The 50,859-nt window shown below is 46.4% G+C and carries 44 protein-coding genes and 1 riboswitch; of the genes, 10 read left to right on the top strand and 34 right to left on the bottom strand.

Annotation, left to right across the window (positions count from 1 at the left end; genetic code table 11):
- Positions 1-278 precede the first annotated feature (278 nt).
- The 5 genes from deoC to ACFQZT_RS20545 all read right to left on the bottom strand — a co-directional run bounded on the left by deoC (position 279) and on the right by ACFQZT_RS20545 (position 9,009).
- Positions 279-950 carry a deoxyribose-phosphate aldolase gene (deoC, locus tag ACFQZT_RS20565; RefSeq protein ID WP_379302720.1) on the bottom strand — a complete coding sequence of 224 codons (672 nt, stop codon included), beginning with the start codon at positions 948-950 and terminating at the stop codon, positions 279-281.
- A 26-nt stretch (positions 951-976) separates the two neighbouring features.
- A complete protein-coding gene (locus ACFQZT_RS20560) occupies positions 977-1,921 on the bottom strand; it encodes a DNA-binding transcriptional repressor DeoR (RefSeq protein ID WP_379302719.1) in 945 nt (314 codons plus the stop codon).
- Between the two features lie 97 nt (positions 1,922-2,018).
- Complete coding sequence (locus ACFQZT_RS20555; protein ID WP_379302718.1) at positions 2,019-2,186, bottom strand: XapX domain-containing protein; 168 nt, start codon at positions 2,184-2,186, stop codon at positions 2,019-2,021.
- Between the two features lie 145 nt (positions 2,187-2,331).
- A complete protein-coding gene (locus ACFQZT_RS20550) occupies positions 2,332-7,821 on the bottom strand; it encodes an S-layer homology domain-containing protein (RefSeq protein ID WP_379302717.1) in 5,490 nt (1,829 codons plus the stop codon).
- 42 nt (positions 7,822-7,863) lie between these two features.
- Positions 7,864-9,009 (bottom strand): HupE/UreJ family protein, encoded by a 1,146-nt coding sequence (locus ACFQZT_RS20545; protein ID WP_379302716.1) that lies wholly within the window; start codon positions 9,007-9,009, stop codon positions 7,864-7,866.
- Positions 9,010-9,257: 248 nt separating this feature from the next.
- Here ACFQZT_RS20545 and ACFQZT_RS20540 point away from each other — a divergent pair, with 248 nt between their 5' ends.
- Entirely contained in the window at positions 9,258-11,525 is a 2,268-nt protein-coding gene (locus tag ACFQZT_RS20540) for a helix-turn-helix domain-containing protein (RefSeq protein ID WP_379302715.1), read from the top strand.
- Positions 11,526-11,597: 72 nt separating this feature from the next.
- Here ACFQZT_RS20540 and ACFQZT_RS20535 read toward each other — a convergent pair whose 3' ends face one another.
- Together ACFQZT_RS20535 and ACFQZT_RS20530 are read right to left on the bottom strand one after the other, a co-directional pair.
- On the bottom strand, positions 11,598-12,977 hold the full coding sequence (locus tag ACFQZT_RS20535; RefSeq protein WP_379302714.1) for an ABC transporter substrate-binding protein: 1,380 nt from the start codon (positions 12,975-12,977) through the stop codon (positions 11,598-11,600).
- Entirely contained in the window at positions 12,974-13,609 is a 636-nt protein-coding gene (locus ACFQZT_RS20530) for a YfbR-like 5'-deoxynucleotidase (protein WP_379302713.1), read from the bottom strand. The genes ACFQZT_RS20535 and ACFQZT_RS20530 overlap by 4 nt, the downstream gene beginning before the upstream one ends.
- A gap of 478 nt (positions 13,610-14,087) precedes the next feature.
- On the opposite strand from ACFQZT_RS20530, the gene ACFQZT_RS20525 reads away from it, so the two are divergent.
- Complete coding sequence (locus tag ACFQZT_RS20525; RefSeq protein WP_379302712.1) at positions 14,088-15,053, top strand: cation diffusion facilitator family transporter; 966 nt, start codon at positions 14,088-14,090, stop codon at positions 15,051-15,053.
- 22 nt (positions 15,054-15,075) lie between these two features.
- On the opposite strand, the gene ACFQZT_RS20520 is transcribed toward ACFQZT_RS20525, so the two are convergent.
- The 8 genes from ACFQZT_RS20520 to ACFQZT_RS20485 all read right to left on the bottom strand — a co-directional run bounded on the left by ACFQZT_RS20520 (position 15,076) and on the right by ACFQZT_RS20485 (position 23,134).
- Positions 15,076-16,158: a LacI family DNA-binding transcriptional regulator gene (locus ACFQZT_RS20520; RefSeq protein ID WP_379302711.1), complete on the bottom strand. Its 1,083-nt coding sequence runs from the start codon at positions 16,156-16,158 to the stop codon at positions 15,076-15,078.
- 81 nt (positions 16,159-16,239) lie between these two features.
- Entirely contained in the window at positions 16,240-17,196 is a 957-nt protein-coding gene (locus ACFQZT_RS20515; RefSeq protein WP_379302710.1) for an ROK family protein, read from the bottom strand.
- Positions 17,197-17,211: 15 nt separating this feature from the next.
- Positions 17,212-18,162: a DUF4434 domain-containing protein gene (locus ACFQZT_RS20510; RefSeq protein ID WP_379302709.1), complete on the bottom strand. Its 951-nt coding sequence runs from the start codon at positions 18,160-18,162 to the stop codon at positions 17,212-17,214.
- Positions 18,163-18,207: 45 nt separating this feature from the next.
- Entirely contained in the window at positions 18,208-19,050 is an 843-nt protein-coding gene (locus ACFQZT_RS20505) for a carbohydrate ABC transporter permease (protein WP_379302708.1), read from the bottom strand.
- Complete coding sequence (locus tag ACFQZT_RS20500; protein WP_379302707.1) at positions 19,051-19,950, bottom strand: carbohydrate ABC transporter permease; 900 nt, start codon at positions 19,948-19,950, stop codon at positions 19,051-19,053.
- Between the two features lie 86 nt (positions 19,951-20,036).
- Positions 20,037-21,368 (bottom strand): ABC transporter substrate-binding protein, encoded by a 1,332-nt coding sequence (locus ACFQZT_RS20495; RefSeq protein ID WP_379302706.1) that lies wholly within the window; start codon positions 21,366-21,368, stop codon positions 20,037-20,039.
- Between the two features lie 112 nt (positions 21,369-21,480).
- Positions 21,481-22,350: a MurR/RpiR family transcriptional regulator gene (locus ACFQZT_RS20490; protein ID WP_379302705.1), complete on the bottom strand. Its 870-nt coding sequence runs from the start codon at positions 22,348-22,350 to the stop codon at positions 21,481-21,483.
- Positions 22,351-22,444: 94 nt separating this feature from the next.
- The gene (locus ACFQZT_RS20485; RefSeq protein ID WP_379302704.1) at positions 22,445-23,134 is read right to left on the bottom strand and encodes an N-acetylmannosamine-6-phosphate 2-epimerase; all 690 of its coding nucleotides are present in this window, start codon (positions 23,132-23,134) and stop codon (positions 22,445-22,447) included.
- Positions 23,135-23,491: 357 nt separating this feature from the next.
- Between ACFQZT_RS20485 and ACFQZT_RS20480 the strand changes: the two genes are divergently transcribed.
- Entirely contained in the window at positions 23,492-25,705 is a 2,214-nt protein-coding gene (locus ACFQZT_RS20480) for a DUF4434 domain-containing protein (protein ID WP_379302703.1), read from the top strand.
- 329 nt (positions 25,706-26,034) lie between these two features.
- Here ACFQZT_RS20480 and sdhB read toward each other — a convergent pair whose 3' ends face one another.
- Genes sdhB through ACFQZT_RS20465 form a run of 3 tightly spaced genes read right to left on the bottom strand, consistent with a single transcriptional unit; the run spans position 26,035 to position 29,241 of the window.
- A complete protein-coding gene (sdhB, locus tag ACFQZT_RS20475) occupies positions 26,035-26,799 on the bottom strand; it encodes a succinate dehydrogenase iron-sulfur subunit (RefSeq protein WP_379302702.1) in 765 nt (254 codons plus the stop codon).
- Positions 26,800-26,801: 2 nt separating this feature from the next.
- Entirely contained in the window at positions 26,802-28,565 is a 1,764-nt protein-coding gene (gene sdhA / locus ACFQZT_RS20470; protein ID WP_379302701.1) for a succinate dehydrogenase flavoprotein subunit, read from the bottom strand.
- 16 nt (positions 28,566-28,581) lie between these two features.
- Positions 28,582-29,241, bottom strand: coding sequence for a succinate dehydrogenase cytochrome b558 subunit (locus ACFQZT_RS20465; RefSeq protein WP_379302700.1), 660 nt, complete (start codon positions 29,239-29,241; stop codon positions 28,582-28,584).
- 265 nt (positions 29,242-29,506) lie between these two features.
- Here ACFQZT_RS20465 and ACFQZT_RS20460 point away from each other — a divergent pair, with 265 nt between their 5' ends.
- Positions 29,507-30,403 carry a LysR family transcriptional regulator gene (locus tag ACFQZT_RS20460; protein ID WP_379302699.1) on the top strand — a complete coding sequence of 299 codons (897 nt, stop codon included), beginning with the start codon at positions 29,507-29,509 and terminating at the stop codon, positions 30,401-30,403.
- A 58-nt stretch (positions 30,404-30,461) separates the two neighbouring features.
- Here ACFQZT_RS20460 and ACFQZT_RS20455 read toward each other — a convergent pair whose 3' ends face one another.
- The 4 genes from ACFQZT_RS20455 to ACFQZT_RS20440 form a co-directional block, all read right to left on the bottom strand.
- The gene (locus ACFQZT_RS20455) at positions 30,462-31,196 is read right to left on the bottom strand and encodes a response regulator transcription factor (RefSeq protein WP_379302698.1); all 735 of its coding nucleotides are present in this window, start codon (positions 31,194-31,196) and stop codon (positions 30,462-30,464) included.
- A 235-nt stretch (positions 31,197-31,431) separates the two neighbouring features.
- Positions 31,432-32,691 carry a cation:proton antiporter gene (locus ACFQZT_RS20450; RefSeq protein WP_379302697.1) on the bottom strand — a complete coding sequence of 420 codons (1,260 nt, stop codon included), beginning with the start codon at positions 32,689-32,691 and terminating at the stop codon, positions 31,432-31,434.
- Positions 32,691-33,350, bottom strand: coding sequence for a potassium channel family protein (locus ACFQZT_RS20445; RefSeq protein ID WP_379302696.1), 660 nt, complete (start codon positions 33,348-33,350; stop codon positions 32,691-32,693). The genes ACFQZT_RS20450 and ACFQZT_RS20445 overlap by 1 nt, the downstream gene beginning before the upstream one ends.
- A gap of 12 nt (positions 33,351-33,362) precedes the next feature.
- Positions 33,363-34,715: a TrkH family potassium uptake protein gene (locus tag ACFQZT_RS20440; RefSeq protein ID WP_379302695.1), complete on the bottom strand. Its 1,353-nt coding sequence runs from the start codon at positions 34,713-34,715 to the stop codon at positions 33,363-33,365.
- Positions 34,716-34,770: 55 nt separating this feature from the next.
- A riboswitch (cyclic di-AMP (ydaO/yuaA leader) is annotated at positions 34,771-34,919 on the bottom strand.
- 248 nt (positions 34,920-35,167) lie between these two features.
- On the opposite strand from ACFQZT_RS20440, the gene ACFQZT_RS20435 reads away from it, so the two are divergent.
- Positions 35,168-36,763: a CPBP family intramembrane glutamic endopeptidase gene (locus tag ACFQZT_RS20435; protein ID WP_379302694.1), complete on the top strand. Its 1,596-nt coding sequence runs from the start codon at positions 35,168-35,170 to the stop codon at positions 36,761-36,763.
- 57 nt (positions 36,764-36,820) lie between these two features.
- Here ACFQZT_RS20435 and uvrC read toward each other — a convergent pair whose 3' ends face one another.
- The 3 genes from uvrC to ACFQZT_RS20420 all read right to left on the bottom strand — a co-directional run bounded on the left by uvrC (position 36,821) and on the right by ACFQZT_RS20420 (position 39,760).
- Complete coding sequence (uvrC, locus tag ACFQZT_RS20430) at positions 36,821-38,758, bottom strand: excinuclease ABC subunit UvrC (RefSeq protein ID WP_379302693.1); 1,938 nt, start codon at positions 38,756-38,758, stop codon at positions 36,821-36,823.
- Between the two features lie 166 nt (positions 38,759-38,924).
- Entirely contained in the window at positions 38,925-39,239 is a 315-nt protein-coding gene (gene trxA, locus ACFQZT_RS20425; RefSeq protein ID WP_379302692.1) for a thioredoxin, read from the bottom strand.
- Between the two features lie 137 nt (positions 39,240-39,376).
- A complete protein-coding gene (locus ACFQZT_RS20420; protein ID WP_379302691.1) occupies positions 39,377-39,760 on the bottom strand; it encodes a MerR family transcriptional regulator in 384 nt (127 codons plus the stop codon).
- Between the two features lie 513 nt (positions 39,761-40,273).
- Here ACFQZT_RS20420 and ACFQZT_RS20415 point away from each other — a divergent pair.
- Positions 40,274-40,417, top strand: coding sequence for a YqzM family protein (locus ACFQZT_RS20415; RefSeq protein ID WP_379302690.1), 144 nt, complete (start codon positions 40,274-40,276; stop codon positions 40,415-40,417).
- 397 nt (positions 40,418-40,814) lie between these two features.
- On the opposite strand, the gene dnaI is transcribed toward ACFQZT_RS20415, so the two are convergent.
- The 4 genes from dnaI to ACFQZT_RS20395 all read right to left on the bottom strand — a co-directional run bounded on the left by dnaI (position 40,815) and on the right by ACFQZT_RS20395 (position 44,764).
- Entirely contained in the window at positions 40,815-41,765 is a 951-nt protein-coding gene (gene dnaI, locus ACFQZT_RS20410) for a primosomal protein DnaI (RefSeq protein WP_379302689.1), read from the bottom strand.
- A gap of 65 nt (positions 41,766-41,830) precedes the next feature.
- A complete protein-coding gene (locus ACFQZT_RS20405) occupies positions 41,831-43,351 on the bottom strand; it encodes a replication initiation and membrane attachment family protein (protein ID WP_379302688.1) in 1,521 nt (506 codons plus the stop codon).
- A 170-nt stretch (positions 43,352-43,521) separates the two neighbouring features.
- Positions 43,522-44,406 (bottom strand): alpha/beta fold hydrolase, encoded by an 885-nt coding sequence (locus ACFQZT_RS20400; RefSeq protein WP_379302687.1) that lies wholly within the window; start codon positions 44,404-44,406, stop codon positions 43,522-43,524.
- Positions 44,407-44,479: 73 nt separating this feature from the next.
- Positions 44,480-44,764 (bottom strand): YuiB family protein, encoded by a 285-nt coding sequence (locus ACFQZT_RS20395; protein WP_379302686.1) that lies wholly within the window; start codon positions 44,762-44,764, stop codon positions 44,480-44,482.
- A gap of 193 nt (positions 44,765-44,957) precedes the next feature.
- On the opposite strand from ACFQZT_RS20395, the gene hemQ reads away from it, so the two are divergent.
- Complete coding sequence (gene hemQ / locus ACFQZT_RS20390; protein ID WP_379302685.1) at positions 44,958-45,704, top strand: hydrogen peroxide-dependent heme synthase; 747 nt, start codon at positions 44,958-44,960, stop codon at positions 45,702-45,704.
- Between the two features lie 170 nt (positions 45,705-45,874).
- Here the strand turns inward: hemQ and ACFQZT_RS20385 are convergent, their stop codons facing one another.
- Positions 45,875-46,156: a hypothetical protein gene (locus ACFQZT_RS20385; protein WP_379302684.1), complete on the bottom strand. Its 282-nt coding sequence runs from the start codon at positions 46,154-46,156 to the stop codon at positions 45,875-45,877.
- 33 nt (positions 46,157-46,189) lie between these two features.
- Entirely contained in the window at positions 46,190-47,380 is a 1,191-nt protein-coding gene (locus ACFQZT_RS20380; RefSeq protein WP_379302683.1) for an NAD(P)/FAD-dependent oxidoreductase, read from the bottom strand.
- A gap of 408 nt (positions 47,381-47,788) precedes the next feature.
- Here ACFQZT_RS20380 and ACFQZT_RS20375 point away from each other — a divergent pair, with 408 nt between their 5' ends.
- Positions 47,789-48,790 carry an NAD(P)/FAD-dependent oxidoreductase gene (locus ACFQZT_RS20375; protein WP_379302682.1) on the top strand — a complete coding sequence of 334 codons (1,002 nt, stop codon included), beginning with the start codon at positions 47,789-47,791 and terminating at the stop codon, positions 48,788-48,790.
- 58 nt (positions 48,791-48,848) lie between these two features.
- A complete protein-coding gene (locus ACFQZT_RS20370) occupies positions 48,849-49,097 on the top strand; it encodes a hypothetical protein (protein ID WP_379302681.1) in 249 nt (82 codons plus the stop codon).
- 23 nt (positions 49,098-49,120) lie between these two features.
- Here ACFQZT_RS20370 and sda read toward each other — a convergent pair whose 3' ends face one another.
- Positions 49,121-49,276 carry a sporulation histidine kinase inhibitor Sda gene (gene sda / locus ACFQZT_RS20365; RefSeq protein WP_379302680.1) on the bottom strand — a complete coding sequence of 52 codons (156 nt, stop codon included), beginning with the start codon at positions 49,274-49,276 and terminating at the stop codon, positions 49,121-49,123.
- 348 nt (positions 49,277-49,624) lie between these two features.
- Here sda and ACFQZT_RS20360 point away from each other — a divergent pair, with 348 nt between their 5' ends.
- Positions 49,625-49,786, top strand: a complete 162-nt coding sequence (locus ACFQZT_RS20360; protein WP_379302679.1) for a mechanosensitive ion channel protein MscL — start codon at positions 49,625-49,627, stop codon at positions 49,784-49,786.
- A 144-nt stretch (positions 49,787-49,930) separates the two neighbouring features.
- Here ACFQZT_RS20360 and ACFQZT_RS20355 read toward each other — a convergent pair whose 3' ends face one another.
- Both ACFQZT_RS20355 and ACFQZT_RS20350 read right to left on the bottom strand, forming a co-directional pair.
- Entirely contained in the window at positions 49,931-50,293 is a 363-nt protein-coding gene (locus ACFQZT_RS20355; RefSeq protein WP_379302678.1) for a HesB/IscA family protein, read from the bottom strand.
- A gap of 100 nt (positions 50,294-50,393) precedes the next feature.
- Positions 50,394-50,573: an aspartyl-phosphate phosphatase Spo0E family protein gene (locus ACFQZT_RS20350; RefSeq protein WP_379302677.1), complete on the bottom strand. Its 180-nt coding sequence runs from the start codon at positions 50,571-50,573 to the stop codon at positions 50,394-50,396.
- Positions 50,574-50,859: the final 286 nt, after the last annotated feature.

The following is a 50,859-nucleotide window of genomic DNA, read 5'->3' as shown; positions in this document are numbered from 1 at the left end:
TAACGCGTCATTCTCTACAATAGGAGCTTTTTCCATGTCTGTCCACGAAAAAACCATCATAATATTCCTAAAATAGGAAATTATGTGATTGAAATTTTCATGTTAGGTTTGATGCATGCTTAGTGTGAATAACATCGTTGTGTATCAATCAGCGTCACTGAGGGTCGAACTCGCTTAGAAATGAGGGCCATACGTCCTCCTTGAATCTTATACATTCAATAAGAGCAAGAAAAAAAGGAACAGGTCGAATCCAAATTCGCCTGTTCCTTTTTTATAGATTAATACCCCTCGCCTTTGCCGCCCGTTACGATGGCTATGCTGGAGCTTGCGCCGATTCGGGTTGCTCCGGCAGCTACGATTTTACGCGCCGTCTCCAGATCTCTGACACCGCCCGATGCTTTCACGCCCATGTCAGGGCCGACCGTTTTTCTCATCAGAGCAATATCTTCCACGGTCGCTCCGCCATGTCCGAAGCCTGTTGAAGTTTTGACGAAATCCGCTCCGGCCTGTTTGCAGATCGTGCAAGCCTTTACTTTTTCTTCATCGGTTAAAAGTCCAGTTTCAAGAATAACCTTGACGACCACCTGCCCGCCCGCCGCTTGCACGACGCCTTCAATATCCTTTTGTACGGTGCTTAGATCGCCCGTTTTCAACGCGCCGATATGGAGGACCATATCAATTTCCGTAGCGCCGTTTGCAATCGCATCGCGGGCTTCGGCCATTTTGGCAAACGTCGTCGTCGCTCCCAAAGGAAAGCCGATTACCGTCGTAATGCCGACGTTCGAACCTGCCAGTTCCTTCGCTGCAAGCGGAACCCAGGACGGATTCACGCAAACAGTTGCAAAACCGTACTGCTTGGCTTCACCGCAAATTTTAACAATCTCATCTCTGGTCGCTTCAGGTTTCAATAATGTATGGTCTATGATTTGTGCGATATCTTTGTTTTCCATGGTAAATGTTCTCCTTTGTTTTTCTCTCAGACTGAATAATCTAGCAAATGTCTGGCTGTGAATTGATCTGTGATCAGTGTATTGGTATAATTTCCTTTAATCGCACCATAGATGGCCTCGACTTTCTTCATCCCGCCGGCCACCAAGATCGACTTTTCCTTCTCTCTCAGCTCCGCCAGATCGATGCCAATCGTACGGCGATTCAGTTCTTCGCTGCAAATGTTTCCTTCCAGATCGATGAATCTGGAGCAAATATCTCCCGCGCCTTTAGCATGAATAATATCCAGGTCAGACGGGGAGAAATAATTGGCTTTGATCAGAACGGAATCTTCCGAAGGAACACCTACGGTGAACACCGCGATATTGGCCTTCTTGCCGATCTCCAGAATTCTGCGAATATGCCGGTCGGCTTCGATCGCCTGCTTAACTACCGCATGATCCACGATTGCGGGAAGCGGCAATAAATGGGGCGTCGTATTAAAGGCACCGCCGAACAGATGAACGATCTCCGAAGCGTATGTGTTCGTCTCCGAATAACTGACGCCGCCGTTTAGTTGGACAACGGTTACATCTTTCACCAGTTTGTTCGGCAAATGAACGGCAACTTCATATAGGGTTGTGCCCCAGGTAGTGGCGATCGTATCGCCGTCTTTGACAACATCATGCAAGTATTCGGCAGCCGCTTCGCCGATGTATCTTTTGACGATGTGATCCTCGTATTCCGGTATCGAAGCGACAATCGCCTTTTTCAAATGAAACTTCTCTTCAAGTTGCGCAGCCAAAATTTCTTTATTTTCAGTCGGATCCATAATCTTAATCTGGACAATGCCTTCTTCTTTGGCCTGCTGCAAAAATCGGGATACTGTGGGACGAGATACCCCTAGCTTTCTGGCAATATCTTGTTGACTATAGTCCAACTGATAGTACATGCGAGCCGCGTCAACGATTTTCTCCAGTTTCTCTCCGCCCATATGTCTCCGCCCTTATAAGAAATTGAAATTTCGTTCATTAGAAATTGACATAATTTCATTTCTATTATACGGAGATTTTTCCACAAAAACAATATTTTTATGCAAAAAGGCGGTTCACCCATTCAACCAGCCTACCCCCGACGTATACCCCCATTACGCCCATTACAGCTGAGAAAACAGGAGGCGCAGGAAGGGGAAGGCGAAGGTACTTAAAGACAACTCCGACAATGGCTCCCGCTACAAAAGCAAGTATAACCTCTTTCATACAGCTCACCTCGACAAATTCTTATGGATTGATTTCACTTTGTCCAATGCATAGGATTTCCCAATTGTTACCGAGACAACCGCTTTTCTGAAACTTGTTGTTCGTAGTTCAGCTAGACGCGTAAAAAAAGAAAAAACCCGCTATATTAGCGAGTTTTTCCTGCCAATGCTCTTAAGATGACGGTTAATGCTTCTGCGCGGGTCGTGATGCCTTGCGGTCTTATTGTTCCGTCCTGGTAACCGTTCATGAATCCTTTTGAAGTCACGGCCGCCATCGCAGCTTGTGCCCATTCGGAAATGTCTGAGTTATCGACAAAAGTCGTACCTACAGTGACCGGATTCAGATGAGCGGCACGAACGATAATCTCCGCCATTTGCTCGCGGGTAATTGAATCGTCCGGACCGAACGTTGAATCGGTATATCCGGTGATGATTCCATGTGCCGCAGCTGTCGCGATTAAGTTCTTGGCCCAATGGTTGCCGGTGTCCGCGAACACTTTTCCGTCTTGTTCACCAAGTTTCATTGATTTTACGACGATCGCAACGAATTCGGCTCTAGTAATCGTATTGTCCGGCTTCAATGTGCCGTCCGGATAGCCATTGACCGCTCCCATCCGAATCATGTCGCGAATATTGTTTTCCGCCCAATGTCCCTTAATGTCAGAAGGATCTACCAGACCTGGACCTGGCACAGGTTTAGGCTCTTCTTTTTTTACGGTAGCCAGAACGGCGAATTTCGTAAAATGGTTCACCGAACCGGTTACCGTACCGTTAACTTTATCGACCTGCGGATTATCCAGCTCAATCCACTTGCCGGTTTCTTCATTCAACCAATAAATACTTACCAGCGATCGATCAAAGTCCACTTTGTTTTTCTCAAACGGGAGGGTGATTTGTACCGATTTGCTAAAAGGACCGTCTTTATCTTTTTTGATTTCAAAAACACCGCTAATCAATGTTGATGTTGAGTCCATCGGCAATTTAGAGCCATCCGTGATTTTGTCCACCGTAACCCTGATATCGCTCGTCTTGGCCCCGGCAGGAACGACTATCTTAACGCCGTCCAAAGTAATGGTGCCGCCACTTGCCGATTGGATGATTTCCGCATTGGCGGGTGGAGAAATCACACTGCCGCTACTGCTACCAGAATCTTTGCCACCATGGCCTTCGGTATTTGTCGTCCCTGTTGTAAACCTCCAAATATCCGACAGTTTCTTGCCTCCGTAGGCGTCTTCCGCTACAGAATACCATTGATAGATCGCATTCGATGCAAGATTGCTCCAAGGTACGGTTGCCTGTTTCCCGCTCTCTACATGCTCCACACTCCCGATCGGTTGACTCGAATACACTTTCACACCCAAATAGTCCGTGGCAACGCGTTTAATGACCGGTTGAAGGTCCAAGGAAATCGAAAACTCGTCTTTCCCCGGATATTGCTGCGGATCGTAGTAGTTGTAGTCATTCAAATAAGGCGAGAATGTCTTCATATTGATTTTCCCATGCGCCATATCAAACTGCATCAGACGAATATAGCCGAGACCGCCTTCCGGCGCTCCTTGGTAGTCTGCGAGCATTTGATATACGTTGCGATCCGGCTGACCGTCCCCGTTATCGTCAATCGCGTCGACTTTCAATTGAGCGTCGTGATAATGGCCGGATAGCGCGGCAATGACGTTCTTATTCGGTTTCACGACCCGTTCGAACACTTTATCTGCCATCGGCGCACGGTTATTGGAAACAAGCATGTATTCATGGAAATTCAGAATCGCTTTGCGGTTCGGATATTGTTTGAGTACATCATTGATCCAGTCGATTTCTTTATCACCGAATCCCCAGCCCATATAAACCACGATAAAATCATTACCGTTCGATGAAACCAGATCATAGTGCCCGCGATTGTTGTCGTACGACTCACCGTAGGTCGGCTGATTCTTGAAACGGTCTTCCCCAAACCATTGGGAGTAATAACTATAGTCGTTGTTTTGATGGCCCACGTCATGGTTGCCGGCCAGCACGCCATAAGGAATTTTGGCATCTTCCAAAACCTTCATATCCTTATCGGCTTCAATCCATTGGTACTCTTGATCGGCATTGTCTACAATATCGCCCGTGTGGATCACGTATTTAATCTTATTGTCTTCTTTATGGTCTGCGATCCATTTCACAATATCTTGATAAATGTAAGGATAGCTTTTTGCGTAGTACTGGGTATCCGACATCCAGACAAACGAGAAATCATAATCGGCAGGTGTCGGGCTTTCGCTACTTTGCGTGGCAGCAATTTCGTCTTGCACCATGACCAGTATCTTATGATCTTTCGCAAAATCGCCGGCAGTTACGCTGCCCTGCAGCTCGAAATCCTCGCTGCCCGCAATCGTAGTTTGGAGTTGCTTCCATTCCTGTTGTGTCGGACTCCAAGCGTATAAGCTGACTTTGCGCCCCTGGAGCGACTTCCCTTTCCAGTTGATTTCCACTTGATCCGAGCTTTTGACCGAATCATCCAACGTAACTTCAAATCGTTGATACGGAAATTTTTCAACGGAGTCGTCAACCAGATACTCACCGTCCGGCGCGCTGATCTTCCGGTAATCGTCTTGCGCGAAAGCCGTTTCGCCTTCAGGCTTTTCCATTTTCGGAGGTTCCGTGTCAGCCGCACCCCGGTATCCGGCAAAATGTCCCGGTGTGCCTGTGTCGTATTTGAATCCTTTATAAAACGAAACTTTCATCTCGTCGTTCATTGGATCCGATACCTTAACTGTTAATGAAGCATGGCGATCTACACCGCTAGCACCATCGCCCGGGGCAACCAATTCAGGCAAATTCGGATTTTCATTCGGTACTTGGAAGTTAATCGTCGCCGTAGCCGAATTACCAACTTTATCGGTTGCCTTAACGTTAAAAACATGTGTGCCACCCGGCATTTTTGCGGAAGACGTTGCATATGGCAGTTCAATGGCCTTTCCATCCAAGGTAACTTCGACCTTGTCAACCCCAGAGAGTGCATCGGATATTGCTGCATCCACGGTGAACGGACCACGGTACATTTTGCCTTCTTCCACAGTAGGGCTAATTGTCGGCGCCGTATTATCTACCTTTACGTTTGCGGTAACAGTGCTCATGGTGCCATTGCTGAGAGAAATCTGATGATCTCCATCGCTCATCGACGCCGTATTCCAAGCCAAAGCTTTGGATGCGAGCAGCGTACTTGGAATTACAAAATTGAAATCGACAACCGGAAATTTGCCTGAGCTGTCGCCCATTTTTATCACTTTCGACGGATTCGCATATTTGGCATCGTAAATGACCGTGCCATCAGCAAATACGAGACGTACATTCTTCACATCAAAATCGTCTTTGTTCTCTGCGGCCCGATCGTCAAATGGCGATGATTTCGAACCGGCTCTGATCGATATGATATTGCTGCCTTCCTTCAAGCGGTCTGCCTGAAACGGAATGGATAAAGTGGCGTAGGTGGGAATAGGGTCTTGAAACGTATAGAGAATTTCCTCCCCTTGCGTAACGGCATTTTTGAAATAGTAATCGACGCCCGATACATCGAATGCGAAATAGGCATTGTGTTCTATGGCATGATAAGCAGGCTGCGTCACCTCTTGACCATCGATCGTAAACTTCAGACTATCCGGGTCTAGAGACTCCCCTGTTCCTTTAATCACTTTTGTTTTTGCCAAAATATCTCCGTCTTTCACATTGAGACGCAAGTTCGATCGGTCCGAACCGCCAGTGATTGCAACCCGCTTCTTTCCCGAAGTGATTTCATTCGTACCGTCGGAAACCGCGAAGTAATAATCCAGATATTGTCTGCCAATGAGTTCAGGCGAATAAACCTTATAATGGTAAAAAGTATCCGCAAAACTTTCGGTCAAATACTTTTTGGCATAATCGGACTGATTGTCCGTTTTGTAATAGAGAATAACCGTTTTAACGGCTTTATCGTCTTTCGCATCGCCAATGATTTCCAAATCTTTGGACTGGTCGATTTCCGCAAAACGCGTTATATCCGTTAAGGTCGGAATTCCCGTATCGGGGGTGACTTTTACAACCTGCCCAGGTACTTGAACGATGTCCACGGCTCCCGGCGTCGCTGCTGCAGTCGCGGAACTGTATTTCGTCATGATCTTGCTGCCGTCTACCGGGTATTTGTATAAAATGCCCTTATTTTCCTTGGCATCGCCTGGTCCGTAATAGGCTGCAGCGATTTCCGTACCGCTATTGGTAGCAATCACCAGGCCGCGTTTGGAGCCATTAGCCATACCATCGCTGTAAATGCGTACAATGTCCTTGCCTTCAACCAGATTGGTGCCGTAGTTGGCATTGAAATCTGCGACAGTTGAATTTGTATTCTGACTGTTAATAATCCAGAAAACAAGTGTGCCTTTGGATGGGATGACGACGTCCCGTTTGTCCGCTGCCCAGTATAAATCGTCATCGGGCCCAGAATCCGTGTAACGGTACCGGATAATATAGTCTTTAAAATTAACCGGTTGATCCGTATTATTGTAGATTTCAATATACTCATATCCATCCATATCTCCAACATTCGCGGAATCCGGAACCACCTCCGACACAAGCAGCGGCGGAACCTTCGAATAATCGAAGTTGTCGAAAGTGATATCGACATTGTATACGCTCGTGCTAACCGTATTGAAGCTGTCCTGCGCTTGAATATAATACCTGAGCTGGCTTTCGCTCAACGCTGACTTGGGAATGATCGCTTGATATTGACTATTGCCCGTCGCCATCATATTCGTCGATTGATAGGTGGACTGGGATGCCGCTTGGTAGTACACGGAAGCCGTCACCGTTTCATTGGGCTCGGCATTGGCGATTTGGGCGCTAATAACCAGATCGTTCTTTTGGTCTGCCTGTGTGACCGGCTTATGATGGACGACCGGCGGTTCGGAAGCATTAAGCGGTACGGGTGGAACCTGAATGGCATCCACGATCCCGGGGGTAGCTGCAGCAGGAGCCGCATCGGCACCCGAACCGTACATCACCATTTTGATCGTGCCGTCTGTAGGATAACGGTAAAAAATGCCCATGTTTTCTTTCGTTTGATCATCGTTTTGATAGGATGCGATCGAGATTTCTGTGCCGGATTTGTCTTTCACGACGAGGTCCCTCGGCTTATCGGCAGGGGGACTGTTAATCATCCCGCCGCCGCCATCCACACGGAATAGGCTGACATTTTCCACTAGGCTCGTATGATAGTTATTATTGAAATCCGCTTCTGTCAAGGTTTTGTTCACACTGTTCATCACCCAAAATACGACTGATGCTTGTGCCGGGATCGAAACACTCCCGTTAGGATTGCTATTTTTATAAATCGACCAAACGGTCTCAGATCCGGGAAAACGGTAAACCAGATTATAATCTTTAAAGTCCAACGTTTTATTCGTATTGTTGTATACTTCAATGAACTCATAAGCATCAGATCCGCTGACATTGGACGAATCCGGAACAAGTTCGGTAATCAAAAGCTTTGGAACCTTCGAATAGTCTACAGCGCTGGCGACTGCGCCGTTATCCGTTGCGAAAGCCGTAGGCGCTAACAGGCTGAACATCATAGCAAATATGGTTATGGCTGAAATCCATCGTTTTAAATGTTTCTTATACAACTTTTAAACGCCCTCTCATCCGTATATTGTAAATTCCAAATCTTATTGTGCAATGACACGCTCAATCAACCAGTACAGCCCGAAAACGCCGATGATGCCCGAAGCGTATAAGGACCAGTTGATCTTCATCGGAATGCGGCGGACCGCCCAGAGTGCGGGAATGAAAACCGCCATGATGACAAGTTGTCCAATTTCTACCCCTAGATTGAAAGAGAACAGAGGCAGTGCCATATTTCCGGAAAGTGTCCCTCTCAGAACTTCTGCGAATCCGAATCCGTGCACAAGCCCAAACAGCATCGTGACAACCAGACGCCCGCTTTCTTTTTTCCGCCAAATATTTTCGACCGCAATGTATAGAATGCTAAGCGCAATCAACGGTTCGACGATTTTGGGAGAGAGATAGGCAATCTCTAGAGAAGACAATACGAGCGTAATGCAATGGCCTATTGTAAATGCGGAAATCAATTTCACGATTTTCCATACTCTTTGATCCGATGCCAGCAGCAGACCTACAAGAAATAACATATGGTCGATGCCCGTCCAGATGTGCTCCATCCCCATCCAAATATACTGCTGCAGTGTTGCCAGCCATGAAGAATCCGCCGGCTTTGCCTGTATACCGGTGTCTTGTCCGATAGCTGCCGGGCCCTGGATCTGAACAATATAATTTTGACTGCCGAGCACCTGCTCTATCGTCTGACCGCCGACATGAATCGTAGCGTAATTGCGGTGATTGGGGTCGACCCCGTTGTACCAGAAAAAGTTATATTGGACGAGAAGCTTTTTCACCGGAGAAGCGAATTTGTAGCGAATATCCATGCCGACCATATCCATGCTGGCTCGCTTTTCATGCTTTGCACTCACAATAACGCCTGTTCCGACTTTGCCATCACCCGTCACGATCAGCCCGTCATCCACTAGCTTCGAGATCGCATCCAGCGAATCGGACAATTGCTTGTCGCTTATCTTATCGCCTTCACTCCCTTTACCAGAAAGAAGCTGAAGCAGGTCATGTTCCGAGAAAGTAAGGTGATATTGCAGCGCATCTGGCCCCACCTTCATATCGGAGTATCCGGTTGAGGAAAAATGGGCCCATGCCGAACCGGCGAATATCGTGTACATACTAACGGCCAAGGCTAACGCTAAGAAGATCTTCTTGCCTTTCAGCACTACCCCATATTGCAACACTTCGTCGTACCTCCTTCCCATGGGTTTGTTCGTTCTTGGTCATCATATCGGGAACCGTCCAGGCTGCCTATACACACCTTTTCCGATCTTTTTCGATAGTTGAACTTCATCTGTTAAGCTTGTATGAAGCGGGGAATATGAAAAATTGCAAACCTCCCAAAAAACAGCCCATACCCTAAACAGGATGAATTACGTTACAATAAACATGTAACAGCACGAGGAAAATACCGACTAGAAGGAGCCGCGACATGAACGTATTATCAACTCGGAAATCGCTATTTCGTAGGATCCTGGCGAGCTTCATAATTCTGATCCTCATCTTCACTTTCTTCGATCTTCTGATCTTCTGGTTGGTAAAAAGCCACCTTCGCAGCGAAATGATCAATCAAAACCGACTGATGCTGCAAAAAGTGGCCGAACGTTACCAGCTGCAATTCGATCGAGTAAGAGAAGCGCTGTTTAAAGAATTTACCGACTCAGATGTGATTGCTTTTAACAGCCAAGTGAGCTCGAAGGGCGATCCAGCTATGCTGAATACCCGTCCCATCGTACAAGATATCCAGGGGATCGTGAGCGATCCTGAGCTTTATTTAGCGAATATGATCCTGATGTTTCGTTCCACGAACCTTACCATAGATAAGAACGGTTCCGGAGAAGCCGCTAATTTGTTTACCGGCCCTTATGCAAGCGACTTATATTCGCCTTCTTACTGGAAAACGCAGTTTCAGCGCAAGCCGAACTATTTGCTGCACCCTGCGGCATCCTTTGGGGACCCTTCAAGCGATTCCGCAATGAAAACACTGATTCCATATTCCATTAAACCGGCTTTATCCGATGATTTTCTGATCGCTATGATTGACGCAGAACGCTTGAGGAATGTGGTTCTTAAAGAACAGCCCGGACTTCGTCTGGCTATTCTGGGGCCGAACCGCAATGTCATTTATAGAACGGACGACCCTTCAGCGAAACTTCCCGTACAGTTGTTGTCAACCGACTTTGCATGGGACGAAGAAAAAGGATATTGGGTAAAAGACGGGATCTATTATATTGATTATCCGGATCAAAACGGTCTCCATTACATCATGACGGTTACAAATCCGAGCTTTGCTGAAGAAATTCGCCGGCTGGACAAGATCATGATTTTTCTTTTGGTGGCTTTTATTTTCATCGCTCTAGTCGTCTCTATATTTTTCAGCAAACGAATCCACAAGCCGGTTCGGGAGTTGCTTACGTCCATATCCGATCCCGACGAGATGGGGGAACTACATAGCCAAATTCGCGAATTTGATCTAATCAGCCATAAAATTCAGGAGCTGCAAAAGGAAAAAGTGGACATTCGTCAAGAACTGGAACATCAGCACTCCGTATTAACGAGCTACCATTACATCAATAAGTTGAAAAACATCAATCATGAATTAAATGAATGGCACAGCATTCAAGGGACCGAGGAAAACTTCACCATCGTACTCTACGAGCTCCGCTTTCGCGCAGCCTCTTTTATCGATATGCCCGTTGGCCGTGAACAAGCCTCTCAGTCGATCGGCGAGCATCTCAAGCTGGCTGCGCATGAACGATTTCCCGGTTCCCATACGTTTCAGATGGAAGCTCACCAATTTCTGTCGGTCATCCCCGGCAGCAATGAACGGGCTCGCATCATCGCCATGCTGGAAGAAATGAAACAGGTTCTGGACCGTGACCGGCGTTACTGTCTGGTTACCGCCGCTGTTAGCTCGTGGTTCGGTCACTCCGCACAGTTCGGCCATGCCTACCGGCAGGTTAAAGAAATGGCCATGCAGGCCAGGCTGCTTGAGGAAACGCAAATTGTTCTTGACTATCAGTCGGATCGAGCTCATTACGTCTTGTCACTAACCCAAGAGCAAGAGCTAACCACAGTACTGAAGGCGGGGAAGGAGCAGGAAACGCTCCATCTCATCAACGATTGGTTGAAGGAGCTCGACCAGAAGGAAGCATCTGTTGAGATGTTCCGACAATTGGCTCTTGCCGTAACCGCTAAGGCTCAAAAGATCCTTGAACATTACAAAGTGGAGACCCATATCTCATGGCAGCTTAAACCGATCATGCTTCAGCTTGGAGAATGCTGTTCGGTCGAGGAATACAAAGTAACATTCGAGGCCTATTTTCGTGCGGTCACCCTGTTTATTCGGGATAAAAAAGAGCGCGACGATCCCATCATCGACCATGTACTTGGCGTAGTTCAGGGGCATTATGCGGAGGATCTTTCCTTAGATGCACTGGCGGATCAACTAAACTTGAGCGTATCCTATTTATCGACCTATATTAAAGAGAAAACCGGCATCAATTTCATGGAGCATCTGCATGATACCCGGGTAAGGAACGCACAGGAATTACTGCTCAGTACGGAATTGAATATACAAGAGATCGGCGTACAGGTCGGATACCGGAACATCTCTTCATTCAACCGAATGTTTAAAAGCCGCACCGGTTTTTCCCCCGGCGAATACCGAAGAACGCACCTCATGGACAAAACGTCATAGTTCGGCGGATCGAAGGGTATGACAAAAAACGAAAGCCGAGGGAGCAAGGACATCCCACGGCTTTCGTTTTTTTCATTTCACTGTCCGATTATAGTCTTCGATCTTGGCGCTGATTTCCGCAGCTGCAGCATCCAGCGCCTCCTTCGGCGTTTTTTGACCTGTCAGTGCCTGTTCGATGGCGTTCTCCGTGATTTGCCTCGCTTCCGGATATATGCCCAATACGCCTCCCTGCGTCGCTTTATTTTCTTTCGCAGCGTGCAGTTGGTCGATTGCCGTCTTGAATTGCGGGTACTTCGCCATATTCTCTTGCACGAGCTGTTGGTCGTATTCTTTCTTCGTGATTGGAAAGTATCCCGTGTTCACATGAAAGAACGCCTGCTGTTCCGGTTCACTCAAGTATTTGATAAACGCCCACGCGGCTTTCTGCTCCGCATCGCTCTTGCTGTTCATGATCCAATTGCTTGCGCCTCCCACAATAACGCCGCCATCTTTTGCATTAGCCGGCTTGGGAAGGAAGCCTGTTCCGACTTCAAATTTGCCGTCAACAGAGTCGATGATATTCCGCAATGATGCCGTCGTATCAAAAATCATCGAGACCTTGCCGGCGACAAACGCTTTTTTCGTCTCTTCCATCCTGCGTCCGAAATTGATGGCAAGCTTGCTGTCAACCAAATCCTTCCACCATATCAGTGTCCTGAGGCCTTCTTCTGCATTGAGCTGCCAGGCAGTAGCCAGGCTGTCGCGCCCGTTGCCGTTATTCATCAGTTCAGCGCCTTGATTGGCGAACAACTGCTCCATATACCAGCCATGTATGGCAAAGGATGCGCCCCAGATGCCGTCCTTAGTCAGTTTTTTGGCGGCTTGAGTAAATTGTTCATAAGTGATCGGCGGCTTCTCGGGATCTAGACCTGCAGCCCTGAACATGTCCTTGTTGTAAAAGAGAATCGGGTTTGATGCATTAAAAGGCATGGTATAAAGAAGATTATCCAATTTATAGTAATTTGTGATATTCTCTTCTAGCTGCGAAATATCGTAATGGTCCTGATCGATAAAATGCTGTACGGGTGTAATCGACTTGGAGTCAATCATGTACCGGGTGCCGATGTCGTACACTTGGATCATGGTCGGTCCGATTTTGGAGTCCATGGACGCTTTTAGCTTGGTCAGGCTTTCGTAGTAAGAACCCTGGTATACCGCTTCGACCTGAATGTCCTTGTGTGACGCATTGAAGTCAGTTACAAGCCGATCGACCACTTTACCATTGTCACCGCTCATGGAGTGCCACCAAACGACTTTTTGGGGTCCCATTAAGGCCGGCTCCGTCTGATTCCCCACGGAAGGAACGGTCGCAATGTCTCCAGGCTTACTACCGCTGTGACCAAATATATCCAATAGCAGCACAATAAGGAGCAGACAAGCCGGCAGCATAACTTTTAGCAAAATCTTATTCATTGTTTATGAGCCAATGCTTCTTCTGTGATCCGTCTGATATCAACCGACGAAGTAATCTCATCGTTAACGATATCGGGCAAAATATTGTTCAAAAAATATTCAACGCAATATAATTTAATATTTTTTATTTTAATCAAAGCATCACGGTACATTTTAATGAATTCTTTCTCCGTGTTTCCCTTTTGAATCTCAGCGAAAGCCTCGTAAACTTGGTCCATCTTATCAGCAACTTCCAAAATCAATCCTTCAATTGAATCGTCCTTGCCTTCACGAAGTTGTTTATGGAAAATGTCTTTAAATTCTTGGGGAATATGCTCTTCAATAAAGTTATATACCATTCCTTCTTCTACTTTTTGTATTAAAAGACGCAGCTCAGGCGAAGCATGCTTAACCGGAGTTTTGATGTCCCCGATGAAGATTTCACCGTAATCGTGACTGCTGGTAATTTCATAGAGTTTTTTCCAGTTTACACTCGCACCGTTTTTCTCCTCGATATCTGCAAGCGTTTTGGCGTATTGAACGACTTTCCATGAATGCGCTGCGACGCTGTGTTCTTCAAATTTGAACTTTCCCGGGCACCGCATGATTCTTTCTAATTCATTTAAAGATCTAAAATAAGAATGGATTCCCATATATAAATCCCCCTATATGTTTCAGCCATAATTCGACACTACTATTAGTGTACAAACCTCCTGTAAAATCCAGATTAAAATTGATCCGCTATAATGTTAATTAGAAGAGCCCCTTACCGATTAATTCGGCAAGGGGCTTTATATGATAGAGCATTACAATTAAACCCAGACAAAAAAAAGGAACCCAGCCAACGGGGCCAGGTTCAAAGTTTATATATTAAAAAGGGGGTCTTGTTTATTATATTACCTCCTGAACATTATGAAACCATAACAGAAATATTTCATTTGTGTAACAATTTTGAAAGCGTTATTATTCACGGGTTCAATTTCCGTCAATTTGCAAATATTACTGCCCCATTAAAAATATCTGTTGCACCTTCAAGGTAGTCTGGCATATACTGAGAGTACTTAATTAGAATTATTCTAAATAAGAGAATCATAATCATTCTCAATTAGACTCAACAAGGAGGGCGCGCATATGGCCATGGAATACGACTATCACCATCTCCATCACGTCAAAGAACAAAGTAAATCTAGAAGAACTTTATGGGTGACCCTAATATTGACGGCTTTCTTCACTTCTGTAGAAATCGTCGGGGGGATCCTCTCGAATTCACTTGCTCTGCTGTCGGATTCGGCGCATATGATATCCGATGTCATCGCATTAGGGCTGAGCATGATCGCCCTGCATCTGGCGACACGGCAGCCCAATGCCCGATTTACGTTCGGATTTTTGCGGTTTGAAATTATTGCTTCTTTCTTAAATGGTTTAGCGCTCTGCGTGATTGCGCTGGGCATCTTTATTGAAGGGATTCAGCGGATCATTCATCCTCAACCCATTCAGCTAGGTCTTATGCTGGGCATCGCATCCATTGGTTTCATCGTCAATCTGGTACTCACTTTGGTGCTTCAGCACAGTGTCAAAGAAGAAGACAATTTGAATGTGAAAAGCGCACTATGGCACTTCTTCGGTGATTTGCTCAGCTCGGTTGGCGTTATCGTTTCTTCGATTATTATTTATTACACGGATCTGCTCTGGTTCGATCCTCTGATCAGTATGGTTATCGGCGGCATTATTTTCACCGGCGGCAGCAAAATCATTCGCGAATCGTATTTGATTCTTATGGAATCCGTGCCCGAGCACTTCAACCTTGATGAAATCCGGTCGGCGATCAGACGCGTCGAAGGTGTCGAGGACGTACATGAAATGCATTTATGGTCCGTTTCTACCGATCACTACTCGCTGACGGCCCATGTCTTCATCGATCCGAATATTCAACCGTTCTGCGTCATTCTCGCTGTTAATGAAACATTGAAAAACAAATATGGCATCGCACACTCCACGATACAGGTTGAGCATGCCAATATTAATCCGCATGGCGAGTACGGCAAAGAGTTTTTGAAGCATAAAGAGGAGGAAAAGCGCGGGGTGCTTTTCACTTAAGTTAAAAAGACCGTTAGCTCATCTAGACTGAGCGTAACGGTCTTTCTGCATTCGCTGTAGATGGACGAGCCATCATCTTAAGATCAATGAGCAGCTCATGCCCCTCTATTTGCGCTATATGCGCATCGAGCAGTTGAGTTGTTTCTTCATCCAGCTCTTCACCAATCTGCTTCATGAGGAAGGCCGCAACAAGGCTGGTTTGCAGCTCTACCGGCATATCGAAGCTCGTGATCGCCGGAAAACTGGCTTTCGAATACAGCTCATTGTCCATGCCGATCAATTGAACATCCTCTGGCACCCGGATACCGCGAGCGTGACATACCGCCAATATCTCCAACGCCAGTGCATCGTTGAACGTATAAATACCAAGCGGCTTCTGCTCGCCGCTAAGCTTCAGCGCTTCATCAAGCGTACCCTCGATGCCTAGTTCACCCGCATCCAAGATGGCATGCACCGTATCCTTGGCATAGTGCTGAATACCGGTTGTAAACCCTTGAATGCGCTGTTCATTCGCGCCTAGTCCTTTACGTCTGCCTGCATACACGATGGAACGGCAGCCGTTTTCATGAAAATGACGCACAGCTTCATAGGAAGCTTTCGCAAAATCCAGATTAACTGCCAGCTTGACGATATCGCTCGGCCAGCCCCAGCCGTTGAAAATCACAAGCGGCGTCCCCACCCCGACGATATGCCGGGTAGATTCCATACTCATCGCCAACCCGTGGCTCACAAGCCCGTCCACTCTACGCTGCAGCAACAGCTCCAAATGACGCCGCTCGATCTCCGGGTTCATCCCGGCTGCCGAAAAAATAGATAAATGATAGCCGAAACGATGCACCTTCTGCTCCAGCATCTCCGCGAACCGGCCGTAGTAGCCGCCAAAATGCGGGATGATGAGACCCAGCTCATAGGAACGGCGTCGGCTTAGGTTCGTAGCCATGACATTGCGGCGGTAGCCAAGCAGATTCACGGCTTCCTCCACTTTCCGTATGGTCTCTTGCGCCATCGGCACCTTCCTCCGATTGATCACATTCGATACGGTAGCGATCGAAACGCCGGCTTCCTTGGCTACGTCAATGATCGTCGGCTGTTTGTTTTTACTCATTCGCTTCCCTCATTATCCTTCATAAAACGCTTTAACTCATTTTATCGATAAGCAATTCCTTCGTCAAATTTTTCCTCCATTCTACTCATTCCTTCTATCAACAACTGCATCCAATGCCAATCTCGCCGATCCAATCATTCCCGCCATGTCGCCAAGAATGGCCGGAACAATAGGCAGCTCAGGATTTTCAACATACACATTCAATGTATGCATGCTCACATATTTACGGATTCGTTCGAATAAAAACTCGCCCTGAGCCGTTACCGCACCGCCAATGACTATCGCAGGCGGGTTAAATATATGGATCAGGTTTGCCAGTCCTATAGCGATATAATCGGCGTATCGTTCAACGATCTGGAGAGCAACTAGATGCCCCTCCCTTGCCATAGCAAATAAACGTTCCGGTGATTGCTGAGCGATCTCCGCTTCCTCTCCCATTTCGCCACTCATGCGTTTAAGCGCAGTAACGGAAGCGTATTGCTCCCAGCACCCCCGAAGACCGCAAGTGCACGGATGTCCTTGAATTTCAATCACCTGATGGCCGTACCCGCCCGCATAGCCGCTTCGGCCGCGATATGGCCGCTTATTCTCAATTAAGCAACCGCCTACGCCTGTGCCTAGCGCCACACACAAAAAGTGATCCCATGGCCTTCCTGCACCAAGCCAAACCTCGCCCAGAGCCATAGCGTTCACGTCGTTATCTACACGAACAGGCAACTGGATTTGTTGTTCAATGACTTCCTTTAAACGGGTTCCGCTCCAACCCGGCAGGTTTTCCGTAGCCGTACCGATAACGCCTTCCCGATTCACATAACCCGCAGTGCCGATACCGACGCCGGATACTTCAATGCCAAGAGACGGGGCCTGCGCCCGAAACGAATCGATCAGACTCTCAATTTTCGTAAGCAGTGCCTCTTTGCCGGCTCGTGCTTCTGTGGGAATCGTCTCTTTATGAACCACGTGCCCATCGGTGTCGACAATCCCCGCTTTAATGTTCGTTCCGCCAATATCAATGCCTATGACCCCTCTGCGATTCATCCCGCTCTCCTCACCTCACTTTGTTCGAACCGACTGAATGAATTCCATATAGTCCCGGTAAAGCTTCGGTGAAGTCGGATGCCCAGCGTGCACAGGGCTATCCGGTTTATTCATCATGCCTAAATACTGATAGCAGCATATTTTATCGACATATTTGGAGGCAACCTCCAGTTGTCCTTTGACCCGCTCGAATGGCGCCGGTAACAGTACCTTTCCGTGAAATTTAAAGATTTCCACATCGGCCCAGAGCGGTATGCCCGCTTTATCATGCGCTTCTCGCAGTCCTGCATAAATGCCATCCAACTCGGACACCATCGTTTTGGCTACTCCGACTTCGTCCTGGTATGCGATATAATCCACTTCAAGCGCCTTTAATTGTTCCACAAATTTACTATCCGCACGAATCGTACGCGTACCGTATGGAGCAATCATGATTTTCTCCGGCCCGAGCTTACGGCAATGTTTGGATAACGTATTCACATATTCCAAATATGACTCCGGAAAATATTCCTCGATCGCAGCCTCGACCGGAAAATACCAACCCTTAAAAGAACGATGATGACCGTATCTCTCTGAAAGTTCGACGGCAACATCGTATCGCAAAGTTGTCTTATCCCCGTCGCTGCCAAATGTGTGCAAGATCGGCGTATTGAAGAAACCAAGCCCAATAAATACAGCGACATCCAATCGGTCTGCTACTTTTAGCACGGCCTCCAAAGGATCGGGACAAATCAAGTTCCATCTATATTTGATTACGTCGGAAGGATAAAACGTTTTCCCGTGCAGGGCGACCGACATCAAGATCAGCGTATCCATGCCGGCATCCACCATCTCCGATATTTTCAATTCCCAATCTCCGGCTGTGAATTGGTCCGTTGTGGAATTCCAGTAATCTCCTTCATACGGGTTAGGATGATGAAAATCGAACCACGTTCCGGAAATAGGCAGGATGTTTGTATTTGACATTGCGGACTCCTCATTTCGGTAGCATAATAGTCGGAAAATCGCTTTCTAGGCTTTGATTCCAGTTAACGTAATGCCCTCGATAAAGTATTTTTGAGCAAAAAAGAACAAGATGATAATCGGCAAAGTAAACATAACGGAAGCAGCCATAAGCAGGTCCCATTCCACATAGTGCTCCGCCATAAATGCTTGCAAGCCTAGGGTCAACGTATACATTTTATTATTGTTCAAATAGATTAAAGGCCCCAAGAAGTCAGACCACGTGCTAAGAAATGTGAAAATAGCCACTGCCGCTAAAGCGGGCTTGCAAAGCGGAAGCACAATACGCGTGAAAATGGTGGCTTCGTTGGCCCCATCTATTCTTGCCGCATGAATTAAAGAATCGGGTAAAGTCATAAAAAATTGGCGAAGCATGAAAATATAAAAAGGAGCGCCGGTAAATGTCGGTATGATAAGCGGCCAGTACGACCCTACGAGATGAAGCTTCTGGAAGATGACATAAAGAGGAATCATGGTGACTTGAAAAGGCAGCAGCATGGTTGCAATGATTATGGGAAAAATCAAATTTCTCCCTTTCCACTCGATTTTCGAAATGGAATAAGCCACTAATGAAGAGGAAATCAGCTGCCCGATGACGCTAAGCACGCTGACAAAAAGCGTATTCATCGTATATCGCAGATAAGGAATTCGTTCGAATACCCTTGAGTAGTTATCCCAATGAATGCGCTGTGGAATGATGGACAGTGTCGTTTGCGAAATTTCATTTAAGGACTTCATGGAAGTCGCGATCAGCCATAGGAATGGAATCGCAAAAATGATGCCGAGCACGATTAATACCGCCTGGGGGAGTATCGTCTTACTGAACGTTCTTGCCAACAATCTCGTCGTCATTTATTCACCCCCGTAGGTAACCCATTTTTTGGATGATTTGAAAATAATCCAGGTGACCAAACCAATGAGCACAAACATCAGCCATGCCATGGCCGAAGCCTTGCCCATTTTCAAATAATAAAAGGCACTGTGGTATAAATAAACGGCGTATACGAGCAGAGAATTTTCCGGTCCGCCGATGGAGCTATTATTCAAATTCCCTGAGCTTTCAATAATAAAATAAGCTTGCGTGAAATACTGGAAACCGTTAATAACCTGCATAATCAGTTGGAAAAGAATGATAGGCGAAATGGTTGGAAGCGTGATATGAGTGAACTTCCCGGTTAAACTTGCGCCGTCAATTTCCGCCGATTCATATAAGGACGCCGGCACATCCTGAAGCGAGGCTAGGAATATCACAATGACATTACCGACCGCCCACACGCCCATGATGAGCAACGAAGGTTTCGTATAGATAGGATCGCCAAGCCAGCTAGGCGCATAGAGTCCAAGTTTGGTTAATAGTGTGTTCAACAATCCATATTGCCCGTTCAAAATCCATATCCACAGTAACGTGGAGGCTGCGAGCGGCACAATCGTCGGAATATAAAATACAGTCCGGTACAGGGCCATCCCCTTGACCTTCATATTAAGCAGCATCGCAATAAACAGAGCGAAAACTAGGTTGATCGGGGTTCCGATCACGGTAATATAGAACGTATTTCTCAAACTCTTCCAAAACAAATCGTCGTGAAACAGCTCGTTGTAATTTTTCATCCCGACGAACTTCGGAGGTTGAAAAGCATTAAACTCGGTAAATCCATAGTAAAAGGAGAGAAGAATCGGATATAGGGTCAAACAGATAAAACCAAGTAACCATGGACTTGCAAATAACAATCCTTTGACCGTATTATTTTTCATATTAAGCCCCCATGTTGCGGAAACAACGTCATCGCTTGAAAGTACCCCGCCTGCAGGAGGCGGGGTTTTCTGACGAGTTGGCTTCCTTATTTTAAGCTATTCGCTTTGTCACTCGCTTCTTTGAGGGCTTCCTCCGGGGATTTCTTCCCATTGACCGCCAGCTCAAATTGATCGCCGATTAATTTGGTATATTCCGTTTGCACCGGAACCGCTGGGAAAGCTTTCAGGTTCTTGTTTTTGGCTGCATCGGCAAAGATTTTGAAGTCGGGAATGCTTTGCAGAGTCGGATCATCATAAACGGAAGTTCTTGCAGGCAGATTACCGAACATGCTGTTGAATTTCGTCATACCTTGTTTAGACAACAACCAACTGATGAATGCCCATCCCCCTTCTTTGTTCTTCGAGTTCTTGGCGATAAAGAATGTAGATGCGCTGATCTCGCCACCACCCGCCATTTCCGGTTTGCCTTCCGGAGCTGGGAGCGGCGCGATACCGTAATCAAGACCTTCGATTTTCAAACCGTTTTTCACGGTATTACCAAACCAAGGTCCATCAAATCGAATGGCTTGCTTGCCGGAGATGAATGGATCGGTAGCATCCAAGTATTTGGCGGACGAGTTGAATTTCGTAATATTGTCTACGCCGAATTTATCGCGGTATGATTTCATCAATTGGATGGCCGCAAGCGTTCCGGGATTATCCGGCGTCAATTTGCCGTCCGGAGCGATGAAGCTGCCTCCCAGTGCGAAGCTCATCGGGTTCACATAATAGATCAGAGGGAAGTCCGGGAAACCTAGCACGCTGATCGTTTTATCCGCATTTACTTTCGTCAATTTAATCGAATATTCCAATAATTCTTTATCTGTTTTTGGCGGAGCGGTGAGTCCCGCCTCTGCAAACAGTTTTTTGTTATAGAACATCAGATTGAAGTTAACGTTAATAGGAAGCGCATAGGTTTTGCCTTTGTATTGACCGCTTTGCAATGCGCCAGGAACGAAATCCGACGTATCAAAGTTGTCCTTTTTGATATATTCATCCAAAGGTTCACTAATACCTTTTTCTGCGTAGGAGGCTGTATTCGAGCTGAAATTATCGGTAATATCCGGCCCGCTTCCGCTGGAAAGTGCAACGATGATCTTCTGTACATCCGGTACCGACAAGCCTTTCACCGTATATTTATCTTGGCTCGCATTGAACTCCGCAATCAGTTTTTCAACGTTTTCAGCTTCTTTACCATTCCACAGATACCAGAAGTTCACTTCCGACTTCTCTTTTTTTGGCGCATCCGCACTTACAGCTTTCGTCGGGCTGGCCGTCGAAGCGGCCTCATTACTCGCAGAACAGCCAACCAATGAAGTCCCGGCCACTAGTGTTGCTAAAACGAATAAGGACGTGTTTTTCCAAGCTCTTTTTGTCATATTCAACCCTCCAATTTTGTTTTCAACCAATAATAGGAATAATTAGAATATTAATTCCACAATTCACTTTCATTTCGGTGGATTAATCCGCCAAAAATGGGCGCAATAAACATTAATAAAGTTTATCGCTTACTGCTTTGGAAGTAAGTTCAATAGCCTGATAGGCCTTTTCTTTACAATGCATAGCCATAGCCGTTGTAAGAATATCGAGTACATGAATCTGTGTGATTTTTGATCTAAAAGCGCCTCCTTGAAGAGGATTCTCTTTGGAGCATGAGAGCAAAACCGCGTCTGCATACTGAGTAATCGGCGACTTGGCGTGGCTCGTCAAGCAAACGAAGAATACGCCGTTTTGCTTCGCCAAACGAACTGTGTCTACCAAATCCTTGGTGCTGCCCGAAGTGGAGACGGCAAATACGACATCTTGTTTGGTCATCAGCATCGCCGTCATCGCCATGACGTGGGAGTCCGTAACCAATTCAGAGTTAAAACCAAGACGCATAAACCGATATTTGGCGTCTGCCGCCGTATTCGCGGAAGATCCGACACCGATAAAATAAATCTTGTTTGCTTTCTCGATGGCCTCCATCGTCTTTTGCAATTCGCGCATATCGAGCAAAGCCAGCGTATTCTCCAAAAACGCTTTGTTCTCAGCGGTTATTTTACTGGCAATCGTCGCAAGATCATCGCCTTCTTCAATCTCACTGTGCACGCTTTTGACCGGATTCACTAAATCCTGCGCCAGCGAAAGCTTGAATTCTTGATAGCCTTTGAAACCAAGCTTACGGCAAAGTCGAAGCACAGACGTGTCGCCTACTCCAGCTTTTTCAGCCAGATCTGTCAGTGTCCCATAGACGACCATTTCCGGGTCCTGGGAGATGATGTCGGCAATTTTTTGTTCCGTACGCGTTAATGATTGATAAATGCTAGTAATGACAAGCAATGTATTGGATCCTTCTTGCGATTTACCGAAATTAGACACGAGTTGATGCCTCCTACTTGGAAGAAATCTTCATTTTACAGACAAGTATAGATGGAATCTTCCACCAAAACAAGCAGGCTAACCAACTGTGCGTTTACCTCTCATTCATTTTGCTCACGAATCTTTGGGTAATCGCTTGCGGTCTGGTGATTGCACCTCCTATCACAACGGCGAATGCGCCTATCTCTAATAATCGGCGTGTTTGTTCGGGCGTCTGAATGCGTCCCTCTGCAAATACGGGAATAGGCAGCCTCGCGGCCAGATTGGCGACAAGTTCAAAATCCGGTTCCTCCGATTGAACGCTATAAGGCGTGTACCCTGACAATGTCGTAGAAACCATATCAAAGCCAAGCTTATAGGCTTCAATACCTTCCTCAATGGTTGAAATATCGGCCATGAGCAATCGGGTATACTTCGACCTCACCTTCTTTACAATATCCTCAAGGGTTTCCCCATTGGGTCTTGATCTCGATGTAGCATCCATCGCCACAATACTTGCACCTGCTTGCACAACCTTCTCGACATCAGCAAACGTAGGCGTAATGTACACGTCAGAATCGGAATAATTTTGTTTCCACAATCCGATTACCGGCAAATCTACCACGCTCGTAATCGCAGCGATATCCTCAGGAGAATTAGCGCGAATGCCTAATGCCCCCCCATCTTTGGCGGCGATCGCCATTCTGCACATCATGTCGCTTCCATATAGCGCTTCGCCCGGAAATGCCTGACAAGATACGATGAGCTTTCCTTTCAAATCTTGCAGTTGAAAATTTTTTGTCATTCCAAACACTTCCTAGCATGTTGAGTTGAGATCGTAATCATAGTGTCAATAATGGATTTTATCTCCTTTTAAATTATTTTTGGTGGTTATTTCCTCCAATTATATGATGATCCTAACCACCTGTAAAGTCATTTTTTTCTAATAAAAGGCATTGACAGCGTAAATAAAAGGTCATACTCTTAATTCGTGGTGGATTTTTCCTTTTATTTTTATAATTAAGAAGGATTATTCCATGACGTCATTTTAAGCTGCAAAGGAGGAATGTTTCCCGAAGAAAAGCATTCAATGTCTTTACCGATGCCGCCCAATCTGATCGTTGAAGTCACGCACTAAACTATGAATTGAGGAGGTTCATTTATGAAACAACGCCTTATTTCCATTTCTTTATTATTCACTTTAGCGTTCTCATTGTTCATCTTCCCTGGATTAAGCTCTCAGCTGTCCTATGCAGCAAGCACGAATGTATTACTCGGCAAAGCCTATACTTCTTCTTCAGCGGCGAATGCCAGCTATCCGGACACGAACAGCAAGGAACTGACCGATGGCGTGTATGCTTCAGCGCTTCTATCAGATGCAGCATGGCAAGGCAGGTTCAATGTGACAAGCTACAACTTTACAGTCGATTTAGGCGCTCCGCAAACATTTAAAAATTTCAAAGCAGATTTCTTCAAATACACGGGAGCAACTATTCAGACTCCGACCCAGGTACAATTCAGCTCATCTGCCGATAATTCCACTTGGGTAACGGCCTGCTCGATCTCCCAACAGGGAGCCGGTGTCGATACGGTATCTGTTCCCTATAGTTGTTCAGCTGCAACCGATATATCAGCGAGATATGTAAAAATGACGGTGACGAGCGCAGCCAGCACATGGTCTTTCATTGACGAATGGGAGGTCACCCCTGCGCCGCTGTCATCGGCAACTAAATTAAACGGAACCTTTCTTCAGCCTGATCTGGCCGACCAATGGACGGATTCCCAGTGGAACACCGAATTTCAGAACATGAAAGATGTCGGGATCAACCAGTTAGTCTTGCAATGGACAGCTAACAGTAAAACTAACACCACGGTATACCCTACAACCGCGCTTTCCGGATACACGCAGAATACAACCAACGATGTTGTAGCCAAAGCTTTAAGCAAAGGGAATATCTACGGCGTCGATATTTATCTGGGCCTGCAGCTCAATGATGATTGGTTCGTCAAATACGCGAATGACAATACTTGGCTGACCAACGAGGCGAACATTGCCAAAACGCTTGCCGGGGACCTATGGACTAAGTATGGGACTAACGCTTCCTTAAAAGGCTTCTATCTCTCCTTCGAAGTTGATAACTGGAATTTCCCTACGACTACAGAATGGGATCGATTAAAAACCTTTTACCAGACCGTAGGGAACTATATCAAGCAGCAATCCTCCACTAAAACCTTGATGATTTCTCCATTTTTCAACCCTGCAGGTGGCCAGACAACCTCCGGTTGGCAGAACATGTGGGAGTATATCCTGCCGAACAGCTCGCTCGATATATTCGCCCTTCAAGATGGTGTCGGTGCCGGGCACGCCGTAACCAGCCAGTTGGCTGCATGGTTTTCCGCTTCAAAAACAGCAATTAATAACGCCTTGCCGGCCATGCTTCTGTGGGATGATGCCGAAACCTTCAATTTGGATTTCAAACCCATGGACGAAAGTACGTTAATTGCCGATCTGAATGCCGCCAGCCCTTATGTCTCCAATTATTTAAGTTTCAGCTTCAATCATTATATAAGTCCGCAGCAGGTAAATCCTCTCTATTACACAACTTATAAAAACTATGTTCAATCCGGCTCCCTGGATGCGACTGCACCGACCACTCCAACCAACCTTTCAGGAAGCTCCACCAATTCGATTACCAATCAACTAAGTTGGACAGCTTCAACAGATAATACCGGCGTCGTCGGTTACAAAATCTATAGAAACAATGAACTGGTATGGACCGCTTATACGAATGCAACCAGCTTCACCGACACCCAGCTTACCCCAAGCACCTCTTATACTTATCAAGTGCAAGCGTTCGATGCTGCGGGAAATAACTCCGCACAATCTTCTTCTGTTTCCGTAACAACCTCTGCCGGGGCTAATTATGCGACGAATCTCGCCTCCGGCAAAACATATACTTCTACGATGTCAGCCGATGCTGCTTATCCGGATAGCGGTAATGAGTTAACTAACGGAATATTCGGCACAACAACCTATTCGGATACTGCATGGCAAGGCCGCAACACTGCCAGCACCTACTCATTCACGATCGATTTAGGATCTTCCAAGAGCATCAAAGAAGTAACCGCCAACTTCCTGCAAGTAAAATCGGTCTATATTTTATTGCCGAAGACGGTTACGTTCTCGCAATCCAGCGATAACATTACATTTACGCCAATCGGTGTTGTCAATAAACCGGCCGTCAGTTCAAGCGATCAAACCAAAACCTACAAACTGACTGATTTATCCAGTGTTACAAGCCGATATGTAAAAGTAACTGTGGAGCCTGCCAGCAGCGCATGGACATTTATCGATGAAGTTCAGGTCAAACAATAACTGAATATGACTTTTTTAAAGCCCTCTCTTCGGGGGCTTTTCCACTTCCTTCATACATCACGATCATTGGACAAAAAAGAACCCGCGGGCCGCGGGCTCTAATGCTGTATTACTGATCATGCCTTCGATATGACAAATCCCTTTCAACAACCGCAATATCTACCCGATTTATGGCAGGAACGACCATAATACTCAATTTAAAGAATAATGTTCGCAATATAAAGAAACTTATTCTCTATTCAGCTCATGGTCATCCGGTTCCGCCCAGCCCAGTAAAAAAGCCCGATACCCTGGTGGTTGAACAGGATATCGGGCTTATTCTTTTTACCTTACACGCCTAACCATTTTTTGAACAAATGTTTCGTTGTATCGGCGTTCATCGCTGCGATGGAAGTCGTGAGCGGAATGCCTTTCGGACAGGAGCGTACGCAGTTTTGCGAGTTACCGCAGCCTTCGATACCGCCATCCGTCATCAAAGCGTCCAAACGCTCGTCTTGGTTCATCTCACCTGTAGGGTGCGCATTGAACAGACGTACTTGGGAGATAGCCGCAGGTCCGATAAAGGAGTTCTTATCGTTGACGTTCGGGCATGATTCCAAGCAAACGCCGCAAGTCATACATTTGGAAAGCTCATAAGCCCATTGACGCTTGGACTCCGCCATACGAGGACCAGGACCAAGATCGTAGGTTCCGTCGATCGGTACCCATGCTTTCACTTTTTTCAAAGCATTGAACATGCGTCCGCGGTCGATGACCAGGTCACGCATAACCGGGAATGTGCTCATTGGAGCAACGCGGATTGGCTGTTCCAATTTGTCAACCAACGCCGAGCAAGCTTGCCGCGGCTTGCCGTTGATAACCATGGAGCAGGCGCCGCATACTTCTTCCAGACAGTTGGATTCCCAACAGACCGGCGTCGTTTTATCGCCTTTGGCGTTCTTCGGATTCCGTTGAACTTCCATGAGCGCGCTGATTACGTTCATATTCGGACGGTACGGAATTTCGAACTCTTCGGTATAGGATTTGGATTCAGGACTCTCTTGACGAGTCACGATAAACTTCACTGTTTTTTGTGCGGTTTGTGTCTCTGCCATGATTAATGTCCTCCTTTTTTCTTATCCGTGGAGTAGTCACGTTTCCGTGGCGCAATCAAGGATACATCGATATCTTCGTAGCTGATTTTCGGGCCGTCCGGCGTCCAGTCAGCGATCGTCGTTTTCATGAAGTTCTCATCATCACGCTCTGGGAACTCAGGCTTGTAGTGCGCGCCACGACTTTCGTTACGCAGTAAAGCGCCTACCGTCATCGCTTCCGCCAACTCAAACATGTTCCAAAGCTGACGTGTGAAAGCGACGCCTTGGTTGTTCCAACGAGCAGTATCCGTGATATTGATGTTTTTGTAGCGGTCTTTCAGATCTTTAATACGGTTGATTGTATCTTGCAGACGGTCGTTGTGACGAACTACCGTCATGTTTGAATTCATCATGTCACCCAGCTCTTTATGCAGCACATACGCGTTTTCGGTACCGCTGTTCATTTTGAGCAGGGACTCGTAACGATCGGTATGGCGTTTTTTCTCGCGGTCAAAAATGGTAGAAGACGTATCATCCGCATGCTTCTCCAAGCCACGGATATACTCAACTGCTTTAGGACCGGATACCATGCCGTCATAGATCGCAGACACGAGCGAGTTCGCACCCAAACGATTGGCGCCATGATGCTGATATTCACACTCGCCGGCAGCGAATAAGCCAGGAACGTTCGTCATCATGTTATAGTCGACCCACATACCGCCCATCGAATAGTGAACCGCAGGGAAAATCTTCATAGGGATTTTGCGCGGGTCGTCGCCCATGAATTTCTCGTAGATTTCCATAATACCGCCGAGCTTAACGTCCAGCTCTTTAGGGTCTTTATGGGAAAGATCCAGGTAAACCATGTTCTCGCCATTAATGCCAAGCTTCTGATCCACGCATACAGAGAAGATTTCGCGAGTCGCGATATCACGAGGAACCAAGTTACCGTAAGCCGGATATTTCTCTTCGAGGAAGTACCAAGGCTTGCCGTCTTTGTACGTCCAGATCCGTCCGCCTTCACCGCGCGCAGACTCGGACATCAAGCGAAGCTTATCGTCTCCGGGAATCGCTGTCGGGTGAATTTGAATCATTTCGCCGTTCGCATATTTCACGCCTTGTTGGTAAACCGCACTTGCCGCTGTACCCGTATTGATTACAGAGTTTGTCGTTTTACCGAAGATGATGCCAGGGCCGCCAGTCGCCAAAATAACCGCGTCAGCCGGGAAAGTTTGAACTTCCATGCTGCGCAAATCTTGCGCCGCGATACCACGGCATACGCCATCTTCATCGATGACGGCGCCAAGGAATTCCCAGTGCTCGAACTTCGTTACGAGACCTGCTGTCTCCCAGCGTCGCACTTGCTCATCGAGCGCGTAAAGCAATTGTTGTCCGGTCGTCGCGCCTGCGAACGCCGTACGATGATACTTCGTTCCGCCAAAACGGCGGAAATCAAGAAGACCTTCCGGAGTACGATTGAACATAACGCCCATACGGTCCATCAAGTGAATAATGCCAGGCGCCGCATCGCAAAGCGCTTTAACCGGCGGTTGGTTCGCCAAGAAATCTCCACCGTAAACCGTATCATCAAAGTGCTCCCATGTGGAGTCACCTTCACCTTTTGTATTTACCGCACCGTTGATGCCGCCTTGCGCGCATACGGAGTGCGAACGCTTAACCGGAACCAAGGAGAACAGCTGTACGTGAACTCCGGCCTCCGCTGCCTTGATTGTCGCCATGAGTCCCGCAAGGCCTCCGCCGACGACGATAATTTTCGAATTTGCCACTATAGTTCACCCTCCCTTAATGCCCGGCATGCGCTTCTGCAGGAAGCTGCTGAAATTGAGAATCTGTAAATGCGGTCAAAGACATAATAAACATGATCGCCATCACGACGAACACAGCCATCCAAATGTATGTGGATATGCGCTGCGCACGCGGGCCAACCGTAATCCCCCAGCTCACTAAGAACGACCACATGCCGTTGCTAAAGTGGAATACGGCGGAAACGATCCCGATGACATAAATCGTGAACATGACCGGATTCGTTGCAATATCATGCATCGTGAGGCCTAACTGTCCATGCTCCACTTTGCCGATCGCCACTTGAAATCTTGTTTCAAAGAAGTGCCATGCAACAAACAAGAACGTAATCACGCCTGTTACGCGTTGCAGCATGAACATGACATTGCGGAAGTAGCCGTAATGACTCACGTTATTGCGAGCTTGGTACGCTACATACAGACCATAAACAGCATGATAAAGAAGCGGAATCCAGATACCGAAGATTTCAAGAAACAAAACCAGCGGCAACCCGTTCAGCCAATTGATCTGATCCACAAAAGCGCCATGCCCTTTTGTTGCTTCATAGTTCGTGAGCAAATGCTCGATGAGAAAGAAGCCCACTGGAATTACGCCAAGTAAAGAGTGGATCTTTCGAAAGAAATACGAATTACCCGTCATTGAACCAATTCCCCCCTAAAATAATGAAATCCGACATTTTCAGACAAGCCACATATCATTGTACTCTCGCCGCAAACGAGCGTCAACCCAGAATCATCCACGCCTATTTTGCCAATTCAGTGAGCGATTATACGAGATTGACTAAAAAATGTGAATAAGAAGTGACATATACATCGTACCTCTTCCTCGCTTATAATGGAAGTGCCGTTTCTTTATATACACTTATAACAATTATGCATATAGATAAGTAAGGAGTTGACGGAAAGTGGAATTGTTGGATGTCTTCGCTGTTGTTGTCGAACAGGCAAGCTTGAATAAAGCGTCGCAACTGTTAAATTTGTCACAACCCGCACTCTCGCGCAAAGTCATGAAACTTGAAGAAGAACTTGGGGTTGAGCTTTTTATCCGCAAAGGGAAGCGGCTGGAGTTGACCAAAGTCGGGCAAATTTGTTACGACCACGCCTTGGAGCTGCGCCATCTGGAACGCAAATTCAAGCAAGCCATTCAAACTTACAAAGCCGCAGGCCATCACGTTTCCATGACGATCGGCGCCAGTCTAACTACCCTGCAAGCCACGCTCCCCGACCTGATTACGGATTATGTCAAGGATCATCCGCTCACTGAGATCAAGCTGCTGACAGGCAAAACGCATGAAGTCGTCACGATGGTCAAAGAAAAAAAGGTCGACATCGGCATCGTAGCCTCGCTTATCAATGCCTCAGGCCTGCATTGCGAGCCTTTATTTGATGACCATCTTTGTCTCGTGCTGCCGCTCGGCCATCCTTATATTGATCGTCCGCGCATAGCGATCCGAGATTTGAATGAACTGCCCATGATCCTTTTTTCCAAAGGCACCTGGTATCGCGTTCTCATGGATGAGCTGTTTCACCGCTTTTCCACCTTTCCGAATGTCCAAATGGAGATTGATTCCTTCGAGGCGATCATTCGTCTGGTTTCCACATGCAAAACAGCCACACTGCTGCCGAAATCCTACTTACGGGAGGACTTGATACGCAACAACGAGTTGATTCTTCGCGATTTGGTCGAGCTGGAGCAGACGAAAAGGACGACCTCCCTCATCTATTCGGAGAGCACCTCCGATCATCCCGCTGCCATGCAGTTCATCGAACAAGCGATTGACTATTTTTCCAACCATAAATAAACCTCTAGTCATGGCGCCATTAAAGGCTTGCCATGACTAGAGGCTGACTTTGAATCATTCATAACACAAACTTATACCCCACGCCCCATACGGTACGAATCCGCTTGGGTTCCTTGGGGTTCTCTTCGATTTTCTTGCGCAGATTGGCGATGTGCACATCAATGGCCCGGTCGGTGACGAAGGAATCGAAGCCGCGGACCGTCTGCAGCAAGTCTTCCCGGCTAAACACCCTTCCGGGATTCTTCACAAAACATTTCATGATTTCGAATTCGGAATAAGTCGTATCGATCAGTTGGCCGCGAACCCGCATAGATCGAGTCTCTTGATCCAGGCTGACGATCATTTCATGATCCTGCTCGGCAAGCAGCACCCCTGTATTTGGTGCAGCCATGACTGCCGGCTGCTTCACTTGATTATGATTCGTCTGATAAAGCTTGGAGCGGCGAATTAGCGCATGAACTCTTGCGCTCATTTCGTGCATGCTGAATGGCTTGCACATGTAATCATCAGCACCAACCGCTAAAGCGTTAACCCGTTCTACGACTTTGTTTTTCATAGAAACAATCATGATAGGCACTTTCGATGTTTCACGAACGAGTTCGCATAATTCAAGGCCGTCCATATCCGGCAGCATGAGGTCCAATAAAATGATATCAGGATTGAAATGCTGAGCTGCCTGAAGCCCATCCTTGCCGTTCTCATGTCGTATGACCTGAAAGCCCTCTTCACCCAAATACATTGAAACCATATCACCAATCATTGCGTCATCTTCAATGACCAATACCTTATACATGCTGAGCCCACCTCTGTGACTTCGAAGTCCTTTTGTCAGGAAAATGCAAGGAAATCGTTAGGTCAGCTTTCGCTGAGTATACATTTCTGAAGAAAATTGTCGAAAAATATCCATCATAGCTTAATATACTATAAAAGTTAAGCAACCAACAAGTTGAAATGTTAGCAAATTGTTATGTAAAAAAACGTCCCCTCTGACCCTGATAAGGCCAAATAGGAACGTTTTTCCAAATGATTTATGAGGGGTGCACGCTTGCTTCTTCCTCGCCGGGCTTAATTTCAAGTCCAAGCTTGCGAGCTACAAAGGCTGTCGAGCTAGCCTGAAATAAGATCGTAATCAGTACAGCCATGAACGTGACACTGGCAATCAGCTCGCTATGCTTAACGCCCATGCCTGCCACCATTCCGCTTAATGCCGCAGGAATTACACCCGTTTCCCGAACCCAGAACATGAATAAGATCTCGTTCTTCTTCCACTTGGCTTTTCGATCGGGAAGCGTACAAATAAGCACCGTCAGCGGACGTGCGATAAACATGAAGACAAAGATCACACCTAGGCTTGTCCAGAAATGTTCAAGAATCACTGTGAAATTTACTTGGCTGCCTAACAGAATGAAAATCAACATGCGCATAATCACGGTAATATTTTCTGAAAAATGCCCCATTTCATGGAGCTTATCATTCATATCGAGTTTGAATGTGCCTGCATTTCCCCAAATGAGTCCAGCAGTGAAGGTGGCCATGAAGCCGCTGACGCCAAGCTTTTCTCCAAGCAGATAGGCACTCAAAGCCGTAACGACCATGGCGATCGTTGCATAATCCCGAAGAAATCCCAGCTTTAAATGAGAGGTCATGTAGGTCATCAGAAACCCGAATATGCCCCCGACAAGAAGCCCTCCGACTGCCGTCTTTACAAAATCGAGGATCCCGGACGAAAGGGATACTTCATGCGTCCCAAGAATAATCGCAAGCAAGGAAAACGTAAGGATTGAACCTGTCGCATCATTGAAAGCCGATTCGCTTTCTACCGTTTCTCTGACCTTGGTGCGAACCCGTACTTGTTTAAAGACCGGGATCAGCGTCGCCGGATCGGTTGAACTAATGATTGCTCCAAGCAGCAATGCATAAAGCCAGGGCAGATCAAGCAGCAGATGCGCGGTAATGGCTACGGCTGCACAAGTAACGATAACCCCGGGGACACTCAGCAAGCTTACCGTCAGCCAAACTTGACGAAGACCCGATAACCGAATATTTCGGCCCCCGTCAAATAAAATGAGCGTGGAACCGATGACGAGAATAAATTGATTCGTAAAGGATGTACTGGGTTCATTGATCCAGTGCAGGCCTTGCCCAATAAGCATACCGGCAACTAGAAACAACGCAACATCCGGCAGCTTTAAAAATTGGGCCGTTTTGCCGAACAGCATCCCAAGGCTGAAAATCAATACAAGCAGGATGATGACATGATCGATCATGACAGAAGTTGCATTTTCCATTAACCGATTACTTCGCTTTCAAATTCTTCAATTTGGTCGTTTGTTCCAATGATAACCATAATATCCTTTTCATTGACAACATCTGTGGCCGTTGGAGCAATGATAACGCCTGTTTTCTTATTAATCGCTACGACACTGCATCCATATTTGGCTCTTGGATCCAGCTCTCTAATGGATAAACCACAGATCCGTTTGGGCACGGAAAGCTCAGCGATCGTGTAATCCTTAGAAATCTCGATATAGTCCAGCAAATTAGGGGAAACAAGCTGATGCGCTACGCGAATGCCCATGTCCCGTTCCGGGTAAATGACACGGTCTACGCCAATTTTGTCAAGCACCTTGCCGTGCAGCTCCGAAAGTGCTTTGGCAACAACTTTTTTCACCCCTAAATCTTTCAACACAATCGCCGCTAAAATACTGGATTGAATGTCATCGCCAATGGCCACGACGGCACAATCAAAATTGCGAATCCCCAGCGACTTTAATACATCTTCATCCGTTGCATCAGCTACAACCGCGTGCGTGAGTTCAGAACTCATTTCATCTACAGCTTCCTCATCCTTGTCGATACCCAGTACTTCATAACCGAGCTTGATCAGCTCCTTTGAAATGCTGGCTCCGAATCGGCCCAGACCGATAACCACATACTGACTTTTCATCTGTTTTTTCCCCTATCCAATCGTGATTTTACCCTCTGGGTATCTATATAATTCTTTCTCTTGCTTCGGTTGCAAAGCGTAGGCAAGCGTAATCGGGCCCAAACGTCCGGCAAACATCGTTAAGCTGATCATGATTTTACCGAAAGCAGTTAAATCCGGCGTGAGTCCCATTGTTAATCCTACGGTTCCGAAGGCAGAAGTGACCTCAAATAATATTTTAAGTAATTGTGCATCCTCAGTTGTGGAGAGCAGCATCGATACGAATATAACAAGGAACAACGCGATCATCGTTAATGTAATGGCTTTGAGAATCCGATCCTTCGCCAAGCGGAAACGGAAAATGACGATATCCTCTTTCCCGCGAATCATCGTTATAATTGCACTGATCAAAATCGCAAAAGTCGTTGTTTTAATCCCACCACCGGTCGACCCGGGAGAAGCACCGATGAACATCAGAATCACGATGAAAAATTGCGATGCTTGACGCATCGAACCGATATCGATCGTATTCGGCCCGGCCGTTCGCGGCGCAACCGATTGAAAGAATGAAGCTAATATTTTTCCGCCCATATTTAACGATCCTAATGTCTTCGTATTCGTATATTCGAAGATAAAGATGACAATCGCGCCAAGCAGGATGAGCATCCCTGTCATGCTAAGGACAACCTTCGAGTGCAGGGACAGCTTTTTCGTCTTGTTGTAATCCATTAAATCAGACATCACAATAAAACCAATCCCGCCGAGAACAATAAGCGCCATAATCACAACATTCACAACGAAATCGTTCGTATAACCGGTAAAGGAGACGAAAGGCGCATCAACCGTACCAAACAGGTCAAAACCTGCGTTATTAAACATCGATATGGCGTGCCAAATGCCGAAATAGAGCGCCTTGCTGAAGCCTAAATCAAACGTCCAACGAATTGTAAAAATAACGGCAGCAATAGCCTCGATACTCAGCGAGTATATGATGACTTTGCGAATGAGCCGCACGATACCTTCCATACTGCCTTGGTTAAATGCCTCTTGAAGAACCAGGCGTTCTTTGAGCGTGATCTTCTTTCGGAATGCGAAGGCAATGAGCGTCGACATCGTCATGAAACCGAGACCGCCAATCTGAATCAAGCTCACGATCACAATTTGGCCAAACATGGTATACGCGCTTCCCGTGTCCACCACGACGAGTCCGGTTACGCAAGTTGCCGATGTCGCCGTAAACAGCGCGTCAATGAATCGTATCGATTGACCCGTGGCCGATGCGAACGGAAGCGTCAAAAGACCTGCCCCAATAAAGATGATAGCAGCGAAACCGAGTACCAGAATTTGCGGCGGCGTAAGCTGCCAAATGTCCATTTTTTTCTTCATATTGCCCCCTGTAACATGCAAAAAAGACACTGGAAATCCAATGCCTTGTTCGGTATGGTTCCTGACGTATTGCCTACGAAGTTAGCTGACGGATTCGGATGCGCGGATCACCCTATTTGCCAGAAACGGATGTCTCAAGCAAAATTCACCCCATAAAATACATGGTTCCCCCGTTTTCATTAAGAAATTCGGCTTTTTATTCAATTGATATGAATTATATTACTGTTTACGTCCACTTACAAAGTTGGTTTCAGAGGATTTGGGATTATATTCCGATAATCCAACGTTTCTGGTAAGCTGGCTAGGGAGTTATCCACCGAAATCAAGGTTTTGCCCTTGTTTACGAACGTTTTTAACTCAATTGGTTTTCTATGTAAACTGTGATAACTTTAAAGTAACTGTTTGGGGAACATCATTTTAAAGAATCATCGAACAATGAAGGAGACTCGTCCATGATCCGACCGAAGCTAAATCGATTGCTGCTCCTTCTCGCATGCATCGGCATTGTTATGTACATGAGCGTTAATATGCTGTATGGACTGCAAGCGGAGGAAGCTGCTCCCGCCGAAAACCCGAAGATCACGAAGCAGCAGGCCGCTGATGCCGCCTCGCAATTTATCAGCGAGCGATATGGCATTCATGGAGTTAAAACGTTCGTCATTTACCAATCCAAAAAAGCAAGAAGCGGTTACCTGCAAAAAGAACATCTCACAGACAGCTACACCAAGAAATACGGAGAGCGTTTTCCGATTGATTATTATCAAGTCAGCGTCGTAGATCCGGCGACAAAACGGCATTTCGAAGTGGAGGTCAATTATTCGAGTGCCCGTATTACCGGATGGAGCGAGGCAACAACCGTCTTTTCGACGATCAGCAAGCAAAAGGCTGATATTATGGCTAAAGATGAAATCCGGAAACAGGGTTTTAATCCGGATGACTTTATCGCCATCGCAAAACCGGCAACCGAAGAAGAGCAGGGGACTACGCTTTTCTATGAAAAGCAAACGGATATGCTGGGCGAAGCCAAGTTGCAGCTGCGCATGGATTTTGACGACGATTCTCTTGTCGGGTTCAATGCCATATTTAGCTTACCGGATTCCTATCAAACCTGGCTGGACCAGCAAGACCGCTCGGCTTCCATCATGACGTGGGTGTCCATGGGATTCACTCTGCTTATGTCTTTAACCGCCATCATCTACATCCTGATCTATAGGAAACAATTCGATTTTCGTCGAGGTATATTGTTGACCGTTGTTTTCATCACCATTTATGTCGTCAATAACATCAATATGTATCCAGCTTTTAAAGCGATGGCCGGGGTCGAAAGTGTCGGCACGGCAACTCTTTTCGCCTCGTTATTCATGAATTTGGTCGCGATGCTGCTTGGGATTTCACTGTATTTGTCACTTGCAGCGGGCAATGGTCTGTGGGAAACCGTCGGATTGCGTCTATGGCCCTCATGGAATGAACGGCGTTTTGGCACGGAAGTTTTTAACGGCATGGGGCGCGGTTATTTACTGGCTCTTTTCATCTTAGGTGTACAGCAAGTACTGTTCTATACAGGTGAAGTGAAATTCGATGTGTGGGCGGTTAATGACCCGTCTGACTCTGTCTTGAATATGTTAGAACCGCGTTTGTTTCCTTTAATGGCTTGGGTTGCCGCCATATCGGAAGAAGCGACCTACCGACTGCTTGGCATTATGCTGTTCAAGAAGCTTTTCCGCTCTAATTTTATCGCGATACTGGTGCCGAGCATCATATGGGCGGCCAGTCATACGCAATATCCGATTTATCCAGTCTATACACGTCTCATTGAAGTTACAATAATCGGCATCATTCTCGGTTATGTCTTCCTGAAATTCGGCTTCATCACTTCGATGTTTGCCCATGCTTGTATGGACAGTATCTTAATGGGCATGTCCCTCTTCTCATTGGGTCATGGGGGCAATATACTCGCAGGCATTTTCTATATCCTGCTGCCGGCATTGATCGGCCTCATATTAACCTGGCTACATAAACAATCCCCCAAAAGTGAAGTGATCCTTTGAAGTCTAATCCATTTACTTTTGGGGGAGCCCCCGATATCAAAAAAAGGCGGGGTCCCCTTACTCCTGGGGAGCCGCCGCCTCGCCTTGAAGCGCTTTGAGAATTTCGCTTGCCAACTTTTCACCTATACCAAGAGGCTTGAAGTCTTCGACTCCGGCCTCTTTTATTTTGCGCACAGAACCAAAATGCTTGAGTAACGCCTTCCGTCGCTTCTCACCAATACCTGGAATCGCGTCCAGCTGCGAGACGACCATCGATTTTGCTCTCGTCTCGCGATGGAACGTGATCGCAAATCGGTGAACTTCATCCTGGATGCGCTGCAGCAGGTAAAACTCCTGACTATCCCGCGGCAGCGGAACGACCTCGGCAGGATCGCCGATCATCAGCTGCGCGGTCTTATGCTTGGCATCCTTGACGAGTCCGCAAATTGGAATGAACAGCCCGAGTTCATTCTCAAGAACATCGACCGCTGCGGAAATTTGCCCTTTGCCGCCGTCAACCACGATCAGATCGGGCATGGTCAGATTTTCTTTCAAAACTCGCTCATACCTGCGGCGGATGACCTCACGCATCGTTTCATAGTCATCCGGGCCTTGTACGGTCTTTACTTTATATTTGCGGTATTCCTTGCGATCAGGCTTACCGTCAACGAAAACAACCATGGCGGACACCGGATTGGTTCCTTGAATGTTGGAGTTATCGAATGCCTCGATGCGGCGGATCGTGCCGGTGCCAAGCCATTCGCCGAGATTCTCGACGGCTTTAACCGTCCGGCGCTCGTCGCGTTCCAGCATGCGGAACTTCTCCTCAAGCGCATTGCGCGCGTTGTCCTTCGCCATATCGACCATTTGCTTTTTCAGTCCGCGCTGCGGGAAGTGAACCTTTACCTTCAACCACGATTCCAGCGCTTCACGGACATCCTTCTCTTCGGCTTCGGCATGAGCGGTGGCCTGCTCACTGGCCTCTATAACGGCTGAGGCAGCCCCTGCGGCTGTCTCAGCCTGCGTGCCAGCTCCCGTCTCGGCTACCGGCATGCTTGGCAGGAAGATCTCCTTGGGCAGTGCCGGATTATCGCTGTACACCTGAGTGACGTAAGTGATGAAATCGCCGTACTCGTCACCATAATATGGGAACAGCGAAACGTGCCGCTCGATGAGCTTGCCCTGCCGCATGTACTGAATGTGCACAGCCATCCAGCCCTTGTCGACCGCGTAGCCGAACACATCGCGGTCAACGGCATCGTTCGTCGTGATCTTCTGTTTCTCCATCACGGCATCGATGTTCATAATATGATCGCGCAGCTCCTTCGCGCGCTCGAAGTTCAGTTCCTCAGCAGCGGCATGCATCTTGGCCGTCAGCTCTTCTTTAATATCGTCGTGTCCCCCGTTCAGGAAACGGGTGATCTCTTGCACCATCCGCTCGTTCGTCTCGGCGGATACCTCATACACGCAAGGCGCCAGACACTGCCCGATATGATAGTATAGGCATACTTTATCGGGCAGCGTCCTGCACTTGCGGAGCGGATACAGCCGGTCCAGCAGCTTCTTCGTCTGCTGGGCCGCGAAAGCGTTCGGATAAGGGCCGAAATACTTCCCCTTATCCTTAATCACCCGCCGCGTGACTTCCAGGCGCGGCTGCTCCTCGTGTGTAATCTTGATATAAGGGAACGTTTTATCATCCTTAAGCAGTACGTTGTACCGCGGATGATGCTGCTTAATCAGATTACACTCAAGAATCAACGCCTCCATGTTGCTGGAGGTAATAATATATTCAAAGTCGCGAATCTCGCTGACCAGTCTTTGCGTCTTGGCACCATGGCTCCCGGTAAAATAGGAGCGAACGCGATTTTTCAAGACTTTCGCCTTGCCCACATAAATAATGGTGCCTTCGCGATTTTTCATCAAATAGCAGCCTGGTTTGTCCGGCAGCAATGAAAGCTTGTGCTTAATGGCTTCCAAGCTCTGTTCCCGGGCTGCTGCATCTTCATGTTCCGTCACGGTTTCTTACCCTCCCTATAACCAATCCCCCAAAAGTGAAGAAAGCCTTCGATGCTTTATCCTATTACTTTTGGGAGAGCCCCCGTTTTTACACAAAAAAGCTCTTTTTCAGCATAGCAGAAAAAGAGCTTTTTCTCACGCAGTTTTGATAGAAACCAAACTGCAATTATTGGTGACGGGATACTACGTTTTTCAGAGCATCTTTGGATTGGAAACCAACCACTTTATCAACAGGTTGACCATCTTTGAAAATGATCAATGTTGGGATACTCATAACGCCAAAGCGAGCAGCGGACTCCGGATTGTCGTCCACGTTGACTTTTGCGATTTTCAAAGTTTCAATTTCTTTATCCAGCTCTTCCAATACAGGAGCGATCATTTTGCAAGGTCCGCACCAAGGCGCCCAAAAATCGACTAGAACTGTACCTTCACCTTCAACTTCTGTTTTGAAACTGTTATCGGAAACATTCACGATTGCCATGATTAGTTCCTCCTTCTTCATAATGAAATTTATAACATCAAGTAGATCAAATGCTACTGATGAGTCAACATGTAAAGTATACCACATTGCTAGGCCTTTTCAACCAAACAACGGGCTAGTGAAAAGCTGGCATTATCTTAGTTGTGCGATGAGCTTACAGGCTCCCCACGCAGACGCTGCTGCTCGATATAAGCGATCCGGTCTTTCAGATTAGCTTGCAGATGCTGCAGCATTTCCATCTGCTGTTCAATTTCCTTCAGCTTTTCCGTGTAAAGAGGCAGCAAATCGTCGCACTGCGACTCCTGATTTTTCATCACACAGTTGAGGAAGCTTTCAATCTGCTCCGTTGTAAAACCCAAGCTCAAGTAAAACTGAATCGTCTTTACGCGTTCGACAACCATCTGGTTAAACACCCGGTACCCGTTATCCTCCCGCTCCGTGGCAATTAATCCTTTAGCCTCATAATACCGCAAGGAGCGAATACTGGCCCCGGTAAGCTTGGAAAGCTCACTAATCCGCATGGCGTTCACCTTTTTCCTTTTCCCTCTTGATCAAGTAAGGATGACCTCATTGTAAACCATGACACTAATGTCATAGTCAAGTGTTTTTTAATAATTCCACTCTTATCTTAGTTTTATCCTCTATCCGATAGTGTTTAAAAAGTCCGCTTTCAGAACCAAGAAGGTTGGACGAAATCCGGAGAAGGAGGAACGGAGCGTAGTGATTTGCTACGAGAGTACCGGACTTCCCGGATTCGTTCAAGATTCGACGTCGATTAACTTCTAGAAATACTTCGTTATGAGATGAACCTTTATCGAAGTCTCTCGAAGATGAACGACCGTAATAAGATGTTGGTTCATTCGCCAATCATGCCTTTGCCTGATGTGGACAAAGTGGACTTTTTAAACAACCTCTATCCGATAGTGTTTGCATAATTGTCATAAATGTCATGGGCACGAGCTTTACAACTTTCGACGAATTTGGGTATACTAAGCTTAAACTATTCTAACGACGGACGTTAGGGGGTAACAAACATGAGCGATCCTAAGCATCCTGAGCTTCACGTATACGAAGAACCGCGCAACGATTTTATGGATGTTGGCATGGGCTTCGGCGTCTTCTTTGGAGTACTGCTGCTTGTAGCCATTATTGCTACAGTTATTCAAGTAATGAAATAAGATTCAGACTTGCATGTAAGAACCACTTTGCACTTATTGCGAAGTGGTTCTTTTCTTGTGCAATTCACATCCGTGGAAACCTCTCATTTTGCTAGGATGCAAGCGGCTAGAAAGGTACATAGTTCCGGGAGCTCGGGGGAACTGTCGATAACGCTGTTTTTCAGCGTTAAGTTTCACTGGCTTCTCCTTCACTGCGACTTAAGCGTGTAAAACAGCGTTAACTCTTCATTCTACTGGAATCTCATACGTAAAATGTGGGTTTAAGCTTGTTTTTCAGCGTTAACTGCTGATTCGTACGCATCACCTGAGCCTTAACACTGAAAAACAGCGTTAACCCGCACAATGCAAAATAAGGCTGTATACACGAAGGATCTCCTGCCGTGTACACAGCCTTATTTTAGCTTCCCCGCTTATTGGTTCCGTTCACAGGTACAACGTCCACAAAGGGACGAATGCGGTCCATAATCCGCTGCCCTTTGTATTCCTCATCCCCATCTTTGTTCGTGAAGCTGAAGTGCTTCTCAAGTCCGGAGAGTTCATAGTTCGACGTAAAAAAGGTAGGCTTCCGATTCATCCGGTAGTTCAATATCGCGCCAATCACGTGGTCTCTTAGCCATGGATTCAAATTTTCCGCACCGATATCGTCGAAAACCAACAAATCCGTCTCTTTAAGCAAGTCAATCGTTTCTTTAAGCTTGGAAGGTTCCTGGAACATCCCCTTCAAATCTTCCGCAAAATCCGGCATATAGACAATAGCGCCTGTCATGCCGACCTTGGCAAGCTGATAGAGCATATATCCCATCAAGAACGTCTTTCCTGTACCAAAAGAACCGGATAAATAGAGCCCTTTCGTCTGCAGCCCTTCCTCGATCGTCAGGTTGACGTAGTCATTAATCTGCATAACCGCTTTCGCCCGGTCTAAATCCGTCTCGAGAATATCCCCAAACGAATAGCTGCGGGAGATCATGCGAGGATCGACATGAAAGGTGCGGATTCGGCTGCTGATCGCATCCTGCATCTGTTTAGCCGTGAATTTCTTGCAGGCTACCTTCTCCTCATGAATGAAGGAAGTATCATTGACCGACTCTGCCGTCAGCATCGTGTAGTGCCCCGTCATATCATTGGGACAGAGGTCCAAACCCGGGCAGTTTGAACAGCTTTTGAACTCGGTCACATGCTGATAAAGCTTGTTCATATTAATTTTTACCGTGTAATCATCCAGAAACGGATATTTTTGACGGAATTTGTGAATCAAGGGATCCTGCATGACGAGCCGAATCTTCGCCTCTGCGTTCCTTCTCCACTCGGATTCCGGCATTGATTTCAGTAACTGCGAAAGGGATTCCATTCGTCAGACACCTCCTATGAGTTTTCCGTAGGAAAACTTGCATCGTAAGCATAAGCTCCGTATCCTTAGCTCTTGCGGTTAAATCGCTCATCCAGCTTTTGAGCCATTCTTCTGGCGGCTTCCAGCTCTTCATCCGTCAGTCTGGAGGATGCTGCTCTGCCTTCATCCGGCACGACGATCGGAATGTGCGGTTTCTGCGTCTTGCCTTGTCGGCCTCGCGTTACCGCGCCGCCGCCAGCCTTTGCGGCTGCCACTTTAGATGCGGCTTTCTGCTTGTAACTGATTTTCTCGCGCACGTATTCGACGGCTTGTTCGTATGTGCTGATTTGTTTGCCCAGCATGTCGGAAGCAACGGCTTCAATCGACGACTTGGCCCAAGAGCGGCGATCAATGTGCAGAAAATGAATCAACACATTAATCACTTCCTCGCTCAATTTATAATTGAGATCAATTTTCTCAAAAATATTAAGTACACCGTCCGGAATCGAACCCTGCGTAAAAAACATTTTCAAAACAGCCGTATAGGGCTCATTGCGCATGATATAGTTGTACTGGTGGTCCGTGCACTCACCGCGCAGCTGCTGCGGAACCTCTAAGTAATATTGCATCTCTACCGATTTGTCAGCGGCGACTTCTTCGGCACTTACCTGGTCATCACTCTGCCCTCTCTCTTCCGTTCGGGCTAGTTGACGTTCCCGTTCCTCGCCGCGTTTCTTCGTCTGACGGTAGAACAGATTGGCGTTATACTGCAACAGATCCATCTGCAGTTCGCCATCTTCTGAAAATACCCCATCCTCATCGAGTAACCGGCACGTTTCCTGCAAGGATAGATTGTATTTCTTCGCTACGATGTTAATCGCAGCCATTTGCTCTGGCGCATGCTTCAGCGCTTCGACAAAAATACGATTGTTCGCTCCTCGCGGAAACCTCATGATGATATCCGCATACTTAAAGCCCTTGGTCGTTACATCTAATCTGGCGTCGGTCTGCTTGGACGCGGAGGCCTCGTAGAGAGCCTGCTCCAGCTCATAATCAATAACCTGAGTATTGAGCCGGAATAAATCGTAAAACGGTACGGACAAGTTCTCAACGCTCGCCTCCCTGCATTCCTCAGGCTCCGGCGAAAGCAGCTCCTCCCGAAGCGAGAGCAGCATAAACTTTCCGACCTTGTCACGAAGCAGCAGCGTCAAATGTTGATTCCGAAAAAATTCATTCGGTCCCAGCGGCGCAAACAAGGTATACTCAAAAATATAGTCCTCCTCGTCCGGCAAAAACTTGCGGTTTGTCTGCAGCAACCCGATCGCTTCCAACTTCGAGGATTGCTCGATCAAGTACTTGCGCCCCCGCTCTCCGTGCTCCAGCTCTAATAATAGAAATAACTTGCGCTGCTGCTCCAGCGGAGAATATCCTACCCTCTCAGCGCTAATCTGCTGATAGAGAGCTTGATAGAGGCTGATTGCATAGCCTCCAATCATCGGTTGATACATCATGGCAAGCATTTTATAATCCAGGCTGCTTAAGGAAAAATCCCGACTCACATAAAATCGGTGATTTTCCGTAAAATGCAGCATATTCGTCATTCGCATCCTGTTCCAGCACCATCCTGCCTGATCCGAGTCTAGCCTAGCTTTGCAGCTTCTCTCTATCAGTCTACCACAAAAATCGACACGCTTGGAACGTATCAAGGAAAAGATAATTTTTCCTGAAACGAAAAACGCCAACCCTGGGCTGGCGCACATGTTATATCTCATACTTTCTAGCTAAGGTGCATACTCTGACTAAGCTCATTCTGACCGTACATCGCTGGATTTAGCTTCCTAGCAATTTCCAGATCAAGCTTAACCCGTTCCGTCTGCTGATCTTGCAAGCTGGGAATCCAAAGCCGAATCAGATCATTCATCCGCTCGGCGTTCTTGGTTGGAATCTGATGCTTCGCGTCCTTTATTAAATAGAGCGAACTATGAGGCAGTCTGTTACGAAGCAACTTCCCATATCGGAGAAAGCGATGGTCCTCCTGTCCAAATATGAGAAGCATCGGATGCCCAATCGTTGAAAGCCGGTGTGTACAATTATAAGTCAAGGAGCACTGGAAATATTGTCGCACATTGCCCCCAATGCCCCCAACAGTTTTCAAAGAACTCCAAAACAAATGGTGGTAGGTTTCATCCTTATCCGCGTTCCCATGTGCAATTGCTCTTAACAGCAGCTTCTTTAAAAAAATCGAACCGAACATCTGGGAAGCCAGCCATATCGAGCTTTTATTATAGACATCGCTTATCTCTGACATACCGCTGACCACAATCCCGCCTAGAAAACGCTTCGGATACATAAGAAGAGCCTCCAGCACCAGGGAACCTCCGGTAGAATACCCGCACAGGAATGCTTTTTCAATACCAACAAAATCAAGCAATTGCCTAATATCTTCTACAATCAGCGAATAGCTAATCGTGCGGTCTGAAGGATTGCTTTTGCCATGGCCTCGAATATCGAAGGTTATGATCTGGAAATCATCGGCAAGCTGTTCACGCTGATAGGCAAAATTTTCCGAGGTCAAGAGCGGAGGATGTATAAAAACAATCGGCGTTCCTTTTCCGGTAATCTCATAATATAACGTAGTTCCATTCACATGAGCAAAAGGCAAAGTAGTCTCCTCCGATAGGTAAGATTGGGCTGCTTCCCATAGAATGACCACTTCCGCCTATTTTATGTTCGTTTTAAAACATTTTGAAACCTCTCACACGCAGCGCTTTGATTGCAGAGCCGCTCAATATGGCACCGGCAAAGCCGCCAATAGCGGGAATAACATCTACGATTGTAAAGCCCGTATCACTCGATAAAAATGAAGCTGACCCCAGAGCCCCGTAAATGATAACGCCAATAATTAACGCGATATAAGCGTAAAGCGGAAACCAAGTCGTCTTCATCAACATATTCAATATAAAGCCCAGTCCGAAGAACAACACCAGCATCAAGACCGTGGCTATAATCATTTGGAACAAAACATTCTCCCCCTTAGCTTACTTCAGCAAAATTTTCAATCTTTATGTTTACTTTATAATTGTAATCCACCGGCTCACATAGGTAAAGTGTACACAAATTGAACAATTTCCCCGTCACCCATTGTTCATTTGCCCTTTCTCCATGAATTGGATACAATGTAGTGGATATTAAGCCGTGAATGGAGGATTCTTCATGAGTGAAGCCGTACAAACGCTGGAAGGCTGGTATGCGCTCCATGATTTCCGTCTCATTGATTGGAACGCTTGGAATGCCGCAACCCCTCAGGAACGCAAGCATGCAACCGAAGATCTCAATACGTTTCTGTCCCAGTGGCAGCAAATCGAGAACGATAAACTAGGCAGTACTGCCGTTTATAGCATTGTTGGTCAGAAGGCCGACTTTGTATTCATGCACATGCGTGAAACATTGGAAGAACTGAATGACCTGGAAAATGCTTTCAATAAATCAAGTTTTGCCGCATTTACCATTCCCGTTTATTCCTATGTATCGATTGTCGAATTAAGCAGCTACCTTGCGAAGCCTGGCGTCGATCCGTTGGAAGATCCGGAGCTGGCTGCCCGTTTGAAGCCGATTTTGCCGAAAGCCAAGCATATCTGCTTCTATCCAATGAATAAGCGGCGCGATGGCAACGACAACTGGTACATGCTCCCTGCGGAAGATCGCAAAAACATGATGCGCAGCCACGGCATGATCGGACGTACCTACGCAGGTAAAGTAAAACAAATCATCACCGGCTCCGTTGGTCTTGATGATTGGGAGTGGGGCGTAACGCTATTTGCAGAAGATGCGCTTCAATTCAAGAAACTCGTCTATGAAATGCGTTTTGACGAAGTGAGCGCACGCTTCGGTGAATTTGGCGACTTCTACGTCGGCAACCTGCTCACACCTGATAAATTTGCTAAATTAATTCAAATTTAACATCTAATAGAGCGAAGGGTCCCATGACCCCTCGCTCTTTTTGCACCCATGCTGCGATTACGTGTTCACCGCTTTGAAGCGTATTAGAGAACAACATACAAAAAAACAGCGGTACAAGAATAACACCTTGTATCGCTGTTTTTTTGCATTTTTATAGTATTCATTCGATACTACTCGTCCTCGTCGTCATCACGAAGAGCTGCCGCTAGTTCAACTTCCATCTGCGCCTTGCGGGCCAGATACTCTTCCGTATCGCGGTCGCGCTGGCGGCTCTTTTCTTTGAGCCGTTCAATCGCGGGAAGGATAAGAATATCGATTTCCTTTTGTACGGTAGCAACATGATCGTAGCGTTTCTCGCTCTCCAAGAAATGGCCCACTTCGATCAAGGCATTATAACGATCCAGTTCATCCCGGGTAAGAAGTCCTCTTACTTGGACACTGCAGTGCCGCATGGCTATTCCCCCAGATCAGATCACGAGTAAGTACTAGAAACGACCTTTGCGAATCACAAGCGGAATACCGCCAATAATGTAAAGGTATCTCATATCAACGACTTTTTTCATCATGGCCGCTACGTTGCCTTTAAGCTTACGGGAACCGACAATACCGATCGCTTGACCTTTACCCAAAGAGGCAACTGTTCCCTTATGGGAGAACTTGAAAGTTTTCATTTGAGAGCCACGAATAGCGGCGATCAAATTGTGGGCAACGGCTTCCCCTTGCTGCATCGCGATTTGTGCGGTTGGCGGGTAAGGTCTGCCTTCGTCATTCATTACGATCGAGCAGTCGCCCACTACATAAATGTTATCAAACTGTGGAGCACGCAGGTATTCGTCGACTTTGATTCTGCCGCGCATCGTTTCGAAGCCGGCTTCGTCAAGCATATGATTGCCGCGGATACCACCGGTCCATACCACTGTAGCAGACTTGATAAATTCGTCGCCTGCGATCAGTACGCCCTCAGGTGTGCATTCTTTAATGGCTGTACCGATTTTGAACGTAACGCCTTTATCGGAAAGAACTTTCATCGCGTACTCCACAAGCTCAGGGTCAAAACCTGGCAAAGCTGTAGGAGCCGCTTCAATATTATAAATTTTCACGAGGGAAGGATCCACATCGAATTCTTTGCAGAGCTCAGGAACGCGGTCGGCCAATTCACCGATAAACTCGATCCCGGTAAATCCTGCGCCACCAATAACGAAAGTCAGATAATCTTTGCGCTCAGGCTCGCGTTTGTATTTCGCAAATTGATATTCAATATGTTCACGGATGAAACGAACGCTATTGATACTGCGAATGTTCATCGCGTATTCTTTCAGTCCGGGAATTCCGAATGTTTCCGCTTCTCCGCCTAAACCGACAACGAGGTAGTCATAGGAAAGCGTACCGTCTTCCAAGATAACTTTTTTCTCGTGCGGGCGAATTTGCGTAACGGTCGACTTCACGAAATCCACTTTGAATTCATCGATCAGTTTCAAAATGTTCACGCGTGCATTTTCAGGATTATCCGTTCCTGCAGCAGGCATGTGAAGGTGGGTTGTGATGTAGTGATAGTCATGTTTATTCACGAGGGTTACATCAGCTTCATTGTAATTCAGTTCCTTTTGCAAGCGAATTGCAGCAAGGATCCCACCATAACCGGCTCCTAAGATGACGATTCTTGGAATTCTACTCATGTGTCTCTCACTTCCATATCCGATTTTATAGTCCTATGGTTTCTCTATCTTGTGAAAAATTACACAAACAGCTTCAAAAGCAGCATACTGCTCCTAGTTTGCACTTCGCAGCAGTGAATTATGATGAAACAGGATGATATTTATCACAACATGTGTAAACCGATTCTCATGATATAATATAATGTTCATATGTAAATATCAAGTGTTATTTTGGCTTAAAATAGGGTGATAAAGCGAATCAGGCTTGTCCAGACAAAGTAAGCGGAATTTAGCATATATATAAGCGAATTAGATAAAGAAGTCACACTTTTCTGTTTCTTTGGGGCAGCGGTGCAGTTTATAATGGATTAAAGGTTATGTAAGATGGCAAAGCTTACATCAAAAGGTATGAATCGGAGGAGAATATCTATGAGTGAGAGAGAGGTAAATCAAGAAGTAGCGGACATTATTGTGATCGGCGGCGGTCCTGCAGGGATGTTTGCTTCATTTTATGCTGGAATGCGTCAAGCTTCCGTTAAAATTATTGAAAGCATGCCGCAGCTCGGCGGCCAGCTTGCAGCCTTATACCCTGAAAAGCATATCTACGACGTTGCCGGTTTCCCGAAAATAACAGCACAAGAGCTGGTTAACAATTTGCTTGCACAAATGAAACACTTTCCTATCGATGTGTGCTTGGAAGAGAAGGTTCACCAAGTGAACAAAAAAGAAGAGCGACTCTTTGAAATTACTACGGACAAAGGCGTACATTATAGCCATGCGGTCATTATTACAGGTGGTGTTGGCGCATTTGAACCGCGCCGTCTTGAATTGTCTGAAGCTACTCAATATGAGAAGAAAAATCTCCACTACTTCGTTAGCGATCTGAATGCTTTTGCCGGTCAAAAGGTGATCATCAGCGGCGGCGGCGATTCTGCGGTAGACTGGGCGCTTATGCTGGAACCGATCGCGGAGAAAGTTACGCTCATCCACCGCAGAGATAAATTCCGAGCTCATGAACATAGCGTAGAAAACTTAATGAAATCCAAAGTTAATGTAGTAACACCAACGGAAATTACGAAGCTCCATGGTAGCGACCGTATTGAGCAAGTTACATTGAAAGATATCAAAACCGGCGAAGAAACCGTTCATGACGTTGATGCGGTTATTGTCAATTTTGGTTTCGTTTCTTCCATAGGTCCTATTGCCGAATGGGGCTTGAACATTGAGAACGGCTCCCTTGTCGTAGACTCCCGCATGGAGACGAATATCCCAGGCATTTTCGCTGCTGGCGATATTACGACTTATCCGGGCAAATTGAAATTGATTGCTGTCGGATTTGGTGAAGCTCCTACTGCGATTAACAACGCTAAAGTTTACATCGACCCGTCCGCGAAGCTTTCACCGGGGCACAGCAGTAACTTAAAATTTTAATTTGAATAAATAAAATGGGGTATTCTATCCCTAATCTTATGATTAGGAGGAATACCCTTTGTCTTCTATATGTCCGGTTTGCAATGGCCTGCAATCGCTAAGCGCCGAGTGTCCGGTATGCAAGCACCAAGCGTATGATTGCGGCAGATTCGACGATTATCTCGGGCCTTATTCACCTTATCGTGAAATCGATGATATAGCGATGTCGAATGGGTTTCAAGATGTTAGCAATCATCTCTGCATACATCTATATACCTGCTCCGACTGCCATCACAATTTTACCGTGCAAATATCAACAAATCCATAACGTGCATACAAAGCGAAGCAGACTTAGTTAAGCGGAGCTTCATCCTTCAGGTACACGTTTAATTTTAGATTACGCCTCTTTATTTCTGCGAGCAACAGGTCGACGAAATCGGACTCTAATTTCAAATCTAGCGCTTTGTAATAGGAGTCGATCAATGTTTCATCACTAATTAGTCTCACCTGAATCACCTTTATCCTAGAATTTGTAATTATATTATCATGCACAAAAAAATAGAACAACCGTTCTGTTATCCACAGATAATTGTGCATATCCTGTGGGTAATGTGTTGATATGTGCCACGGACAGCTTATCCTTATAGGGGATAATGTGCATAAAGTTATACACATACTGAATTTAACAAATAGCGATAAAAAAAAGTGATCAGTTTCTAAGAAAAATTAACTTTCCGTTAACAATTCATTAAGTTTGTTCACAAAATTGAAAAATAAAATTAATCGTCATTTAATATTCATAGCATACAATGTACCTATAAAGTTCAAATTCACCAAACGAAGGAGCATAAAACTATGATCGTCTATGATATCGTCCTCAACGGAGAAATTAAGGAAACCATTAAGCCTCGCAAAAATAGGTTGAAAGAAATTTATGCCTATATGTTAGAGCAAAGTAAATTGATGAAAGCCAAATATGGTGAAAATGTTAAAATTAAAGGCCGCATGGTGTATTAAGGGAATTTCATCCCGATAGCACCGCGGCCTTTTTTTTCTAATTTGAAGCTTCCTTCAATCCCTCTGCTCTTATGTTGCCACAAATAAAAAAGACTCCCATCCGGAGTCGTTATCTCACTCCAAAGGGAATCTGTCTATCACACTTTAATCCTCGCAAGGCTGAGCCAATACTGCATCTTCCTCTTTCGTGCGGAACGACTGTCCGCATCCGCATGATGCTACGGCATTCGGATTATTAATGGAAAACCCTCCGCCCATGCCGGCATCGGTGTAGTCGATCTCAACGCCGTATAAATATTTGGAGCTATCTTGATCCACAACGACCTTCAGGCCATGAATGGTCATAACTTTATCGTCATCTTTCTGATCGTCGTCGAAACCCATGCCATATGAAAAGCCGCTGCAGCCTCCGGCCTTCACGCCTATGCGCAAGAACAGGTTCGGTGATTCTTCAGAAGCCAGCAGCTCCTTGATTTTGTCGCAAGCTGATTCACTAATGGTAATCATAAGGAAATCCCTCCTTTTGTAAGCCAAAGCGCTACATAACGCTCCTCATCAGTATACTCCTATTCGCAGCATTGCTCAAGGGCAGTACCACAGCTTACGCTTATTGGTTGCGTCTCATTGCATAGTATTGCAAAAGAAGCTTGTCCAATTGTTGGCTGCATTGCTGCACTTCAGGATGAAGAAAGCCATAGGCGTTACCTAAGATAACCATCCGGTCGCGAAGCTGTTCGATTTCTATATTCAATCGTTCCTGCGGCTCAGTCACGAAAATAGTCAACACTTTTATAATCACCTTTTGCGCACGTTATCACATTGGAATAGTATACAGGAATATGGCAATATTGGGAATATGTTTTGTTACAATATGTAAATCATTTCCGGAAATGTGTCGATTGTCGGTTTATCGCCACGTATATATTGCCCGTCCCATTTCGTAGGTTTATAATAGGATGGATTGCTTGCGCGTTTTTTTGATTAACAGGCGAACTTCTGAACGATAGGGATTAAGGGTTCAGAGAGCGGCTCGCCCGACAGAGCGCATTCGCTTCCTATGTTGTCGAATGCGT

This window comes from Paenibacillus sp. GCM10027628, assembly GCF_042676385.1.
Lineage (GTDB): Bacteria > Bacillota > Bacilli > Paenibacillales > NBRC-103111 > Paenibacillus_E.
Note: the sequence above shows the minus strand (reverse complement) of the source record. Positions and strands in the feature narration are given on the sequence as shown.

What these genes read in the sequence shown, in the direction of transcription:
- deoC (WP_379302720.1), bottom strand. Translation starts at nt 950, where the DNA reads ATGGAAAACAAAGATATCGCACAAATCATAGACCATACATTATTGAAA.
- ACFQZT_RS20560 (WP_379302719.1), bottom strand. Translation starts at nt 1,921, where the DNA reads ATGGGCGGAGAGAAACTGGAGAAAATCGTTGACGCGGCTCGCATGTAC.
- ACFQZT_RS20555 (WP_379302718.1), bottom strand. Translation starts at nt 2,186, where the DNA reads ATGAAAGAGGTTATACTTGCTTTTGTAGCGGGAGCCATTGTCGGAGTT.
- ACFQZT_RS20540 (WP_379302715.1), top strand. Translation starts at nt 9,258, where the DNA reads ATGAACGTATTATCAACTCGGAAATCGCTATTTCGTAGGATCCTGGCG.
- ACFQZT_RS20535 (WP_379302714.1), bottom strand. Translation starts at nt 12,977, where the DNA reads ATGAATAAGATTTTGCTAAAAGTTATGCTGCCGGCTTGTCTGCTCCTT.
- ACFQZT_RS20530 (WP_379302713.1), bottom strand. Translation starts at nt 13,609, where the DNA reads ATGGGAATCCATTCTTATTTTAGATCTTTAAATGAATTAGAAAGAATC.
- ACFQZT_RS20525 (WP_379302712.1), top strand. Translation starts at nt 14,088, where the DNA reads ATGGCCATGGAATACGACTATCACCATCTCCATCACGTCAAAGAACAA.
- ACFQZT_RS20520 (WP_379302711.1), bottom strand. Translation starts at nt 16,158, where the DNA reads ATGAGTAAAAACAAACAGCCGACGATCATTGACGTAGCCAAGGAAGCC.
- ACFQZT_RS20515 (WP_379302710.1), bottom strand. Translation starts at nt 17,196, where the DNA reads ATGAATCGCAGAGGGGTCATAGGCATTGATATTGGCGGAACGAACATT.
- ACFQZT_RS20510 (WP_379302709.1), bottom strand. Translation starts at nt 18,162, where the DNA reads ATGTCAAATACAAACATCCTGCCTATTTCCGGAACGTGGTTCGATTTT.
- ACFQZT_RS20505 (WP_379302708.1), bottom strand. Translation starts at nt 19,050, where the DNA reads ATGACGACGAGATTGTTGGCAAGAACGTTCAGTAAGACGATACTCCCC.
- ACFQZT_RS20500 (WP_379302707.1), bottom strand. Translation starts at nt 19,950, where the DNA reads ATGAAAAATAATACGGTCAAAGGATTGTTATTTGCAAGTCCATGGTTA.
- ACFQZT_RS20495 (WP_379302706.1), bottom strand. Translation starts at nt 21,368, where the DNA reads ATGACAAAAAGAGCTTGGAAAAACACGTCCTTATTCGTTTTAGCAACA.
- ACFQZT_RS20485 (WP_379302704.1), bottom strand. Translation starts at nt 23,134, where the DNA reads ATGACAAAAAATTTTCAACTGCAAGATTTGAAAGGAAAGCTCATCGTA.
- ACFQZT_RS20480 (WP_379302703.1), top strand. Translation starts at nt 23,492, where the DNA reads ATGAAACAACGCCTTATTTCCATTTCTTTATTATTCACTTTAGCGTTC.
- sdhB (WP_379302702.1), bottom strand. Translation starts at nt 26,799, where the DNA reads ATGGCAGAGACACAAACCGCACAAAAAACAGTGAAGTTTATCGTGACT.
- ACFQZT_RS20465 (WP_379302700.1), bottom strand. Translation starts at nt 29,241, where the DNA reads ATGACGGGTAATTCGTATTTCTTTCGAAAGATCCACTCTTTACTTGGC.
- ACFQZT_RS20455 (WP_379302698.1), bottom strand. Translation starts at nt 31,196, where the DNA reads ATGTATAAGGTATTGGTCATTGAAGATGACGCAATGATTGGTGATATG.
- ACFQZT_RS20450 (WP_379302697.1), bottom strand. Translation starts at nt 32,691, where the DNA reads ATGGAAAATGCAACTTCTGTCATGATCGATCATGTCATCATCCTGCTT.
- ACFQZT_RS20445 (WP_379302696.1), bottom strand. Translation starts at nt 33,350, where the DNA reads ATGAAAAGTCAGTATGTGGTTATCGGTCTGGGCCGATTCGGAGCCAGC.
- ACFQZT_RS20440 (WP_379302695.1), bottom strand. Translation starts at nt 34,715, where the DNA reads ATGAAGAAAAAAATGGACATTTGGCAGCTTACGCCGCCGCAAATTCTG.
- ACFQZT_RS20435 (WP_379302694.1), top strand. Translation starts at nt 35,168, where the DNA reads ATGATCCGACCGAAGCTAAATCGATTGCTGCTCCTTCTCGCATGCATC.
- trxA (WP_379302692.1), bottom strand. Translation starts at nt 39,239, where the DNA reads ATGGCAATCGTGAATGTTTCCGATAACAGTTTCAAAACAGAAGTTGAA.
- ACFQZT_RS20420 (WP_379302691.1), bottom strand. Translation starts at nt 39,760, where the DNA reads ATGCGGATTAGTGAGCTTTCCAAGCTTACCGGGGCCAGTATTCGCTCC.
- ACFQZT_RS20415 (WP_379302690.1), top strand. Translation starts at nt 40,274, where the DNA reads ATGAGCGATCCTAAGCATCCTGAGCTTCACGTATACGAAGAACCGCGC.
- dnaI (WP_379302689.1), bottom strand. Translation starts at nt 41,765, where the DNA reads ATGGAATCCCTTTCGCAGTTACTGAAATCAATGCCGGAATCCGAGTGG.
- ACFQZT_RS20405 (WP_379302688.1), bottom strand. Translation starts at nt 43,351, where the DNA reads ATGCGAATGACGAATATGCTGCATTTTACGGAAAATCACCGATTTTAT.
- hemQ (WP_379302685.1), top strand. Translation starts at nt 44,958, where the DNA reads ATGAGTGAAGCCGTACAAACGCTGGAAGGCTGGTATGCGCTCCATGAT.
- ACFQZT_RS20385 (WP_379302684.1), bottom strand. Translation starts at nt 46,156, where the DNA reads ATGCGGCACTGCAGTGTCCAAGTAAGAGGACTTCTTACCCGGGATGAA.
- ACFQZT_RS20380 (WP_379302683.1), bottom strand. Translation starts at nt 47,380, where the DNA reads ATGAGTAGAATTCCAAGAATCGTCATCTTAGGAGCCGGTTATGGTGGG.
- ACFQZT_RS20375 (WP_379302682.1), top strand. Translation starts at nt 47,789, where the DNA reads ATGAGTGAGAGAGAGGTAAATCAAGAAGTAGCGGACATTATTGTGATC.
- ACFQZT_RS20360 (WP_379302679.1), top strand. Translation starts at nt 49,625, where the DNA reads ATGATCGTCTATGATATCGTCCTCAACGGAGAAATTAAGGAAACCATT.
- ACFQZT_RS20355 (WP_379302678.1), bottom strand. Translation starts at nt 50,293, where the DNA reads ATGATTACCATTAGTGAATCAGCTTGCGACAAAATCAAGGAGCTGCTG.